This window comes from Janthinobacterium woesei (assembly GCF_051380875.1).
Classification (GTDB): domain Bacteria; phylum Pseudomonadota; class Gammaproteobacteria; order Burkholderiales; family Burkholderiaceae_D; genus Janthinobacterium.
Window position 1 is genome coordinate 115,344 of the sequence record NZ_JBNYXW010000005.1, and the last position, 55,608, is coordinate 170,951.

A 55,608-nucleotide genomic window follows, 5' to 3' on the forward strand; every position below is an offset into this window, starting at 1 on the left:
TACCTTTGCCGCGCTGGCCGCGATTGCCCTCGAGCGCGTGCACTACATCGACGTGGCGCAGGGCGCCCTGGTGCAGATGGAGTCCGAGCGGCTGCGCAATTCGTTGCTGGCGGCCCTGTCGCACGACTTGCGCACGCCATTGACGTCGCTGGTGGGCCTGGCCGAATCGCTGGCCTTGTCCAGGCCTGCGTTGTCGCCAGCGCAGCTGGACATGGCGCGCGCGCTGCAGTCCGAGACCGTGCGCATGAGCGCCCTGGTGGCCAATTTGCTCGACATGGCGCGCATCGAAAGCGGCCAGGTGCGCCTGAACCTGCAATGGCAGGCGCTGGAAGAAGTGGTGGGCAGCGCGCTGCGCGCCAGCGGCCCGCAATTGCAGGCGCACCGGGTGCAAACGCAGCTGGCACCAGACTTGCCGCTGGTGCGCTATGACGCCGTACTGATCGAGCGCGTGCTATGTAACCTGCTGGAAAACGCGGCCAAGTACACGCCGCCGGGCAGCACCATCATCATCTGCGGCCGTGTGCATGGACAGTTTTTGCAGGTGACGGTGGCCGACGATGGCCCCGGTCTGCCGCCGGGCCGCGAAGAAGCTATTTTTGAAAAATTCACGCGCGGCGAGCGCGAATCGAACAAGCCGGGCGTGGGACTGGGGCTGGCCATTTGCCGCGCCATCGTCGAAGCGCATGGCGGCACCATCCACGCACAGTCGCAAGTGCCGGGGCAGGGCGCCGCCATGGTGTTGACCTTGCCGTTGGGGGTGCCGCCGGCGCCGCCCGAACTGGAATTGGACGATGCAAACGTATTTGAAACAGGAAAACCATGATGAACGAACTTTCCGCAACCGCCTTGCTGGTCGAGGATGAACCGCAAATCCGCCGTTTCGTGCGCTCCGCGCTGGAAGACGAGGGATGGCAGATTTTTGAGTCGGCCACCATGCAGCGGGGACTGATCGATGCCGGCACGCGTCGGCCCGACCTGATCGTGCTGGACCTGGGCTTACCCGACGGCGACGGCATCGATTTCATCAGTGACGTGCGCAAGTGGTCGGCCGTGCCCATCATCGTGCTCTCCGCGCGGGTCGACGAGCAGGACAAGATCCGCGCGCTCGATGCAGGCGCGGACGACTACCTGACCAAGCCATTCGGGGTGGGGGAATTGCTGGCCCGCGTGCGTGCCACCTTGCGCCGCCAGCGCCAGCCCGCCGCCAGCGACGATGGCGTGGTGCAGTTTGGCGACGTGCGCGTCGATCTGAAGGACCGCCTGGTGACGCGCAACAAGCAGTTGGTGCACATGACGCCGACGGAATTCCGTTTGCTGTCGGTACTCGTGAAAAACGCCGGCAGGGTGGTCACAAATCCTCAGTTGCTGCGCGAAGTGTGGGGGCCGTCGAACAGCGAAAACGGTCACTATCTGCGCATCTACATGGGTCACTTGCGCCAGAAACTGGAAGCCGATCCTGCCCAGCCGCAGTACCTGCTGACGGAAACGGCAGTCGGTTACCGCTTGCTCTTGCCCCTCTAAACCGTTTTCTTACCCCGTTTGAAACAGGCGTCGCGTGCGCCGGGGGAACGCTTTACCTAAAATTTTTGCAGCGACGGGCCAGCTGCGCCATCTTGGCAAAGGCCCATACCACCAATGAAGAAGAAAAAACATGAATAAAATGATACTTGCACTTGCCGTCGCCACCGCCTTTACAGGCAGCCTGGCTCACGCGGACGAGGTCAAGCCGGACAATGAGCTGAGTTTTAATGTCGCTGGCGTGTCCGACTACCGCTATCGCGGTATCTCGCAGACGCGTTTGAAACCTGCCCTGCAGGGCGGCATGGACTACGTCAACAACCCGACCGGTTTGTACGCAGGCGCCTGGGCCTCCACCATCAAGTGGACGAAGGATGCGGGCGGCAGCGGCGACGTGGAAGTGGACCTGTACGCGGGCAAGCGGGGCCAGTTGAATGCAGATATCGGCTACGACGTCGGCGTGCTGGCGTATGTGTATGCGGACAATGGCTTGAAGTACGTCGCCGGCCTGGCCGATGCGGATACGCAGGAAGTCTACGGCCAGCTGTCCTATGGCCCCGCCTACATCAAGTATTCGCACGCCGTCTCCAACCTGTTCGGCATCGTCAACAGCAAGAACAGCGGCTATCTGGACATCGGCGCGAATATCGACCTGACGAACGGCTGGACCGGCAACCTGCATGCGGGCCACCAGGAGGTAAAGAACAATGATGCGGCCAGCTACACGGACTGGAAAGTGGGCGTGACGCGCGATTTCGGCATCGTCACCGGCGCACTGGCAGTGATCGGCACGAATGCGGGCAAGTCCGCCTATGCTTCCCCTGTGAACGGTAAATTCATGGGCAAGACGGCGCTGGTGCTGACGGTCAGCAAGACCTTCTAAGTCCGGCTTGAATGAATAATGCCGGCCCCGAGGCAATGTGTCCGGGCCGGCATTCTGGCGTTTGTAGTCAGGCTGGGGGGTTACGCCGCGCGGTGATGGGTATCAAAAACCGCGCAATATAGCTGTCCGAAGCCGACCACGCTGGCTGCCGGAATATGCTCGGCCAGGGCATGGACAGCGTTCGAATCCATAGTTGTTACCAGCAAGACGCGCAGTGCCGGATTGACGCTACGCGCCCGCGCGATGCGGTGTACCAGGCTTTCCTGTGCTGCGGCGTCCGCAGCACCGTCCAGCGCTACCACCAGCACGCGCGCAGCAGCCAGGGCCGAGCGGCTGCCCATGGAGTCACGGCCTTCGCTGTCGATGACGATGTCGTGGTAGCAGCTCACCAGATGTTCCAGTTCAGGCTGCAGGCCTTTGGCGCTGATGGCGCGCGCCATCAGGCGTGGCTGCGAAACGCTGCTGTGCATGCCGCCGCAGTGCATGGTACTTGCCTGCGCCAGCGCCCTTTGGCGTGGATCGGCATCGAGCAGTAATACCTTGCGCCCCGCCAGCGCACGTGAAGCGGCCAGGCGTCCGGCAACGATAGATTTCTCCATCCCCCCACACTCATCCGTGATGGCGATGATCATCGTGGCGTATGGCAGGCATGAGGTTGGCAGGGGACACCAGTTGCAGCAGGCAGTCTTCGCGCGGCTCGTCCTTGTCGCTGGCTGTCCATATGGGCAGCTCCATCAACTGCTCCAGCGCATCGGCCAGGGTGGCTTGCCCCGCCTGGGACATGGGCGTCATCGGCAGGCGCAGTTCGTCGCGCACCTTGCCCTGCATGGCCAGCGCTGCCTTCACAGGGCCGGGGTTCGGCTCGGAAAACAGCAGGCGGATGACGGGCAGCATGGCCTTGAACAGGGCGCTGGCGGCAACGTGGCGGCCGTGTTTGACGAGGTGGTACAGTTGCGCATACAGGTCGGGGCGCACCTGGGCGGCTGCCGACATGGCGCCGTGGCCACCCATGGACAGGCTGGCCAGCAGCAGCGCATCGTCGCCGCACAGCACGTCCAGGCGCGTCTCGAGCAGTAGTTCGCCCAGCTGCTGCAACTGCCCGCCCGCCTCTTTGATGGCGACGAAGTGGGAGTCGCGCGCCAGTAGCGCGGCCGTGTGCGGCGCGATGTTGACTCCCGTACGTGCCGGTACGTTGTACAGCACGATGGACTGGTCGGTGGCGCCCGCGATGGCCTGGAAGTGGCGCACGATGCCTTCCTGCGAAGGGCGCACATAGGCGGGAGCGGAGATCAGCAGGCCAGCCAGCGGATGGTCGTTATAGCGCTGCACGCTGGCGACGACGCTGCGCGTATCGCTGCCGCCCACGCCCATGACGACAGGAAAGCGGGGGCCGACGGCTTCCAGCACGCTGTCGAGCAGCACGGTTTGCTCGTGTGTTTCCAGCATGGCCGCTTCGCCCGTGGTGCCACACACGACCAGCCCATCGACGCCGCTGGCGGCCAGTTCGCTGGCCAGCTGCTGTGCCGCGTCGATGTCGATCTCGCCATCGCGAAACGGCGTGACCATCGGCACCCAGATGCCCTGGAAGTGCGTGGTGATGCGCGACGAGGACATCGCGTGTTCGCAGCAATACTGGTTCATGTGGATTTCCCCTGGCTGATGCGGCCAAACTCCGCCGCCGGCAGCAGGCGCATGACGGCATCCATGGTCAGACGCAGGGCCGGTTCCGTCACGCACAGCCATACTTTCATGCGCGCGGCATGGTCGACTGCTTCGACGCGCATGAACGACAGCATGCCGCCGCAAGTCTTGACGACCAGCTGGCGCAGTTCGGCCAAGCAGACCGTGTCGACCGTGATATGCATGAGGAAAGTGGGCAGGCGGGTATGGCGGTGGGGCAGAGACTGAAGCTTGGAAGGGCGTGAATGGGATTCCATGGTGGCTTTGCAGCAGTGGTTGAGATGCAAACAAGATTAGCAGCGGTGGCGTAAAGATTCTCTAAAAAGCGGGACCTCTGGCGTAAACGGACTGTATGCGGGCTACATGCTTTTCTGTGCGTGAAACAGCCCGCTGTTGCGCAGATGCGCCGCGCGTACGCTTTTGTTACAAAATTGAATCGTGCTTTTGGAAGCAGGGGTTTATATTGAAACCGTCTCCGCTTTCAGTCAGTCCTGCCATGTCAGACGATAACGATTCCCAGATCCCCCCCGCTTCCCAAGCACCTTCCGAAGCGGTGCCTCCCTCGCGGCCCGACCGCGTCGGCAGGGCGGCAGACGATGAGCACCCCGCGCGCGATGCGGCACCCCGCTACCTGAAGGATAACGACACGCCGCTGGCACTGGCCTGGAGGGTGATCACATCGCGCTACCGCGCCATGCGCGACAAGGCGAGCCGTGATTTCATGCGGCGCACCTTGCGCATTGGCATTTCGGCGCGCATTTTTCACCCTGAACCGGGCGCCACCGGGTTGCGCAGCAAGAACCTGCAATACCTGGAAGAGTCGATTGCGCAGTGGGTCATGTCGCGCGATGTGCTGGTGTTCATGATCCCGACCGTCAATACGGGCGGCCTGCTACACCCGAGTAACATCACCCTGCGCCACTATGCGCGCCACCTGGACGGCCTGGTGCTGCAGGGCGGCGCCGACGTCTCGCCGCAGACTTATTCGGAGACAGCCACGCGCCCGGAGTGGAGTGGCGACCGTGCGCGCGACCTGTACGAGCTGGAGTTGCTGCACGAATTCGTCGACGCGGGCAAGCCCGTGCTGGGTATTTGCCGCGGCTGCCAATTGATCAATGTGGGCTTCGGCGGTACCCTGTACCAGGACATTGCCTCGGACGTGGAGGGCGCCACGTCGCACGTCAACGACCTGTATGACCGCCACCGCCACAGCATCGTCTTCCCGAAAGGCTCGTCCCTGGCCAGCCTGTTCCCGAAGTCGGGCGAGGCGCTGGTCAATTCCATCCACCACCAGTCGGTCAAAGACCTGGGGCGCGACATCACGGTGGAAGCTTATTCGCAGGGCGATAACATCGTCGAAGCCATCCGCTACCAGCGGGCGCGCTTCGTCATGGGCTTGCAGTGGCACCCGGAGTTTCATTCGGCGGGCGGCGTCGAGCTGCTTGATTGCACGCCCATCCTCGACAATTTCCTGCGCGCGGCGCGCGAGACACGGTTTTGAGTCCGCTCCTGATACGCCGGCGCGCCTTGCTGGCCGGCCTGCTGGCGTTGCCCTTGACGGGGCTGCGCGCGGCGCCGCGCCAGCATGAGGAAGGGCTACCGTTTGCGCTGACATCCACCGCCCATGCCCGTGCACTCAAGGCGCGGGTGGAGCCTGCCATTGCCGAACAGGTATTGAAGGCGGCGCGCAAGGAGGCGGCGCGGCCCGTGCACCTGATGGCCGAAGTGCGCACGGGCGGCTTGCTGAAGGGAGAGGGTGGACGCGAAAAAAGCCAGCAGGCGCAGGAAGACTGGCGCCAGGCACGGCTGCAGGCGCTGGCTTGGCGGCTGTCGGGCGACATGGCGTATTTTGAGGGGGCGCGCCAGCTGCTGCTGGGGTGGAGCGCGACTTATCAGCCGTCGTTCAGCCCCGTCGACGAGACGGAGCTGGCCAGCCTGCTGATGGGCTTTGACTTGATACAGGAGCGTTTGACTGGCGTGGAGCGCGAGCAAGTGCGGGCGTTTTGCCGCACCCTGGCGCACGGTTACCTGAGTGATCCCATCAAGATGGGCGGACCGTCCACGGCGCGCAATAACTGGCATAGCCACCGCATCAAGATCGGCACGGCCGCCGCCTATGTCACTGGCGAGGCGCTGCTGATCGCGCGCGCGAAAGAACGCTTCCTGGCGCATGTGCCGCGCAATATTGGCGCCGGTGGCGTGCCGTTTGACTTCGAACAGCGCGACGCCCTGCATTACACCACTTACAGCCTGGAGCCGCTGCTGACGGCGGCCCTGATGGCGCAAGCCCATGGCGATGACTGGTATCGTGCGCCGGAAGCGCAGCGCCTGGCCGAGGCGCTGGCCTGGCTGGCGCCGTATGCGCAAGGGAAAAAGACGCACGAGGAATTTGCGAAAAGCATGGTGCCGTTCGACCGCAAGCGGGCGGCGGCTGGCGAGAAGGGATTTACGGGCGCGTGGGAACGCAAGGGCGCCGCCAACGTGTATCTGCTGGCGGCGCACTTCGATCCGGCTTACTTGCCCCTGGCGCTGGAACTGCGCCCGCCAGCCTGGGCGCTGGCGCTGTATGGACGTTGATTAAAACTTCGTGCGCAAGGTGAACATCACATTGCGCGGTTCGCCGTAGAAGCCCGTTTCGAACAGGCCCAGTCCCGTCAGGTACTGCTTGTCCATCAGGTTATTCACGTTGAGGCTGGCCGTAACGTTCTTGCTGATCTCATAGCGGGCCAGCAGGTTGACCAGCGCGTAGCTGCCTTGTTTGATGCGCGCATAGTCTTCGACGGCCGGATTCCATAGTTTGCCGTAGTAGCTGCTTTGCCAGTTGATGCCGCCGCCCACGGTGACCTTGTCCAGCGATGCTGGCAGGCGCCACGTACCTTGTACGCGCACCAGGTGGGCCGGCTGCGTTGTTTGCAGCATGGTGGAAAACACGTCCTTGCCATCGGCATCGCGCACATGCGAATACGTGTAGCCGGCGCTCAGTTTGACATCCTTGACGATTTCGCCCGTCACCTCCATTTCAAGGCCACGGCTGGTGATGCCGTCGATGGCTTTATAGGCTTCCTCGCCATTCACGCTACCCACATAGCTGGCCACATTGCTCTGGCGGATCTGGAACACGGCGGCGCTGGCATTGACCTTGCCATCGAGGTATTCGGCTTTCACGCCCGCCTCCAAACCCTTGCCGCGCACGGGGGAGAGGAAGTTGCGGTTGACGTCGCGGTTGCTTTGCGGCGCGAAGATGCTGGTATAGCTGCCGAAAACGGAATAGGTCTTGTCGAGGTCATACACCACGCCCGCATACGGCGTGATGACATTGTTTTCCTCGATGCGCGAGGTGATGCGTGCGGTATTGCTGTCGAAGAAGCTGCGGTCCTGCTCCTGCTTGTAGTTGCTGACGCGCGCGCCCACGATGACCGACAGCGCATCGGCAGGACGCAGGCGCACGGCGCCATACAGGCCGCTCTGGCGCGTGCTGTCGTTGTCGTTGCCCAGGCGCGTAAATGCCGGTTCGGCGTACTGGCCGCGCCAGTCGAAATAGCTGCCTGGCACGGGCGGGTAGACCGATTCATAGACGGGGCCATCCTGCTTCGCGCTGGAGTGGGAATAGCCCAGCATGGCTTCATGCCGGCGGCCGAATGCCGTAAACGGGCCGCTGGCGTCCACGTTGACGGTGCTCTGGCGGCGCTCGCCCTTGTATTTCCCCATGAAGAAATACGCGCCTTCGCCCGTGATGGGGTCGGGATTGCCGCCGCTGGCCGAACCGAGCACGCTGTCATGCTTGCTGCGCAGCTGGTTGGCATTGAGCTTGATCTTCCACTCGTTGGCGAACGTATGTTCGAGCGACGAGAACAGGGTGGTGTTCTGCATGTCGCGCCGGCTCCAGTCTGTGGCCGGATTCCACGAGGTGGGGAAGTCGGTGCGTGTACCGTCCGAAAACAGCACGGGGAAGCCCGTCCAGGTCGAGCCGCGCGGCTTGTAGTCCTGGTGCGTGAAGCCGGCCGTCAGCAGGGTCACGGGCGTCAGGTCGGCCTCGATGATACCGTAGGCGACCGATTTTTTTTGCGTGTAGCGGTCCAGGTAGGAATGCTTGTCCTGGTAGGCGCCCACCAGGCGGCCGCGCACCGTGCGGCTATCGTTCAAGGGGCCGGAGACATCGACTTCGCCCCGGTAGTTGTCCCAGGAGCCGGCGCCCAGGGAGGCCGCACCGGCAAATTCTGCAGTGGGGCGCTTGCGCACCATGTTGACGGTGGCCGACGGGTCGCCCGAGCCGCTCATCAAGCCAGTCGCGCCCTTCAGCACTTCGATGCGGTCGTAAATGGCCATGTCGCTGTTGGTCGTGCCCCAGTCATACACGCCGTCATAGATGGCCGAGACGCCGTCATACTGGAAATTGGTGACGGCAAAGCCGCGCGCCCAGAAGCTCCAGCGGTCGCTGTCGTAGTTTTGCACGTTGATGCCATTGACGTTCTTCATGACATCGGACACCGCATTGCTGTTCTGGTCATCCATCTGCTGGCGCGTGACGATGGTCAGCGATTGCGGCGTTTCGCGCTGGCTCAATGCCAGGCCTGTGGCGCCGCTGGCGGGGCCGCCCGTGTAGCTGCCCGTGCCACCCGTGACGGCGCTGCGCTCGGCCGCAGCAACCACGGTGACGCCGCTCATGACGGCCACGCCGCGGCTGTCCGCGGTGCTGCCAGCGTTGGCACTGGCGGGGATTTTTTGCAGCAGGTAGCCGCCATTCGGCTGCGGCACGGCTTGCAGGCCACTGCCTGCCAGCAGCGAGCGGAAGCCATCTTGCAAGCCATAGCTGCCTTGCAGGCCGGCGCTGCGCAAGCCTTGTGTGGCATTGCTGGAGAACGACAGCAGGATGGCGCTGTCGCTGCCGAAGCGCGTCAGCACGTCGCCCAGTGAACCGGCGGGTATGCTGTAGACGCGTACTTTCTGGGTTTGTACTTGTGCCGAAGCGGCTGGCAGTGCCAGCGCCAGGCCTGCGCCTATGCCGATGTGAGCCAGGGAGCAGGCGAGGACGCTGCGTTTGATGAAACGGAGAGGAGCGTGAGGCATGGGATAAAACCTTTCGTGGATGCGCAAGATGGAGACTGCCTATCTTCCAAGTCACGCGAGCACGGCGAAACAGCTCACTTTGCAGAAAATATTTTTCAGCTGGGCGCCAATTCGATCCGTACGACCTGATTGCCCCAGAAACGCGTGATGGTATTGCGCCGCAGCCGCAGGCTGGCGCTGACGGCGTCGAGGATGGCGCTGATGTCGGCCAGCGGGTAGGAGCCGGAGACGCGCAAGCTGGCAATGGCGGGCGTACAGCCCAGCGGATGTTCGCTGTAGCGCGACAGCTCGGCGAGGAAATCGGCCAGGCGCATGTCGCGCGCCACCAGCATGCCACCCAGCCAGGCGCCGCCATAGGGCGCCAGCGCCTGGCGGTGGAATCGCGTGCTGTCGAAGTGGGCGCCTTCGCCTGGACGCAGCAGCAGGCGCTGATGGGCATCGTCGGCCAGCACGGCGACGGCGCCTTCGAGCACGCCGGCGCTGGCGTAGTCATCGTGCAGGCGCACCGTAAAGCGCGTGCCCAGCGCCTGCAGGCTGCCGAGTGGCGTGCTGACGAAGAATGGACGTTGTGCTGCATCCTTGCCGGTGGCGATGAAAATTTCACCGGCCAGCAGTTGAATGCGGCGCTGTTCGCTGGAGTAGTTGACATTCACGGCGCTGTCGGTGTTGAGCGTGAGTTGCGTGCCATCGCTCAGCGTCACCACGCGGCGCTGGTTGACGCCGGTGCGGTAGTCGGCCGTCCAGCTGCGCCATGGCGCATGGCGTTCGAACGCATACAGCGAGGCGCCGGAGGCTAGCAGCAGGCAGAGGGTTTTGACGGCGTGGCGGCGCGGCGCATTCGCCTGCACGCAGGCGCGCAGCAAGCTCGCGTGCATGGCGGGAGGCAGATGCTCGTGCTGCATCTGCAACTGCTGCCACGCCTGCGTGGCGCTGCCGGCGCGCTGCAGATGGCGCTTGACGGTGGCCAGCGAGATGCCGAGCTGGCGCGCGATGTCTTCCTGCGGTAATTCTTCGAGCTGGCGCAGCAGGAAGGCCCGCTTGACGGGCGGTGGCAAGCCATCGAGCATGCGGTCAAGTTCAAACACGGTAGACAGCAGCAGCGCCCGTTCTTCGGGCGACGGCGCATGCAGGGGTGGCAGCTGCACCAGCACGTCCAGGTAGGCTTCTTCGAGTTTCTGGCGCCGGTAATGGTTGAACAGCACGCGTTGCGCCACGGTGGCGAGGAAGGCGCGCGGCTCGCGCGCGGCAACGGTGTCTTCGCGGTCAAGCAGGCGCACAAAGGTGTCATGCGCCACATCGGCCGCGCAGGCGGTGCTGCCCAGCTTCTTGCGCAGCCAGCCCTGCAGCCAGCCGTGGTGGTCGGCATACAGTGTCGCGATTTCCTGGCGTTGTAGCGGCTCTGCCAGCGGCATCGCGTCCCCTTTGCATGGCCGGCCCGGCTGGATCGACAGATTAAACAATAATAAGAATCATTCTCACTTATTGTAGCAAGCGGGGCAGGCTGCTGTAAATGACGGGGAGGCGGGGGTGTGGTTTTTTGGTTTCGTGCTTTTGCGGTAAAAGTCTCGGCGCTTGGCAAAACCGTAGCGAGCGGATGCGCGGCGTGGCCGAGAAGCGCAGCTGTACTAAAGTACAGCGAGCATCGCCGGCCGCGCCCCGCGACGCGCAGTAGGTTTGGCCAAGCGTCCTCAGTAATTCATGGGCTCACCGCGAAAACAGCGGATGGCCGAATCGACCATGCCTTCGGCGCTGCCCTGCAGGCTATGCTGCTTGCGCAGGTATTGCGCGTCGCTCCACTGCTTGGCCACGTCCGACAGGTGCTTCAGGGCCTGCGTGCTACCCAGCGCCTCGGCATGCGGTTCCATCTTGCGCAGGGTGGTCATGATGTCTTCGCGCAGCGACATCGTTTCGTAGGTTTTCGGATGCGTGATGGCGCCATCGAGGCCGAAGCGGCAGGCCTGGAAGCGGTTGTAGTTGTACACGAGGTAATCGTCTTCCACGGGAGGTGCTTCTTTCTGTTCCAGCAGATAGCGGCACAGCGCCTGCAGATAGGCGGCCAGCGCGGCGGCCCGTTCCACCGTCAGCGGCGTGTCGCACACGCGCAGCTCGATGGTGCCAAATTCCGGCTTGGGCCGGATATCCCAGTAAAAGTCCTTCATGCTGCGGATGATGCCCGTGTTCTCCATCTTGGCAAAATACTCGTTGGAGAACTGTTCCCAGCTCAGGGTGAACGGTGCGCGTCCGCTCATGGGAAAGGCGAACACGGAATTGAGGCGCGCCGAATCGAACAGCGTGTCGCGCCCTTGCACATACGGCGAGGAAGCCGACAGGGCGATGAAGTGGGGGATGTAGCGGTTCAGCGAGTGCAGCAGGAACATGGCGTCGTCGCCCGAGGCGCAGCCGATGTGCACGTGCTGGCCGAAGATGGTGAACTGCTTGGCCAGGTAGCCGTACAGTTCCGAGATTTCCTGGAAGCGGGGCTTGGAAAAGATCTTTTGTGACGACCATTGCTGGAATGGGTGCGTGCCGCCGCCCGCGATGCCGATATTGAGCTTGTCGCCTGCCGTCACCAGGGTGTCGCGGATTTCCTGCAGTTGCGCCAGCAGGGGGCCGTGATGCGTGTGCACGCTCGAGTTGATCTCGATCATGCTCTCGGTGATTTCCGGCGTGACGTTGCCGGGGAAGGGCCTTTTGCCCAGCAAATGCAGCAGGTCGGGACTGGCGGCTGTCAGGTCATAGTCCGACAGGTTCACCAGTTGCAGTTCGAGTTCGACGCCAAAAGTCAGCGCGGCCGATTGGCCAAAGGGTTCCAGCGGCATTTAGCGCTCCTTGATTTCGTGGGTTTCTTTTGCCAGCATCAGCACGCGCTGTACCAGCACGGGGCCAACCAGTTCCAGGCCCAGGGTGACGGCAGCCAGGGCGTTCAATTCGTCGTCGAAGTTCACGCCGTGCTGGCGCGCGTGTTCCAGCAGCAGGATGATGAAGACGGAAACGGGCGTCAGGGCCACGCCCGTCAGCACGCCCTTGCGCCAGGAAATGCCGCTGACATGCGAAAACGCAGCCACGCCGACAACTTTCGTCAGCAAGCGTCCGCCAACGACGGCCAGGGCCAGGCCCGCGCCGGCCGTCACGCTGCCCCATTCCAGGGTCGAGGCGGCATACACGAACAGCAGTACCGTCAACAGCTCGCCCAGCGCGCCGAAATTGCGCTGCGCCTGGCTGAAGGCGACGCGCCGATGGCGGGCCACCAGGCCGAAGGTGAGGGTGGCCAAGAGCGGCGACAGGCTGGTGGTGTAGGTCAGGGCGACCAGCAGCATCACCGACAGGGCGAAAGCCACGGTGGCATCCTGCGCCATGTTGCCCAGGCGGCGCAGCATGGCTGGCACGACGATGCCGAAGACGGTGCCAGCGGCCACGGAGGCGGCCAGCACGGCGGCGCTGCTGCTAGTCGCTTCGATCATGTCGGTGGAACTCTGGAACATCCAGAAACCGATGATGATGTTAAACGTGAAGACGGCCAGCACGCAGTTGAGCGCTGTCAGATGGACGATGCGTTCCGTGACCTGGCCCGAACTGCGTTCCTCGTTAATCACGCGCATGATGGTGGCCGGCGAGGTGGACATGGCCAGGGACGCCAGCAGCAGCGCCGTCATCGGTGTGGTGCCAAATTCGATGCCGATGAAGTAGACGACGGTAAAGGTCAGCAAGGACTCGACCAGGCCCGTGACGGCGATCCACGGGTTGTTCTTGAGCCAGCGAAGATTGATGCGGTAGCCGACCTCGAACAGGATCAGGCCGAAGGCGACGTCGGCCAGCACCAACATGGGGCCGGCGTCAGTTTGCGGCAAGACGCCCACTTGCGTCTGCGCCAGGATGAAACCGATCACGCCATAAAAGCTGATGCGCGGCAGGCCCGTCCAGCGGTGGCCAAATTCGCCGACGACCCAGGCCAGGGTAATGGCGAACGGCCAGGACAGGTCTGCGGCGATCGAGAGGAGACTTTGCATGCTCATTCCTTTGAAATATCGCTGGCACCGGCCGGCAGCAGGGGAACTGGCGCGGCAACAGCATGGTGCAGCTATGGTGCATTGTTTGCGCAGGCCGCGATGCGCCGATTCTACCGGAGCAGAAGGCGCGCACGATGTGCGCAATCGAACAGTGTCACGGCCATGGCGGCCGTGCACAAGATGCAGCAGGGCGGCAGAAGCCTGTATCGATGGCGCGCCGCCCGCAGCGGAGATGCTCCGCATGGTCATTCTAAACGCAGTGTACGACATGGCGGCGGCATGCCGCCATGGACTTTTTGTTGCGCGTCTTTACTTACTGAGCAAACGCATGCCTCGTTCCAGTCCGTCGATCGACAGCGGGAACATGCGCTCGTTCAACAATTGGCGCATCACGCCGATGGACTGGCGGTACTGCCACAAGGCTTCGGACTCAGGATTGAGCCAGATGAATTTCGGGAAGGCGCTGGTAAATCGCGCCAGCCAGACCGAGCCTGCTTCCTCGTTGTTGTATTCGACGGAGCCACCCGGCTGCAGAATTTCGTAGGGGCTCATGGTGGCGTCGCCGACGAAAATGAGCTTGGTGTCGGACGGGTATTTACGCAGCACGTCCCAGGTGGGAAAACGCTCGGCATGGCGGCGCCGGTTGTTCTTCCACAGGGTGTCGTAGACGCAGTTATGGAAGTAAAAGAACTCCATGTTCTTGAATTCCGTCTTCGCCGCCGAAAACAGTTCTTCCGTGCGTTCGATATGCTCGTCCATGCTGCCGCCCACGTCGAACAGCATCAGCACCTTGATGCGGTTCTTGCGCTCGGGGCGCATCCTGATGTCGAGGTAGCCCGCGTTATTTGCCGTGGCGGCGATGGTGGCATCTAACGCCAGTTCATCTTCCGCGCCTTCGCGCGCGAACTTGCGCAGACGGCGCAACGCCACCTTCAGGTTGCGCGTGCCCAGCTCGCGTTCGCCGTCGTAGTCCTTGTAGCTGCGCGCTTCCCACACTTTCACCGCCGTGCGGTTGCCGCCCTTGCCGCCGATGCGGATGCCTTCCGGATTCGTGCCGCCATTGCCGAACGGCGAAGTGCCGCCGGTGCCGATCCACTTGCTGCCGCCCTCGTGGCGTTCCTTCTGTTCCTTCAGCAGTTCGTTCAGGCGGTCCATCAGCTTGTCGTAGCCGAATTTTTCCAGTTGCGCCTTTTGTTCGTCGGACAGTTCGCGCTGCATGCGCTTGAGCAGCCAGTCGAGTGGAATCGCTGCATTCGTCTCGAAGGACGCATTGACGCCCTTGAAGTATTGCGCGAAGGCGCGGTCGAACTTGTCGAAATGCGCTTCATCCTTGACCAGGGTCAGGCGCGACAGATAGTAAAAATCGTCCATCGAGGCGCCGATGACGTTCTTTTGCAGCGCTTCAAGCAGGGTCAGAAATTCCTTGATCGAGACGGGAATCTTTGCATCCTTGAGGTTGAAGAAGAAATCGATCAGCATGGGGCTTCTCCGCCGCATATGGGCAGTGCCGCGAAGGGGAGCTGCGTGGGGCGCTGCGCCAGCTTGTAGCGCAAATGGGCGGCGGTTTCGGGCCATTCACCGCGCGTGATGCTGTACATGACCGTGTCGCGCACGGTGCCGTCGCGGCGCAGCGCGTGGTGCCGCAGCACGCCATCCTTCTTTGCACCCAGGCGTTCGATGGCCGCCTGCGAGGCGTGGTTGAAATTGTCGGTGCGAAAACCCACCAGTGCGCAGTCGAGAGTGTCGAAGGCGTGCTCCAGTAACAGCAGTTTGCAGGTGGTGTTGACGTGGCTGCGCTGGCAGCGTTTGGCATACCAGGTGTAGCCGATTTCCAGGCGTTTGACTTCGGGCAGCACGTCGTGGTAGCTGGTGGTGCCGATCACGTCGCCGCTGGCCATGTCGATGACGGCAAAGGCGAAGCGCGAGGGGCGCATCTCGATGCCCTTGAAGATGTACTGGTCGACCTGGTCAGGCTCGGGCACGGAGGTGACGCGCAGTTTCCATAGTTCGCCATCCATGGCCGCTGCGCGCAAGCCCTGCGCGTGGTGCGGCGCCAGCGCTTCGAGGCGGATCCCATGCAGCTCAAGGGGGACGAAGACGTTGTCCGTGCTGATGTCTTTCACCGGCGCTCCTTAGCGGTTGGTACGCGACATGAACATCAGGCGCTCGAACAGGTGCACATCCTGTTCGTTTTTCAGCAGCGCGCCGTGCAGCGGCGGCACGACAGCTTTATTATCTTTGCTGCGCAGCGCGTCGGCAGGGATGTCTTCGGCCAGCAGGAGTTTGAGCCAGTCGAGAAATTCCGACGTCGACGGTTTTTTCTTCAAGCCCGGCACGTCGCGCACGTCATAGAAGGTTTGCAGCGCCTGCGCCAGCAATTCCTGTTTCAGGTGCGGGTAGTGGACGGCGACGATCTGCTCCATCGTGTCCTTGTCCGGGAATTTGATGTAATGGAAGAAGCAGCGGCGCAGGAAAGCGTCCGGCAATTCCTTCTCGTTGTTCGAGGTGATGATGACCAGCGGACGGTGGCGCGCCGTGACCATTTCGCGCGTTTCGTAGACATAGAATTCCATGCGGTCCAGCTCGCGCAGCAAGTCGTTCGGGAACTCGATGTCGGCCTTGTCGATTTCATCGATCAGCAGCACCACCGGCTCGGGCGCCGTAAACGCTTGCCACAGCACGCCCTTGACGATGTAGTTCTGGATTTCGCGCACGCGTTCGTCGCCCAGCTGCGAATCGCGCAGGCGCGAGACGGCATCGTATTCATACAGCCCCTGCTGCGCCTTGGTGGTCGATTTGATATGCCATTGCATCAGCGGCATGTTCAGCGCCGCCGCCACTTCTTCGGCCAGCATGGTCTTGCCGGTGCCAGGCTCGCCTTTGATCAGCAGGGGGCGCTGCAAGGTCAGCGCCGCATTCACGGCCAGTTTCAGGTCGGCGGTGGCGACATAGCTGTCGGAACCTTCGAAGCGTTGGCCTTGCTGGGGGTGCTGTGCTTGCATGAGCGGTCTGCCAAAGTAGGTAAAGGGTGAGTATAAACAGAACTGTGGCACACTGCCACGCAGGCAGTCTGTGCCCGCTCGCCTACAATGCGGGTTTTGTAGGTGGACTTGCAAGAATATCTTAGTTAGAATCGGCAAGCAGAAGATTAATTGTCAACCTTAATTATCAACACATAAGATCAATAAAAACCAGCTCTGGCGTTTCTCCGATTACCTTTGTTCACTTTGCCACTATGAAAAAAATATTTGCACTTCTCGTGCTTGCCGGCATAGCCAATGCCGTCACAGCGGCTGACATTGTAGGAAACGCCAAGGCAGCCACTGCCAAGGTGGAAATGTGTATCGGTTGCCACGGCATTCCCGGTTACAAGGCGACCTTCCCCGAAGTGTTCCAGGTGCCGATGATTGGCGGCCAGCCGGCAAAATACATCGAGAATGCGCTGCAAGCCTACAAGAAAGGCGACCGCAAGCACCCCAGCATGAAGGGCATCGCTACCAGCCTGTCGGACCAGGACATCGCCGATGTCGCCGCCTATTATGCGCAACAAGCCAAGCCGAACTGAGGACCAGCCAGATGAAAAAACTACTCGCCGCCCTGGTTTGTGCCACCGTCTCGTTCGGCGCCAGCGCCGCCGGCAATATCAATACGGGCAAGGCCCTGGCGGAAAAATACAGCTGCGCCACCTGCCACGGCAAGGATTATGGTTCGCCTATCGATCCTTCCTATCCAAAACTGGCAGGCCAGCACAAGGATTACCTGGAACACGCCTTGACGGCGTATAAACGGGGCGACAAGCCGAATGGCCGCAACAACGCCATCATGACGGGCCAGGTGAAACCGCTGAGCAACCAGGACATCAAGGACCTGGCCGCCTACTTCCACAGCCTGCCGACCACCCTGGTCATCCACCGCTGAGTAGTACCGCCCATTCAAGCCTTCAGTCCCACTCGGCGCGCCAGCTTGTGCAAGTTGCTGGCGTCCAGCCCCAGCTGGCGTGCGGCCGCAGCCCAGTTATCCTGATGCAGGGCCAGCGCCTGGCGGATTGCCTGGCGCTGGCTCGCTTCCACCACCTGATGCATGGAAAGTAATGGCGCCGCTGTCTCTCCGCCTGATGCTGGCGCAGGCAGCAGCGTGGCCGCGCCGGCCGGCGCGTCCAAGGCATCGAGATCAAGCATATCCGTTTCCAGCGTCACAATGTCCTTGCGGTCCGCGCCGCGGATCACGGCTTTCAGCGCGGCACGGCTGATCACATGTTCCAGTTCGCGCACGTTGCCGGGCCAGCTGTAGTGGCATAGCGCCACTTCCGCTGCGGCGGACAGGCGCAGGCTGCGCAGGCCCAGGCGTGCGCGGTTGAGTTCCAGGAAGCGCCCTGCCAGCAGCAGCACGTCATTGCCACGTTCGCGCAGCGGCGGAATCGGCACCGGATAGACGGACAGGCGGTGGTACAGGTCGGCGCGGAACGTGCCGTCGCGCACATGCTCGCGCAGGCTGCGGTTGGTGGCGGCGATGATGCGCACGTTGACGCGCCGCGGCCGGTCTGCCCCCAGGCGCTGGATTTCGCCGTTTTGCAAGGTGCGCAGCAGCTTCGCCTGTATCGACAGCGGTAATTCTCCCACTTCATCGAGGAACAAGGTGCCCCCGTCGGCCGCCTCGAAACGGCCGGGCCGGTCGCTGACGGCGCCGGAAAATGCGCCGCGTACATGGCCGAACAGTTCGCTCTCGGCCAAGGACTCTGGCAAGGCCGCGCAATTGACGTGGATCATGGGCTTGCCGGCGCGCCGCGACAAGCGGTGCAGCCGGTGCGCGCACAGCTCCTTGCCCACGCCCGTTTCCCCCAGCAGCAGCACGGGCAGCTCGGCATCGGCGACCACGCGCAGTTCATGCAGCAATTGCGTGATGGCGCCGCTCTGGCCCACGAAGTCGCTGTCCTCGTGCTGCACCTCCGGATTCGGCACCGCCGCGCTGCCCGACAGGCGCAGGGCGCGAATCTCCGCTTCCAGGCGGGTGACGCGCACGGCAGCTTCGATGGCACAGGCAAGTTCGCCCAGATCGCGCTGCGCACGGGCATCGAAAGTACCCACTTGCAGGGCATCGAGCGTGATCACGCCCCAGCGCGCCCCCTCCAGGTCGAGCGCCATGCCCATGCAATCGTGCACGGGCAGCGGTTCGCCGGGATGGTCGGCGATCAGGCCATCATACGGATCGGGCAAGGCGCTGTCGTGATGGAAGCAGATCACGCCGCGCCGCTGCAGGATGGCGGCCAGGCGCGGATGGTCCGTGACGGCGAAGTGGCGCCCCAGCGCATCGCTGGCCAGGCCTGCCATCGCCACGGGCCGCAAATGTTCCCCATCCAGTTTGAGCAGGGCCACGGCTTCGCAGCCGAAGTGCGCGCGCAGGCTGCCCACCAGGCGCTGCAGGCGCACTGCCACAGGAAGGTCGGCCACCAGGTCGGTTAGCAGCAAGAGATGTGTATTGGTCGTGGTCATAGATACCATGCAGGGTACAAGGAACCACTTTAAAAGGGGGTCATAAACACCATGCAATTTTCAAATCATTGATTTAGAACAAGTTTTTCCTGGCACACGGTTTGCCTAGGTAGTCGTGCCGAACCGGCATACAAGACCAAGGAAAGCTTGATGAAAACAATTCCGTCCCTCAGCGCCATTGCCGCCGCCGTCTGTGCCCTGGCCATGCCCCTGTCCGTACAGGCCCAGGCGGCAGCGCTCGCGGCACCCAAGGCTGCCGCGAGCGCTGCCGCGATCAAACACTATGAGCTGCAGACCAACATCGTCGATGGCAAGATGGTGTTCATCGGCGCCAAGGGCCAGGTTAATCCTGTGCTGACGGCGAACGTGGGTGACACGGTGGAACTCGTGCTGAAAAGCGGCGAAGGCGCCGAGCACGACCTGCTCATTCCGGAACTGAACGTGGCCTCAAGCAAATTCAGCGCCAATACAGGCACCACCACCGTGCGCTTCAAGGTCACGCGCGCCGGCACCTTTACGTATTACTGTTCCATCCCCGGCCACCGGCAGATCGGCATGGAAGGCAAACTGGAAGTGACCGGCACCTCGGTGGCTGAGGCCGGGGGGGCGGCTGCTGGCGCTGGCAGCGCGGCGAATGAATCGAGCCAGGCCGCGCTGGCCCTCTACACGCCGGCGCCGGCGCCCATGCGCGGGCCTGATCCATCGGCCGTCAGCGTTGCTGCCAACCCGGCTTCCGTGCCAGCGGCCATCGGCGCGCGCGCGCCGCAGACACTGAAATACCGCATGGAGACGGTGGAACTGCCTGGCAAGCTGGACGACGGCACCACCTTCACCTACTGGACCTTCAATCGCCAGGTGCCCGGACCGATGCTGCGCGCCCGCGTGGGCGACACGGTCGAACTGACGCTGTTCAATGCGAAGGACAGCAAGATGATCCATTCGATCGACCTGCACGCGGTCACGGGTGGCCATGGCGGCGGCCAGCATACGCAGGTGGCGCCGGGGCAGGAAAAGACCGTCACCTTCAAGGCCCTCAATCCCGGCCTGTATGTGTACCACTGCGCCACGCCGCTGGTGCCACAGCATATCGCGGCCGGCATGTACGGCATGATCCTGGTCGAACCCGAAGGCGGTCTGTCCAAGGTGGACCGCGAGTATTACGTGATGCAGGGCGAGATGTACACGGGCCGCCCGCATGGCGCGCCCGTGCACCAGGAGGCGAACCTGGAAAAGATGGCCAACGAACTGCCCGACTATTACGTCTTCAACGGCGAAGTGGGCGCCCTGAGCAAGACCCACAAGCTGCAGGCCAAGGTCGGCGAGACCGTGCGCATTTATTTTGGCGTGGGTGGCCCCAACAAGATTGCGTCGTTCCACATCATCGGCGAGATCTTCGACAAGGTGTATAGCGAAGGCTCCATCAGCAGCCCGAAACACGACGTGCAAACCACGCTCGTGGCGCCCGGCGGCGCAACCATCGTCGAACTCAAGGTACAGCATCCGGGCAGCTATCTGCTGGTCGACCATGCGCTGTCGCGCGCCGGCAAGGGCGCAGTCGGCGTGCTGGAAGTCACGGGCGAGCCCGTGCCCGGCGTCTACCACGCCGGCGCCAAGTAATGCGCCCATCCGACACTCAAACAAGGAGATTTTCATGGAACTGATCGACCAATCGCTGGGCCAGCTGGCCCGCCGCATCCCGGGCGCCACGCGCCTGTTCGATGCGCACCGCCTGGATTTCTGCTGCGGCGGCAACAAGACCCTGCGCGCGGCGGCCGAGGCGGCCGGCGTCGATGCCGCACCCCTCATCGCGCAGCTGCAGGAACTGGAAGGGCGCGCCGATACCAGCGGCGAGCGTGACTGGCAGGACGCCACCGCGCCGGAGCTGGTGCAGCACATCCTGGCGCGCTACCACGCCGTGCACCGCGAACAGCTGCCCGAGCTGATACGCCTGGCGCGCAAGGTGGAGCAGGTGCATGGCGAACGCGCCGACTGTCCGCATGGCCTGGCCGAGCATTTGTCGGCCATGGCGCAGGAACTGGAAAGCCATATGCGCAAGGAGGAAGACGTGCTGTTTCCCATGATCGTGCGCGGCCAGGGCCCCATGGCCGGCGCGCCCATCAACGTGATGCGCATGGAGCACGATGATCATGGCGTCGCCCTGCGCGCCGTGGAGGAAATGACCAATGGCATCAGCACGCCGAGCGGTGCCTGCACCACCTGGCGCGCGCTCTACACGGGGCTGCGCACCTTCCGCGAGGATTTGATGGCGCATATCCATACCGAAAACAATATCCTGTTCGAGCGCTTTGCGCCGGCCGTGGTGCACTGACAAAGGAAAGACCGCATGGGTCCCTATAAAAAACTCTGGTTCACTTTGATCGGCGTGCTGATCGTGACCTTTTCACTGCTGGGCTATTACGGCGTCGAAGTTTACCGGCAGGCGCCGCCGATTCCCGCGCAAGTGGTGACACAAGACGGCAAACAGCTGTTCGACCGCGAGGGCATTCTCGATGGCCAGACGGCCTGGCAATCCGTGGGCGGCATGCAGCTCGGTTCCATCTGGGGCCACGGCGCCTACCAGGCGCCCGACTGGACAGCCGACTGGCTGCACCGCGAACTGACGGCCTGGCTGGAACTGGCCGCGCAGCACGAACACGGCAAGGCTTACGCGGCATTGGACGGCCCCGCGCAGGCGGCGCTGCGCGAAGCGCTGAAGATGGAATACCGTGGCAACCGGGTTGACGATGCGCAAATACTGCACCTGTCGCCGCGCCGCGTGCAAGCCATCGCCCACACGGCGCACTATTACGACCAGCTATTCTCCGACGCCCCGGCACTGCGGACCAGCCGCGAGCATTTCGCCATGAAGGAAAACACCTTGCCCAGTGCCCAGCGGCGCGCGCAGATGACGCAGTTCTTCTTCTGGACCGCGTGGGCCGCCGCTACCGAACGGCCTGGCCAGAAAGTCACGTACACGAACAACTGGCCGCACGAGCCGCTGATTGGCAACCAGCCCAGCGGCGAAAACCTGGTCTGGTCGGTCGCCAGCGTGGTGGTGCTGCTGGCCGGAGTCGGCTTCCTCGTGTGGGGCTGGGCCTTCCTGCGCAATCACGACGAGGCGCTGCCGGCCCCCGGCGCGCGCGATCCGCTGACGACCTTTGCCCTCACGCCATCGCAGCAGGGATTGGGAAAATATCTGTTCCTGGTGGTCGCCCTGTTCATCTTCCAGGTGTTCATTGGCGGTTTCACGGCGCACTACACGGTCGAAGGGCAGCAGTTCTACGGCGTTGACGTCTCGCGCTGGTTCCCGTACGCGCTGACGCGCACCTGGCATATCCAGGCCGCGCTGTTCTGGATCGCCACCGGCTTTCTTGCCGCCGGCCTGTTCCTCGCGCCTTTGATCAATGGCGGCAAGGATCCAAAATGGCAACGCCTGGGCGTCGACGTGCTGTTCTGGGCGCTGGTGGCTGTCGTTGTCGGCTCGTTTATCGGCAATTATCTTGCGATTGCGCAAGTCATGCCACCCGAGTGGAACTTCTGGCTCGGTCATCAGGGCTATGAATATGTGGACCTGGGCCGTCTATGGCAGATCGGCAAGTATGTCGGTATCCTGCTGTGGCTGGTGTTGATGCTGCGCGGCGTGGTGCCAGCCCTGCGTCAACCGGGCGGCGACAAGAATTTGCTGGCGCTGCTGACCGCGTCCGTTGGCGCCATCGGCCTGTTCTACGGCGCCGGCCTGTTCTACGGCGAGCGCACGCATCTGTCCGTGATGGAATACTGGCGCTGGTGGGTGGTGCACCTGTGGGTGGAAGGCTTCTTTGAAGTCTTCGCCACCACGGCGCTGGCCTTCATCTTCTCGACCCTGGGCCTGGTGTCGGTGCGCATGGCCACGGCGGCCAGCCTGGCCTCGGCCTCGCTGTTCATGCTGGGCGGTATTCCCGGCACCTTCCACCACCTGTACTTTGCCGGCACCACCACGCCCGTGATGGCCATCGGCGCGAGTTTTAGCGCGCTGGAAGTGGTGCCGTTGATCGTGCTGGGACATGAAGCGTGGGAAAACTGGCGCCTGAAAGAACGTGCGCCATGGATGGAGCAGTTGCGCTGGCCGATGATGTGTTTTGTCGCCGTCGCCTTCTGGAACATGCTGGGGGCCGGCGTGCTGGGCTTCATGATCAACCCGCCCGTGGCGCTGTATTACATCCAGGGGCTGAACACGACCCCGGTGCATGCGCATGCGGCACTGTTCGGCGTGTACGGCTTCCTGGCGCTGGGCTTCACTTTGCTGGTGCTGCGCTATTTGCGGCCGCACTACCAGTTCAGTCCTGCGCTGATGAAGACGGCTTTCTGGGGCTTGAATGCAGGCCTGGTACTGATGATCTTCACCAGCTTGTTGCCGATTGGCATCATCCAGTTCCACGCCAGCGTGACGGAGGGCCTGTGGTATGCGCGCAGCGAAGAGTTCATGCAGCAACCGCTGCTGCAGACTTTGCGCTGGGTGCGCACCTTTGGCGACGTGGTCTTTATCGTGGGCGCCGTCGCCATGGCGTTGCAGGTGGTGCTGGGCTTGCTGGAGAAGGAAGCGCCGGCGCTGCCGCAAGCGGGGCAGCGCATGAAAGAGGCGGCGCAGCCCATCTGACGGGGCCGGTATTTGCCTGGATTAGCGGCGGCGTATGCAGTCGATGTACGCTTCCGTGTCGGGCGGCAAGCCCGAGCGCTGCGAGGCCCAGATCATCTGGCCCAGGCATTCCATCACTTCGTGCTGGGCGGCATGGGCCGAATCGAGGCGCTGCGTCAGTTGCTGCACGGCCGGGCGGATGCCGCGCGGCTGGTCTACCTGCACCTGTTCCGTAATCGACAAATGCATGGACAGGTGCAGGAAGGGATTGGCTTGCCCCCCTTCGACGGAATAGTCGCGCGCCAGCGCCGCTTCAACGTCGCTCAACTCGTTTTCATATTCGGGGTGTTCCAGGATCCAGTCGAGCGCGATGGCTTCCATGGGGGTGAGGATCTCGTGGGCACGGTGCTTGCGCAATGTTTCGCAAAAGAATCGGCGGACATCGTCGGAAGAGGGGTTGAACATGGCTGGATGACTATGGCAAAGGGCAGCCGGCATTGTACCGCGTACGCTAGTGTGCGCGCTGTGGCTGCCGCTTTTAATCCTGCTACGGGTTGGACGCCGCCTACTTTGCGGGCATCTCCGTCAAGTCCGCTGGCGTCTGCAGCCATCGGTGATGGCGATGCGCAAGCGTGCGCCCACGTGCGTCACGCGCCTGCGTTCATGCTCCCATAGTCACCTCAATTTAATACCTTTTAGTAAGTATTATCCACTACCGCTGCCGCCCGGCAGCGTCAAATAACGGTGATAAAATCGCCGTTCTTGATATTTGCACTGGACACGACGGCGATTTTATTGCCGGTTTTTCAGCCGACAACGACGTCCGCACTATCCATTGCCTGCACCTTTTCCAGCAGATCTTGCTCTCGGACCAAGCCTGAGAGCAGCAGCATGCTTGTCGCCACCGACATCCGCTCCTCCGGGCGCCTCGGCTGGCTGTCTTTCGTGCAATGCAGCGATGGTGCCGCCGCAGTGGCGCACAAGAATAATCCCTCAGTATCCATAAACGGAGTTACGTATGCGTAAATCGCTATTACTTTTGATGTCGTGCCTGATCCTCGCGGCATGTGATAAGACCCCGCCGGCATCGTCCGAGAAGCCGGTCGACGTGCTGCTGGTCGGCGCCGGCACCATGAGCGCCACCCTGGGCAGCATGCTCAAGGAACTCGACCCTTCGCTGACGATGGAAATGGTTGAGCGCCTCGATTCCGTGGCCGCCGAAAGCTCGGACGCGATGAATAACGCGGGCACGGGCCACTCGGCGTTTGCCGAACTGAACTACACGCCGGAAGCGGCCGATGGCAGCATCGAGACCAAGAAAGCCGTCGATATCAACGAGCAATTCGAGATTTCCAAGCAGTTCTGGGCTTATCAGGTGGAAAAAAAGCACTTGGGCGCGCCGCAAACCTTCATCAACAACGTGCCGCACATGAGCTTTGTGTGGGGCGATGCCAATATTGCCTTCCTGCACAAGCGCTATGAAGCGATGCAAAAGCAAAACTTGTTCAAGGGCATGTTGTACTCGGAAGACCCGGCGCAGATCGAGCAGTGGGCGCCGCTGGTCATGCAAGGCCGCGACAAGAGCCAGAAAGTGGCGGCAACGCGCATGGAAATCGGTACCGACGTCAATTTCGGCAACCTCACGCGCGGCCTGGTCAGCTACCTGACGGGTAGTCAAGGCATGACATTGCACTTGCGCCATCAGGTGGAAGACATCCAGCGCGGCGCCGACGGCGTATGGAACGTGACGGTGAAAAACCTGGCCGATGGCAAGGAAAAGACCATGCGCGCCAAATTCGTCTTCATCGGTGCCGGCGGCGGGTCGCTGCCGCTGCTGGAAAAATCGGGTATTCCTGAAGCCAAGGGCTATGGCGGCGTGCCGGTGGGCGGCCAGTGGCTGGTCAGCACCAACCCGGAACTGGTGGCAGCGCATGCGGCCAAGGTTTACGGCAAGGCATCCGTCGGTTCGCCGCCGATGTCGGTGCCGCATCTGGACACGCGCATCATCGACGGCAAGAAAGCCCTGCTGTTTGGCCCGTTCGCCACCTTCTCGACCAAGTTCCTGAAAAACGGTTCGTGGATCGACTTGCCGGCCTCGATTGGCAGCGGCAACATCAAGCCCATGTTGCAAGCGGGCTACGACAATATTCCGCTGACCAAGTACCTGGTCGAGCAAGTGATGAACACGCCGGAAGACCGCCTGAAGACTCTGCGCGAATACTTGCCGAACGCCAAGATGGAAGACTGGACCCTGCAAAACGCGGGCCAGCGCGTGCAGATCGTCAAGGATGACCCAGTCAAAGGTGGCTTGTTGCAGTTCGGCACGGAAGTCGTCGGCGCCGCCGATGGCAGCATCGTCGCCCTGCTGGGTGCCTCGCCTGGCGCCTCGACCGCGCCACCGATCATGATCAAAGTGCTGCAAACGGCATTCAAGGGCCGCCTGGCGACGCCGGAATGGCAAGCGAAGATGGTGGAAATGGTGCCGTCGTATGGCCAGAAGCTGAACAGCGATCCGGCCCTGGCGAATAAGATCCGCCAGCACAGCAGCGCGATCCTGGGCTTGAAAGCCATCACCCTCGACGTTCCTGCAGCTAATTAACACTTAACCAAACCTACTGCGCGTCGGTTTTGTTAGGTGCCGAAACTGTCTGGATCTTTTAAAAGACAGTTTCTTGATGGAGTGAAAAAAAGGGGCAGCCTGGTCAGGCTGCCCCTTTTGCGTGGGAGAGTGCATTCATGGTACGGCGCTCTACTCCTTGCCTGGCAAGAGCAGCTCCGGCGTGCGCCCTTCGGCGGCAGCGTCGTCGCAAGGCTTGGCCAGTGCCATACCGTCCTGCGCCCGGGGCGCATGTGGCTGGCGCAAGTAGCGCGAGGTATGGCGATGCGGCTGTTGCGCGCTGCCATGCACGGGCCAGGTCAGGAAACGGGACAGCTCCTGCAAGGCACGCTGGTACACATCGCGTTTAAATTCAATCACGACATCGAGCGGGACCCAGTACTCATGCCAGCGCCAGGCGTCGAACTCGGGATGGTCGGTCAGGCGCAGATTGACGTCGTTATCGCGCGCGCACATTCTCAGCAGAAACCAAATCTGCTTCTGGCCACGGTAATGGCCGCGAATCTCGCGCTTGATGAAGTGGTCTGGCACTTCATAGCGCAGCCAGTCGCGGGTGCGGCCGACAATTTTGACGTGTTCCTGTCTGAGTCCGATTTCCTCTTCAAGTTCGCGAAACATGGCTTGTTCCGGTGTTTCGCCATATTTGATACCGCCTTGCGGAAACTGCCATGAGTGCTCGCGCACCCGCTTGCCCCACCACACCTCGTTCTGGGCGTTTAGCAGGATGATGCCGACGTTGGGCCGAAACCCTTCACGGTCGAGCATAATGCACCTCAAACTTTCTGCGGCAGAGCGTCTTTTTTTACATAATTACCCACAACTCCGCAAGCCGGCAGCCTTTTCGGGGTGCGAAAAGGGCCGGAATCGCACCAATTGAGCGCATTTGTGTAAAGTATGGACGCATCAGCCAGCTAATCCTTTAAAATTAGGTTGATTATAACCCTCTCTTTTTAAAAAGAATTCACCGTTATGCGCGCCTCCCGTTTTTTTATTTCCACACTTAAAGATGCACCTTCTGACGCGGAAATCGTCAGCCACCAATTGATGATGCGTGCAGGCATGATCAAACGCCTCGGTTCCGGCATCTATACCTACATGCCGATGGGCCTGCGCGTGATCCGCAAGGTGGAAGCCATCATCCGTGACGAGATGAACAAAGCTGCCGGCATCGAACTGCTGATGCCGCTCGTGCAGCCGGCCGAACTGTGGCAGGAGACGGGCCGCTGGACCAAGATGGGCGACGAACTGATGCGCGTGAAAGACCGCCACGGCCGCGAATACGCGATCCAGCCGACATCGGAAGAAGTCATCACAGACGTCGTGCGCACGGAAATCAAGTCCTACCGCCAGCTGCCGTTGAATTTTTATCATATCCAGACCAAGTTCCGCGACGAGCGCCGTCCCCGCTTCGGTCTGATGCGTGGCCGCGAATTCACCATGAAGGACGCCTACTCGTTCGACCGCGACCTGGCTGGCATGCAAGCGTCGTACAAGGTCATGTTCGACGCCTACACGCGCATCTTCACGCGTTTCGGCTTGAAATTTCGCGCCGTGGCGGCCGACAACGGCGCCATTGGCGGTTCCGGTTCGCATGAATTCCACGTCATCGCCCACACGGGCGAAGATGCACTCGTGTACTGCCCGACGTCTGATTACGCGGCCAACATGGAAGCGGCCGAAGCGCTGCCGCCAGTGGGCGAGCGCGCCGTCGGCGTCCAGGCATTGACGAAAACAGCCACGCCGGACACCGTCAAGTGCGAAACCGTGGCTACCTTGCTGGGTCTAGCCTTGGCGCAAACCGTGAAAACCATCGCCCTGACGGTGGAAACCACGGGTAAGGACGAAAAAGTCACGAAACAGCACTTCATGCTGCTGCTGCGCGGCGACCATGAACTGAACGACATCAAGGTGGGCAAGGTTGCCGGCTTGGCAGGTCACCGTTTCTCGACGGAAGCGGAAATCCTGGAAGTGTATGGCACGATCCCTGGCTACCTGGGCCCGATCGGCACGCAAGCGCCTGTCACCGTGGTGGCAGACCGTACGGTTGCCCATATGCATGATTTTGTGTGCGGCGCGAATGCGGCCGGCTTCCACTACACGGGCGCCAACTGGGGCCGCGACGTAGCCGAGCCTGCCATCGTGGCCGACTTGCGCAATGTCGTCGCCGGCGACGCTTCGCCGGACGGCCAGGGCGTACTGGCCGTCGAGCGCGGCATCGAAGTGGGCCACGTGTTCCAGCTGGGTACGGCGTACTCGGAAAGCATGAAAGCCACCTTCCTCGATGAAAACGGCAAACCGGCGCCATTGCAGATGGGTTGCTACGGTATCGGCGTGACGCGTATCCTGGGCGCCGCCATCGAACAGAACTTCGATGACAAGGGCATCATCTGGCCCGCTTCCATCGCGCCATTTGAGGTGGTGCTGTGCCCGATGGGCATGGATCGCAGCGAAATGGTCAAGGAAGAGACGGAGAAGCTGTACGCGGCCCTGCAAGGCGCTGGCGTCGATGTCATCGTCGACGACCGTGGACAGCGCCCGGGCGCCATGTTTGCTGACTGGGAACTGATTGGCGTGCCGCACCGCATCGTCATCGGCGAGCGGGGCCTGAAAGAAGGCAAGCTGGAATACCAGGGCCGCCGCGACCTTGAGGCCACTGGCGTGGCGCCGGACGAGATCGTCGCCTTCATCCAGGGCAAAATGGCGCAGTGAAGCGCATGCAAGTAAGCAACACGGCCGGCGCCCTCGTGCTGGCCGCCTGCCTGGCCTGCGCCTCCCCGGCGCAGGCCGGTAACCAGAAGGAGGAGGCGCTGGCCGACTCCGTCCGCCTGGCACTGTCCCACGCGATCCGCGACGAACGCCCGCCGCAAGCCAGATTTTCTACCTCCGCCGACTTGCAACGCTACCAGCAATGGCTGGCGCAGATGTCGCAACGCCTGCAGCGCAAGCTGCCCGACGCGCAGTTGCGCACGGAATTTCTGGAAACTGTCTGGTATGAAGCGCGCCGCGCGGGGCTGGAGCCAGCCCTGGTGCTGGGATTGATCCAGGTCGAGTCGGCGTACCGCAAATATGCCGTCTCGCTGGCCGGCGCACGGGGCTACATGCAGGTGATGCCGTTCTGGACGGGCGTCATCGGCGATAGCGACCGCAGCAAGCTGTTCCACATGCAAACGAATTTGCGCTACGGCTGCGCCATTTTGCGCATGTACCTGGACATGGAAAAAGGCGATGTGTACCTGGCCCTGGGCCGCTACAACGGCAGCCGGGGGCGGGCCGAGTATCCGAATGCGGTGCGTGCCGCGTGGAAACTGTGGGAATTCAAGCCCGCTGGGTGATGTTTATCAGTTTTTGCGCGAATCAATGTTGGCGCGCAAAATGTGCAGGGCAAGGTATTGCAACGCCGCCATGCGCATTTTGCAAAAAAATGCCCCGCTCGCAGTGATGCGGCGGGGCACTCGCACGGCGATAACGCCCTGCGCGTATCGGATTATTTCAAATGATCGGAGATGAGCTTCGTCATTTCAAACATGGAGACTTGGGCTTTGCCGCCAAAAACGGCTTTCAGCTTGTCGTCTGCATTGATCATGCGGCGGTTGGCCGGATCTTGCAGATCGAGTTTTTTGATGTAATCCCATACCTTTTTGGTCACTTCAGTGCGCGGCAATGGTGCTGCGCCAACAACGGCGGCCAGATCTTTCGATGGCGTCATTGCTTTCATGAATGCTGCGTTTGGCTTGCGTGGTGTTGCCGGTGCTGCCGCTTTCTTCGCCGCTGCTGGTTTAGCTGCTGCTGCTTTGGCTGCGGGTGCTGCTTTCTTGGCGGCTGCAGGCTTGGCTGCTGCTGCTGCTTTGGCTGGCGCTGCTACTGGGGTTTTTTTGGCTGTTGCCATCTTCGAGCCTCCTTAACAAACACATGGGAAATTGCGCAATTAATCGCACGGCTAATATTGGTGTGGATTTACCTAGTATGCAAGTGTTTTTCACGTTTTCACGAGGAAAAAGCAGGGAAATGAGTGCGCTGTCGCCCGGGCGCACCGCTTGGGGGCGTAGAAGCGTGTTTTTGCCCGTAAATGGCATGCTTGCTGGCTATGCGGGGAGGGGGCTGCGGGGGGGAGGAGGGAAGGCATGCCGGAAGCCATGGAAATGCATTCCGGCACTATTTAGAAAGATGTTTTACTTGAATACGCGGCGTAAAGAAGGCATTCAAAATCGTAGCGAGCGGGGATGATTTGTGGCCGAGAAGCGCAACCGCACTTCGGTGCGGTGAGCATCGCCGGCCGCAAAGCGCGCCGCGCAGTAGATTTTGAAGCCTTTCCTCATCGCCGATTTTGAAGCCTTACTTCATGCCAGGCATCATGCCCTTCATGCTGCGCATCATCTTCATCATGCCGCCGCCCGACAATTTCTTCATCATCGTTTGCATTTGCTCGAATTGCGTCAGCATGCGGTTCACTTCCTGCACCTGCACGCCGGCGCCGGCGGCGATGCGGCGCTTGCGCGTGGCCTTGATCAGTTCAGGCTTGGCGCGTTCCTTCGGCGTCATCGAGTCGATGATGCCGCACATGCGGCGCACCTGCTTGTCCGCTTGATCCATGTTCTTGCCGCCTGCGGCCTGCTGGAACTGCGCTGGCAGCTTGTCCATCAGGTTGGCCATGCCGCCCATTTTCTTCATCTGGCCCAGTTGCGCCTTGAAGTCGTTCATGTCGAACTTGCCGCCGACCTTGATTTTTTGCGCCAGATCGGCCGCAGCCTTGCTGTCGACGCCCTTGCGCGCCTCTTCCACCAGGGCCAGGATGTCGCCCATGCCCAGGATGCGGTTGGCCATGCGGGTTGGATCGAACGCTTCCAGGCCGTCGAGTTTTTCCGAAACACCGGCAAACTTGATCGGCTTACCCGTAATGTGGCGTACCGACAGGGCGGCACCGCCGCGCGCATCGCCATCGAGCTTGGTCAGAACGATACCAGTCAGTGGCAGTGCATCATTGAAGGCCTTGGCCGTGTTGATGGCATCCTGGCCCAGCATGGCGTCGACGACAAACAGGGTTTCGATCGGCTTCACGGCGCCGTGGATGGCGGCGATTTCGCGCATCATCTCTTCGTCGATACCCAGGCGGCCCGCAGTATCGATGATCAGCACGTCGTGATAATGCTTCTTGGCCCAGTCCAGCGCAGCGAGGGCGATATCGACCGGCTTGTCGGTGCTGGAAGACGGGAAGAAGTCTGCGCCGACCTGGGCGGTCACCGATTGCAGCTGGGCGATCGCGGCGGGACGGTACACGTCGGCCGAGACGGTCAGCACCTTCTTCTTTTTTTCTTCCTTCAGGTATTTCGCCAGCTTGCCGACGGTGGTGGTTTTACCCACACCCTGCAAACCGGCCATCAGGATGATGGCGGGCGGCTGCTGGGCAAAGCTGATCTGCGACGCTTCCGGCCCCAGGTCGGCGCCCATCAGGGCGGCCAGTTCGCGCTGCACCACGCCGACCAGGGCCTGGCCGGGCGTGAGCGAGGAAATGACATCCTCGCCCATGGCTTTTTCTTTGACTTTGGCGATGAATTCGCGCACGGCGGGCAGGGCGACGTCGGCTTCGAGCAGCGCCAGGCGCACTTCGCGCAGCATGTCTGCGGTGTTCGCTTCGGTCAAGCGCGCCTCGCCGCGCATGGTCTTGACGACTTTGGCAAGCCGTTGGGTGAGATTATCTAGCATGATGAACCTGCAATGGAAAGCTTGGGAGTGGGCGGCGCAAGCCGGACGATGGGCGCCATTTTACCCCATCGCGGGGGCCTGGCGCTCCCCTGCTGCACAGGCCGATGGCCGGACTGTTTTTCATTTACTTGGTATTTCTGGCAATGCCGCGATTGCAGGAAAGGCACGAAGCCGGTTAGAATGCGAATAATTCTTATTTACATTTTATGGCGCGCCGCGCCTGACCGGAAAGGGGTGCCATGTCGGCCGCCGATTTTACCCAGCAATATGTTCAATATATGCAGTATATGCAGTGCCGCCTGGCACAACCGCAGTTGTCAGGGACACCGCAACGATGAAATCGGCCAACATGATGTTGTTTTCACGCGTGCTCGCTGCCGTCTTCGGCGGCTACGCGCTGACGTCCGGCGTGGCCGTGCTGCTGTCGGCCGTGCTGCCTATGTTGCGCGCCGAAGCCGTGCTGACGGCCACCCTGAGCGCCTTTGTCGTTTACACCTGCGCCGTTATCTGGGTCTTTGCCGTGCAAGACCTGCGCCGTGTCTGGATCGGCATGCTGCTGCCGGCCATCCTGTGCGGCGGCACCGGCATGCTCCTGTCGCGCGGTGCAGCATGAACGCCGTCAAAGTGGAAAAAGTAGCGAAAACGCCGCAACAGGGCAAGGTTGTGAAGACGCCGCAGTCAGGCGGCTTGCGCCAGGCCATGGCCTGGCTGCATACCTGGAGCGGCCTGTGGATTTCGTGGCTGCTGTTCGCCATTTTCCTGACCGGCTCCCTGGCCGTCTTCGACGACCCGATCGGCCACTGGATGACGCCAGAACATGCACTGGAAGAGGCGGCGCACGCGAACGATCCGCCGCTGCCGAAGGTCACGGACCGCGCGCAGCGCCTGGCGCTGGCGCTGGACTTCATGGCCAAGGAACACCCAAAGGCAGACATGTGGGAAATCTGGCCCGTGCAGCGCCCCGGTCATGGTCTGTCCGCTTACTGGTTCCAGCCCAGCGGCGGTTATGGTTCGGCAGATCTCGATACGCTGACGGGCAAGGTGATCGAGCCTGCGCGCGAAGCGAACGGGCGCGAGACCATCGGCGGCCACCATTTCGTCGATTTCCACTATGAGTTGCATGCGGGGCGCATCGGCGTGTGGATCGTCGGCATCACTACCATGATCATGCTGGTGGCGCTGGTCAGTGGCGTCATCACGCACAAGCGCATCTTCAAGGATTTCTTCACCTTCCGCCCGGCAAAAGGCCAGCGCTCGTGGCTCGACGCGCATAACGCGGTGGCGGTGCTGACCTTGCCGTTCCAGTGCATGATCGCCTACACGGGCTTGGCGTTCTACAGCGACGATTATGTGCCGGCCCCCGTGGTGGCCCAATATGGCATGGACAACGCCAAGCGCGCCTTCATGGCCGATTGGAACGCGGCGGACAAGCCGGCCAGAACGGGTGTGGCGCTGGCCATTCCTGCACTGGAGTCGTTTGCGCAGCGCGCCGAGCAGACCATCGGACAGGAAATCCGCGCCGTGGTGCTGGACAATCCGAACGATGCCTCCATGCGCGTATGCATGTATGGCTGGAATGAAGACGGCGATATGCTTGAGCGTATCAGTGCCAATACGGGCATGGCTTGCTATGCGCTGGCCACGGGCGAGCAAATCGCCGTGCGCCAGCCGGGCAAGTCGGACACGGGCGGCGCGGGCCTGACGCGTATCGTCATGTCGAACCTGCACATGGCCGGTTTTGGCGGCACGCCCATGCGCTGGCTGTATTTCTTCTGCGGCCTGGCCGGCACGGCGATGATGGGCACGGGAGCGATCCTGTTCATGGTCAAGCGCCGCCAGCGTGCCGGCGGCGAATTCGGCGCCTATACGGAACGCGTGTACCGCATCATCGAATGCCTGAACGTGGCCGCCATCGCCGGCCTGGCCATTGCCTGCATCGGTTTCCTGTGGGCGAACCGACTGATCCCCGTCGGCATCGAGCACCGCGCCGGCTGGGAAGTGCGGGCCTTCTTCGGCGTGTGGTTCCTGATGCTAGTGCACGCCTGCCTGCGCTCGGAAAAGCGCGCCTGGATCGAGCAACTGTGCCTGCTGGCTGCAATGTGCGTGCTGCTGCCCGTGCTGAATGTACTGACGACGGGCGACAACCTGGTAGCGCAGATCACCCGCGGCGACTGGGAAAGCGCCGGCGTGGAATTGTGCAGCCTGGCGTTTGGCCTGCTGGCCGCCCGGGGCGCGTGGAAAGTCCACAAGCGCAAGGAAAAGCCGGTCAAAAAGGCCGCTGCCAGGGAAAGCCTGGCGGCATCGGCCAGCCTGCAAGTCAATGCGGAAGGACAGTCATGATCTACACCATACTTTGTGCGCTGGGCCTGTCGTATGCGGGCATGGCCAGCCTCTCCCTGGCGATGGACCGCCATCACGGCCAAGTCTGGGGGCGCGACGCGGCCTTGAGCGTGCGGCGTGCGCTGCAACTGGCTGGCGCGCTGTTGCTGGCGCTGGCCATCTGGCCCTGCGTAGCCGGCTGGAGTGCCACCGTCGGCGTGGTCGCGTGGCTGGGATTTTTATCGTCCGGCGCGCTGCTGGTGGCCCTGCTGCTGCCGTATGCGCCCACATTGCTGTTGCGTAGTTCCCTGCTGGCAGCCGTCGCCGCGCTGGCAGGGCTGGTGACGCTTGTGCAATGATTCCTGCAATGATATTGACTGCCACGTTCAAGGATAGATGGATCAGCAGGTGCCAGCGATGAGCGATGTTGCGCTGATTGAATTGCCCGGCATCTGCAAGCGCGATAAAAAATACTTTTCTCACTCCAGCACACGGTACTATCTCTGCATAATAAAAAAGCAGTGTTTCCTTGCCTGCATCGCAGGCAATTCCAACCACCGTGAAACAGGAGAAGCAGATGCAAAAAATCGTCACCTTGAAAACCAGTCTTGCTGCCGCAGTCATGTTGACATTGAGCGTAGGCGCAGCTCAGGCACAGGAAGTCGTGCGCCTGGGCAACTTGAAATTTGCCCACTACGGCGCCGTGTCCTATATCAAGGAAATCGCGCCCAAGTGCGGCATCAAGGTGGAAGAGCATATCTTCGCCAAGGGCCTCGATGTGATGCAGGCGATCATCGCGGGCGAACTGGACGTGGGCGCGACGGCGTCCGAGGCGGCCATTTCCGGCCGTGCGGGCGGTGCGCCGATCTATGTGGTGGCCGGCTTTGCCAAGGGCGGCGCGCGCCTGGTGGCGGGCGCCGAGCAAAAAATCACCAGCGTCAAGGATTTGAAGGGCAAGCGCGTGGGCGTGACGCGCGGCGGCATCCAGGAAGTGCTGCTGCTGGCCGAGCTGGCGCAGAACGGCTTGACGGTGTCGGAAACCAAGGGCAAGGATGTGCAACTGGTCTTCCTCGCTTACGCGGACTTGAACCAGGCGCTGATGGGCAAGAATATCGATGCCATGATGCAATCGGAGCCGCAATCGTCGCAGGCGATCAACAAGGGTTTCGGCGTGGAAATCCTGAAACCGTACGATACGCCGATTGGCGAGCCAGTGCGGACCATGGTGATGACGGAAAAGTTTTACAAGGAACGCCGTCCCGTGGCGGAAAAATTCATGCGCTGCTTCGTCGAAGCTACCAAGACCTTCATCGACAGCAAGCCGACGGCGGAGAAATACGTGCGCGAAGTGATTTTCCGTGGCCAGATCACGAAGGATGACTTCGACGACGCGATCAGCAATTCGCCGTATTCGTATGACATCACGCCCGAGCATATCCAGGTGACCACCGATGTGATGGTGAAAACGGGCGTGGGCCGCATGACGAAGCCACCCGTGGCCAAGGACTGGGTCAAGACGGATTTGCTGGAGCAGGCCAAGAAGAGCCTGAACGTCAAGTAAGCCGATAGCCAGAGTGCTTGATGGCCCACTTAAGCGGGCCATCATTTTTGCGCAGCATACTAATATAGACAGGCGCTGCGCCGCAGCGCGAAAGATTTGGAAATCTTGAGGGTGCGCCACCCCGTCACGCCTCAGGCGCGATATCATGGCAGGCTTGCATCGGCGCCCTGGCGCCCATGCTGTCGCTTGAATCGCGCTTGCCGGCTATGGTGTAAACTTAAAACATGCAGACTTACTTCTTTCTCATCGCCGCCCTGTTGTATGCGGTGTGTGCGTTGCTTCCCTCTCCCCGGGCCCGGCTCATTGCCAGCCTGACAGGCATTGCGTGGCTGGCGCACGCCGCTACGCTGTGGTTCGACCTGATGGCGCCGGGCACCTTGCGCTTCGGCTTTTCCGCCATGCTGTCGGCCGCGCTGTGGGTCTCTGTGGGCGCTTACTGGATAGAGAACCGCAATTTCAGCCTCGATGGACTGCGCCGCATGGTCATGCCCAGCGCCGTCATCGCCATAGGCCTGGCCTGGGCCTTTCCTGGGAGCCAGGTCAGCATGGACGGCAAGTCGGCCGTCTTTGGCTGGCATATCGCGGTCGCCGTGCTCGCCTACAGCACCTTGACGATTGCCGCCTTCCACGCCGTGCTGATGGCGCTGCAGGAGTCGCGCTTGCATACGCGCAGCGAAAGCCGGGGTTTCATCGGCAGCGCGCTGGACCAGTTGCCAGCCCTGCTGACGATGGAGAAGTTGCTGTTTCGCATGATTGGCCTGGGTTTCATCTTGCTCAGCCTGACGGTGCTGTCGGGCATCGTCTTTTCCGAACAATTGTTTGGCAAGGCTCTGAACTGGGATCACAAGTCCGTGTTTACCATGTTGTCGTGGCTGCTGTTTGCCTCCTTGCTGGCCGGACGCCGCTTCCGTGGCTGGCGCGGCAAGACGGCGCTGAGTTTTACCCTGGCTGGTTTCGCTACCTTGCTGCTGGCCTATGTCGGTAGCCGTTTTGTACTTGAAGTGGTTTTACACCGAGGATTCGCATGACACGTGTTTTGTTTTGGCTGGCGCTGGTGTTTCTGGTGCTGTTTGCTATCCGCAGCAAGATTCGCGGCATGCAGCAGCGCGCCCGTGAGCAGCAGCAACAGCCGCCGCACCCGTTTGCGCCGCCAGACCGGGTTCAGGAACTGCCTGACGCCGAGCTGATGCTGTGCTGCGCCCAATGCGGCGTGTACTATCCCGCGTCTGAAAACGTGCAGGCCAGGGGCCACGATTACTGCAGCCACGCGCACGCCACGCTGTAATAGATAGTGAGCGCAGGTGCTGCGCATTGCTCTTCCGTATCGTAACGTCCCCTTTTGCCCGCCAGGCGTAGCATCTGCACGAAGCGGCCCCGGTCGCCATCGCAGAAAGGCCAGCCCCATGTTCAGCTCCAGCCCCAGCTCCAGCTCGCGTACCGTGGCCGTCACCGACCAGATACCAGCCAACGGCAGGCCACCCGCGCTGCAATTGATCGGCAATTCGGCCGCCATGCAGGCGCTGCGCGCGCAGATTAGCCGCATCGCCCGCTGCGGTGCGCCGGTGGCCATCCGTGGCGAGTCGGGCAGCGGCAAGGAGCTGGCGGCGCGCGCCATCCATGCGCAGGGCGCGCGTGCCGGTTTCCCGTTTATCGCCGTCAATTGCGGCGCCATTCCCGAAGCGCTGATGGAGGCGGAGTTCTTTGGCTGCCGCCAGGGCGCCTATACGGGGGCGTTGCATGAGCGCCAGGGCCTGTTTCAGGCGGCACACGGAGGCAGCCTGCTGCTCGATGAAGTCGACGACTTGCCGCTGGGCATGCAAGTGAAACTGTTGCGCGCGCTGCAGGAGCGCCGCGTGCGCAAACTGGGCGGTAGCAGGGATGAGGCCGTTGATGTGCGCATCCTGTGCGCCAGCCAGCATGGCCTGGCGCGCGGCGTGGCGGCCGCGACCTTTCGCCGGGATTTGTATTACCGGCTCAATGTGATCGAGCTGGCGGTGCCGCCGCTGCGTGAACGGCTGGCCGATCTGGAGGTATTATGTGAGGCAATCCTGGCGCGCCTTTCGCCGCAGCAAGCCGTGCGCCTGGCGCCGCCCGTGCTGGCGGCGCTGGCCGGCTATGCGTTTCCTGGCAATGTGCGCGAACTGGAGAACCTGCTGGAACGGGCGCTGGCCTTTGCCGACGACGGCGTGATCGCCCCCGATGGCCTGGGTTTGCCATCGTTGGCTGGTGTCACGCCGCTGCGGGCGCCGCCGGCAATGCCGGAGCGGCAACTGTCCCTGCCGGGCATGGCACCGCGCAGCGTGGCGCCAGTCTTGCCGCTGGCATTATATTTATGCCAGGCCGAGCGGGAAATGATCACGCTGGCGCTGGTGCGGGAACGCTATCATCGTGGGCGGGCGGCGCGGCAACTGGGCATCAGCGTGCGCCAGTTGCGTTACCGGATGCAAAAGTTGACGATACAGGAGCCCCAGCTTGATGATGGCATGGAAGATAAATGACGATGGCTGGTGCGACGGCGCCGTGCGCTACGATTCGCCGTACCAGGATGCCCGCCCGGAAGGCGCGCAAATCGATTTGCTGGTGATCCATAACATCAGTTTGCCCGGCGGCCACTTCGGCGCGCCGCATGTGTCGGACTTGTTTACCGGCCGGGTAGATTATAATGCCGATCCTTCTTTTGCCGACCTGCGTGGTTTGCAGGTCTCGGCGCACTTTTTTGTGCGGCGCGATGGTGCGCTGCTGCAATATGTTTCTGCTAGCCAGCGCGCCTGGCATGCCGGTACGTCCACCTTTGAGGGCCGTCCGCAGTGCAATGGATATTCCATCGGTATCGAAATGGAAGGCTCGGACTTTGTCCCCTTCCAGGCACAGCAATATCGTGTCCTGGCGGCATTGACGGCGGCCCTGGTGGAGCGCTACGGACTGACCCAAGTGCGTGGTCATGAACATATCGCGCCGGGAAGGAAGACGGATCCCGGACCGTTTTTCGACTGGCATTTTTATCAAGAATGCTGGCTGGAAACCCTTGGCCGACAGCCTGCGTTAGCGCTTACTTCGCGGGCATTGGGCTTTCCATCCATGCCCTGAAAAGTCAACCGAAATCGTAGAAGAAAGTACAAAAAATTACGCCAACGGATGCCGGAAAACTATTGCATCCCATTTCGATGGGTACTACAATTAGTGAAGAAATCGAATTTAATAACTATATCTAGTGCCATCTCAGACGTTTTCAGAATTATTGTCAAAGCTATCCTGTTTGCCGGTATGGCAGCTGGAACTGGCGCTTCACCACCCTTGATCGTGTTTCGCGCCAGCCGGCAGTGAAGGTTGGCGGTATGAATTCTGACTTTGCATTATTTGCTATTTGGCAACAAAAATTACCTGAAGAAACCCTGAATATCGGGCGTTCTATTCAACCACACACACGCGGCAGCAAAACTGCAGGCTGACTTTAGCTGACAACGGGAGCTTCAATGCAATCACCACAAGATATTTCCAACCATCCAACGCCAGTATCGCCAGCGCCAGGCGCGGCCAATAGCGTGGCGAGCACGGGCGCAGCCATGGGCGACTATCGCATCATCCGCCGCAACGGCGCGGTGGTGGCATTTGAGCCTTCGAAGATCGCCATCGCCATGACCAAGGCGTTCCTGGCCGTGAACGGCGGCCAGGGCGCAGCCTCGGCACGCATCCGTGAACTGGTGGAACAATTGACGGACGGCGTCGTGGCAGCGCTGGTGCGCCGCCACCCGGGCGGCGGCACCTTCCATATTGAAGATGTGCAAGACCAGGTGGAACTGTCGCTGATGCGTTCGGGCGAGCACGACGTGGCGCGTGCCTACGTGCTGTACCGCGCCAAGCACATGGAAGAGCGCCGCCTGCAGAAGGAAGCGCAAGGCGGTGCCGCACAAGTTGCAGCGCCACAATTGAACGTGACCGATAACGGCGTACGCCGCCTGCTGGACATGCAGGAAGTGCGCGACCTGATCAGCGCCGCCTGCGCCGGCCTGGAAAAGCACGTCGATGCCGACGCCATCCTGGCCGAAACCGTGAAAAACCTGTACGACGGCGTACCGGTCGAAGAGCTGCACAAGTCGGCCATCCTGGCGGCGCGCGCGCTGATGGAAAAAGACCCGGCTTACAGCCAGGTCACGGCCCGCATCCTGCTGCACACGGTGCGCAAGGAAGTGTTTGGCAAGGAAGTGCCGCAAGCGGCTGCCGCCAGCGAATACCTGACCTATTTCCCGGCATACATCGCCAAGGGCATCGCCAATGACCTGCTGAACCCGGTACTGGCCAGTTTCGACCTGGAGCGCCTGGCGAAAGCCATCGTGGCCGACCGCGACTTGCAATTTGGCTACATTGGCCTGCAAACCCTGTATGACCGCTATTTCCTGCACATCCATGACGTGCGCATCGAAATGCCGCAGGCGTTCTACATGCGCGTGGCCATGGGCCTGTCGCTGAATGAAGCGGACCGCGAAGCGCGCGCCATCGAGTTCTACAAACTGCTGTCCTCGTTCGACTTCATGAGCTCGACGCCGACCCTGTTCAACTCGGGCACCCTGCGCTCGCAGTTGTCGTCGTGCTACCTGAGCACCGTTTCGGATGACCTGGAAGGCATCTACGACGCCATCAAGGACAATGCACTGCTGGCCAAGTATGCCGGCGGCCTGGGCAACGACTGGACGCCAGTGCGCGCCCTGGGCGCCCACATCAAGGGCACCAACGGCAAATCGCAAGGCGTGGTGCCGTTCCTGAAAGTGGTCAACGACACGGCCGTGGCAGTCAACCAGGGCGGCAAGCGCAAGGGCGCCGTCTGCGCCTACCTGGAAACCTGGCACATGGACATCGAGGAATTCCTCGATCTGCGCAAGAACACGGGCGACGACCGCCGCCGCACGCACGACATGAACACGGCCAACTGGATTCCCGACATGTTCATGAAGCGCGTCATGGAAAAAGGCGACTGGACCCTGTTCTCGCCGAGCGAAACGCCAGATTTGCACGACCTGGTCGGCAAGGCCTTTGAAAAGGCTTACCTGGGCTATGAAGCCAAGGCTGCCGCTGGCGAAATGCGTTCCTTCAAGAGGATCGCTGCGCTGGACCTGTGGCGCAAGATGCTGTCGATGCTGTTTGAAACGGGCCACCCATGGATCACTTTCAAGGATCCTTGCAATATCCGCAGCCCGCAGTCGCACGTTGGCGTCGTCCACAGCTCGAACCTGTGCACGGAAATCACCCTGAACACCGGCCCTGATGAAATCGCCGTCTGCAACCTCGGTTCCGTGAACATGCCGGCGCACATGAAAGAAGGCAAGCTCGATCATGTCAAGCTGGCCAAGACCGTGCGCACTGCCATGCGCATGCTCGACAACGTCATCGACATCAATTACTACGCCGTCGAGAAGGCGCGCAACTCGAACATGCGCCACCGTCCGGTTGGCATGGGCGTCATGGGCTTCCAGGATTGCCTGCACATGATGCGCATCCCGTTTGCCTCGAACGAAGCCGTGTCGTTTGCCGACACCTCGATGGAAACGGTGTGCTACTACGCCTACCTGGCGTCGACGGAACTGGCCGAAGAGCGCGGCCGCTATGAATCGTACGCCGGTTCGCTGTGGGATCGTGGCATCCTGCCGCAAGATTCGGTCAAACTGCTGGCCGAAGAGCGCGGCGGCTACCTGGAAGTCGATTCCTCGTCGGCCATGGACTGGACCCCGGTGCGCGAACGCATCGCCAAGTTTGGCATGCGCAACTCGAACTGCGTGGCCATTGCCCCGACGGCGACGATTTCGAACATCATCGGCGTGTCGGCCTGTATCGAGCCGACGTTCCAGAACCTGTATGTGAAATCGAACCTGTCGGGCGAATTCACGGAGATCAACGGCTACCTGGTGCGCGACCTGAAGGCACGCGACCTGTGGGATGAAGTCATGATCTCCGACCTGAAGTACTTCGACGGCTCTCTGGTGAAGATCGACCGCATCCCGCAAGACCTGCGCGATATCTACGCCACCGCCTTTGAAGTGTCGCCAAGCTGGCTGGTGGAAGCGGCTTCGCGTCGCCAGAAGTGGATCGACCAGGCCCAGTCGCTGAACATATACATGGCTGGTGCGTCGGGCAAGAAGCTGGACGAAACCTACAAGCTGGCATGGCTGCGTGGCCTGAAGACCACCTACTACCTGCGTACCATCGCCGCCACCCACATGGAGAAATCGACCTCCAAGACGGGCGCCCTGAACGCCGTGGCAGTCGACGGCGGCATGTCGGCCAGCGCACAGAGCGCCCAGGCAGCGATCGTGGCAGCAGCAGTTGCCGCCGCAGCGCCAGTGGTGGCAGCGGCAGCGGACGACGCCGATGGCGAAGCCTGCTACCTGCGCCCGGGTGATGACGGTTTCGAAGAATGCGAAGCCTGCCAGTAAAATTTTAGTTGTCAGCCCGGCACGGCCGGGCTGATTCAATGTTGTTAATGTCCGCATTGTCCGATACAACGGGCCTGTTGCGGAACGCCGGCACGCCGGCAAGGAAAGGAAGAAGATTATGTCGTTGTCATGGGATGATGAAACCACGTCGGCAGCTGTGCCGCGTCCGGCGCAGCAAGCGCCACTGGGAAATACCGATTTGAACCTGCCGGCCGGTGCCGAGCCGTCCGAAGCGAACGCCGAGCAAGTGGCGCGCCGCGTCAATGCCGATGACAAGCGCATCATCAACGGCAAGACCGACGTCAACCAGCTGGTGCCGTTCAAGTACAAGTGGGCGTGGGATAAATACCTGGCCGGTTGCGCCAACCACTGGATGCCGCAGGAAGTGAACATGCAGCGCGATATCGAGCTGTGGAAGAACCCGAACGGCCTGACGGACGACGAGCGCCGCCTGGTCAAGCGCAACCTGGGTTTCTTTGTTACCGCCGATTCGCTGGCCGCCAACAACATCGTGCTGGGCACGTACCGCCACATCACGGCGCCAGAGTGCCGCCAGTACCTGCTGCGCCAGGCGTTCGAGGAAGCGATCCACACGCACGCTTACCAGTACATCGTTGAGTCCTTGGGCCTGGATGAAGGCGAGATCTTCAACGCCTACAACGAAGTCAAGTCGATCCGCGACAAGGATGAGTTCCTGATTCCGTTCATCAACACCCTGACCGACCCGGCGTTTACCACCGGCACGGTGGAAAACGATCAGAAATTGCTCAAATCGCTGATCGTTTTTGCCTGCCTGATGGAAGGCCTGTTCTTCTACGTCGGCTTCACGCAGATCCTGGCGCTGGGCCGCCAGAACAAGATGATGGGCGCTGCCGAGCAGTACCAGTACATCCTGCGCGACGAATCGATGCACTGCAACTTCGGCATCGATTTGATCAACACGATCAAGATGGAAAACCCGCAGCTGTGGACGGCCGCCTTCCGCGAAGAGATCAAGGTCCTGTTCATGCAGGCAGTGGAACTGGAATACGCGTACGCCGAAGACACCATGCCGCGCGGCGTGCTGGGTCTGAACGCGCCGATGTTCAAGGGCTACCTGCGCTTCATCGCCAACCGCCGCGCCCAGCAGATCGGCATCGAGCCGCTGTTTGCGCAGGAAGAAAATCCATTCCCGTGGATGAGCGAGATGATCGACATGAAGAAGGAGCGTAACTTCTTCGAAACGCGCGTGACCGAATACCAGACCGGCGGCGCGCTGAACTGGGAGTAATCCTTCGCCATCAAACGCCCAAGGCGCCGTCACTGTGACGGCGCTTTTTTTTTGAATGCCTGGATGACGCGCGCATGTTCCCGCTGCCGCGCCAGCGGCGATCCGGGGCGAAAAGTACCGCTGCCGCAGGACGCGCAAAAAGCGCTATCGGCAAGCTTGCGCTGGTCACCTGCGCGGCGGAAAAAGCGTACCTAATCGAGCGATGCGACGAGGTCCACGCCAGGTTTTTCGGCTGTCATGAACGGCGCCATTGCAGGTGGAAAAAATCGTTTCCGGATGCGCTTGCCGCGGCATTTGCCGTGTGATTGTGCGATAGCACGCGTATCATGCAAAAAAGCCTGCGAAAACGCGTCGTGCCGGTTGCGCATTGACAAGGTTTTCGTGTACTTTATGAGATTGCAAATGCGAGCGTTAGAATGCGGGGTTTTTTAACCTGCGCGGTAACGAAAAAACCTCGCAAAACAGGGATACAGATTTACACGGATATGCACAAAACCACACCGTTTTCGTCTGCCGCCGTGCCCGAATTTTTTCAGGCATGGCGGTTTTTTATTTGACGTATCGGTGTTGTGGCGAGCGCGATGCGAGGAGCGAAAAAACGCACGGCATCGAAAACGAATGACCGAATTCAGACTTTGCCACCAGCTGCGAGATAAAGCAGGGTGGCACCGACGATGGCTGAAGTGCTGCAAACGTGAGGAGTTGCAGCAGTTCAGCTGGTGCCGAATTCATTAGCGCAAACGACCGTTTGTGCCGATGAATAATTCGCCTGGCCTATCCCTGTGGTGGGTCGGACGGGTTTAAATCTTGTAGCTTAAATTTCTCATCTCAGATGAAGGAGAGACAAATGGCAACAGCCGCTAAGAAATCAGAAGTAAAGAAACCAGCCGCCAAGGCTGCTCCTGCCGCGAAGAAGCCGGCAGCCGCAGCGAAGACGGTTGCCGCTAAACCAGCTGCCAAAGCCGCAGCAAAACCAGCCGCAAAACCAGTCGCCAAAGCCGCAGCCAAGCCTGCAGCAAAAGTGGCAGCAAAACCAGTAGCGAAAGCAGCAGCGAAACCAGCGGTCAAGGCCGCAGCAAAACCGGCAGCCAAGCCAGCAGCGAAAGTTGCAGCGAAACCTGTCGCCAAGGCGGCAGCCAAGCCAGCGGCGAAAAAAGCCGTTGCCAAGCCAGTGGCTAAAGCTGCAGCGAAACCTGCCGCCAAGGCAGCAGCCAAGCCAGCGGTGAAAAAAGCCGCAGCGAAACCTGCAGCCAAGGCAGCAGTTAAGCCTGTCGCCAAAGCGGCAGCCAAGCCAGCGGCGAAAAAAATCGTCGCCAAGGCGGTAGCCAAGACAGCAGCGAAGCCAGCAGCAAAAGCTGCAGCCAAGCCTGCGGCCAAGGTAGCAGCGAAGCCAGCAGCAAAGGCAGTCGCCAAGCCAGCGGCGAAAAAAGTTGTCGCCAAGGCGGTAGCCAAGCCAGCAGCCAAAGCAGCGGCTAAGCCAGCAGCGAAAGCCGCAGCCAAGCCTGCCGCCAAAGCGGTAGCGAAGCCTGCGGCCAAGCCGGCAGCGAAAAAAACCGTCGCGAAACCAGCAGCCAAACCGGTCGCCAAGGCAGCAGCGAAGCCAGCAGCAAAAGCTGCAGCCAAGCCAGCAGCGAAAGTAGCGGCCAAGCCAGCAGCGAAAGTAGCGGCCAAGCCAGCGGCCAAGGTTGCAGCGAAACCTGCAGCCAAGCCAGCAGCTAAAGCAGCAGCGAAACCTGCCGCCAAGCCAGCCGTGGCAGCAGCACCGATAGCCGCAGCGCCAGCGGCACCAGCCGCCGTGGCCGCCAAGAAGGCCGCGCCTAAAAAGGCCGCCCCGAAGAAGGCCGCTGTTGCCAAGCCATCGGCACCTATCGCACCTGTAGCAAAAACCGTGTTGGCACCGGCCGCAGCCTGGCCATTCCCAACCAGCACCCGCCCATCGTAATTCCCACGATACGGATGCCTGGATGAGGCAACACGCCGCTGTGTGACTCAATCACACAGCGGTTTTTTTTTGGAGAATTTGTCGTGCTGATCGTTATCCTTACATTGATCGTTGATACCATTGCCACATTGCTGGGCGGGGTCTTGCTGCTGCGTTTCTGGATGCAGGCGGTACGCGTACGCCCGCCATCGTCCGTGGCGCAATTCACCTTTCAATTGTCCGACTGGCTGGTGCGCCCCTTGCGCCGCGTGGTACCTGGCGTGGGCGGGTATGACTGGGCCAGCCTGATCGGCGCCTTCCTAATCGTCTTGCTGGCCAGTATGGTCTTGTTGATTTCCGGCTATCCCTTCGAGGCGGTGCTGCTCAAGTCGCTGCAACGCTTCCTGCAATGGATACTCTACGGTTTCATGGCCTTGCTGATCATCGAAGCCATCTTCAGCTGGGTTAACCCGCATGCGCCGCTGGCGCCGTTCGTCCGGGCCCTGAACGAGCCGCTGCTGCGTCCGATACGCAAAGTCGTGCCTTTGATCGGCAGCCTGGACCTGTCGCTGCTGGCGGCCCTGATCTTGCTGCAGATCGCGCAAGTGCTGGTGGGGATGATTTTTGTGGTGAGGTAAAACGAAGAGGCCGGCCTGGCGCTTGCGCACCAGCCGGCCTGGTTGACATATTAATAGCGGTAGCCGAACGCCGCTTCAAACTGGTCGGCGATGCTTGCTGGCGTAAACACATGGTTTTGCGCGCCCTGGGTGGCGATCTTGATGGCGCCCAGCAGGCTGGCCAGGCGGCCGCTGGTTTCCCAGCCCAGGTCGTTGGTAATGCCGAATAGCAAGCCCGCACGGTAGGCGTCGCCACAACCGGTCGGGTCCAGCACTTCCTTGGCGGCCACGGCAGGAATGTCGATGCGCTTGCCGTCCGTATAAATTTCCGAACCCTTTTCGCCGCGCGTGATGATCAGCGCTTCCAGGCGGCTGGCGATCTCCGGCAGGGTCAAGCCCGTGCGTTCCATCAACATTTCTATTTCATAGTCGTTGGCGGAGACATACGTGGCTTTGTTGATGAAGTCGATCAATTGTTCGCCGTTAAAGCGTGGCAACTGTTGACCTGGGTCAAACATGAAGGGAATGCCCAGGTCGGCCAGGTCGGCAGCGTGCTTGAGCATGCCCAGGTCGCCGTCCGGCGAAATGATGGCCACCTTGGCTGCGCCTGCATTGGCAACCGGGTTTTCATGCGCGAACGACATGGCGCCTGGGTGAAAGGCGTTGATCTGGTTATTGTCACTGTCGGCCGTGACGAAGCATTGCGCATTGTAGCTGTCGGCCTTGATCAGGATGTTGGCGGTGGGAATGCCCAGTTTTTGCAGGCGTTCCAGGTAGGCGGCGCTATCCTGGCCCATGACGCCGACGATGCGCGGGTCGCCGCCCAGCATTTTCAGGCTGTAGGCGATGTTGCCCGAGCAACCGCCGAACTCGGTGCGCATGGTGGGCACGAGGAAGGAAACGTTTATTTTGTGCAACTGGTCGGCCAGCAAGGACTCGCCGAAACGGCCGGGAAATTGCATGATGGTGTCGGTAGCAAGCGAGCCGCAGATCAACGATGTTTTAGTCATGATAGTGTGCTGTTAAGGGTAAAAGATGGCGATATGGTAGCCAGACGCCGTGAGTTGATCTAATGCAAAATACACTTTGATGGTTTGTTCCGAGCGCGGTGCCAGCCCCTTGCTGACGTCGATGCTGGCTGGCAGGTAGTCGCGCGGCGCGATGACACGGCGCAATACCGGCTTGTCATTGGCATCATTGAGGATCAGTTCGATACTGGGCCAGGCTTGCACGCTGCGGCTTTGGTTGCGCAGCAGGGACACGTAGGAGAAGGTCTGTTCCTTCAGGGTTTGCAATTCGCCCTGCTCGATGGACAGCGCCTCGATCTGGGCCGGCAAATCGACCTGGCAGCCGCTCAGCTTGCACAGCGCCACCAGGCTCGGCTTCCACTGAGGAAACTGCGCCGCCAGCGGATTGCGGAAGGTCGTCATCACTTGTACGAATAGCAGGATCAGCAGGGTGACCGAGCCGATGGCCATCGCCACGCGCAGGGCCTTGCCGCTCTGTTCGCGGTGCCGGCCCTGGGTCACGAAGGTCGGTTCGTCGTGGCTGGCAAGCGGCGCGGCTTCAGCGTCACCAGCGGCTTGATCCCGCGCAATGGCTACGGCGGGCAACGATGCGAATGATTGGTCGGAAAAAGTGGGTTCCTGGCGCACGGTGGCCGGTGGCACGGGCTTGTCCAGGCTGATTTTAGGCGCAACAGGCTGTGCTGGCGCAACGCCGGCTGCCAGGCTCGGTTCGCGGCGGCTGTCGCGCAAGTACGTGGCGAAGGCGGGCGCGTCATCGACCTGGCGGCGCTTGAACGGCGCCATCGGCTGGGGCAGCGGAGGTTCGGGCCGGTTGGCCGGTATTTCGACAGGCACATCGACAGGCATATCGACAGGCGCGTCGGCAACTGCATCGGCGGGCAGGCCGACGTCGAGATCAAGCTCGATGTGTTCGCTATCGTCCTCGTCTTCCTTGCGCTGCGCCGTTTCCGGCAGGATGCCGAACGGATCGAACGAGGTGTCGAAGTCGAGGCAATAGATGGGTTCGTCGTCCGTGGCGGACGGCAGGCAGTCTTCGGCCGGGTACGGGGAGGGCTGCGGGACGGCAGCGCCGGGGCTGGAGGTTAAAAACGGCGATGCCGCAGCTGGATCGACCAGTGCGGCATTGCCGTCAAAGACTTCCCTGCACGTGCCACAGCGCACGATGCCCCCACGTAACTTCAACTGGTCAGCAGCGACCCGAAATATCGTGTTGCAATGGGGGCATTTGGTGGCGAGGGCCATTGCTGTGCTTATGCACCTTCCGCGCGTGGCGCAGGGGCTTGCGTTGCACCCAGGCGGCCATGCAGCGCCACCCAGCCATCTTGCTCGGCCCAGACACCCAGCTCGATGAATGGCGCGTAGGCTGCGGCCACTTCTTCCGCCTGGCGTGCCAGCACGCCGGACAGGATCAGGGCGCCACCGTCAGCGACACGGCCCGAGAGCATCGGCGCCATCAGCTTCAATGGGCTCGACAGGATGTTGGCGACGACGATGTCAAACTTTGCCGTGGCGTATGCCGAGGTGGCAAACGTATCTGGCAGGAAATATTCGATGTCGCACTGGTTGCGTTCGGTATTGTCGCGCGCCGATTCGATCGCCTGCGGGTCGATATCGACGCCGACCACTGTTTGCGCGGCCAGTTTCTTGGCCACCATGGCCAGGATGCCAGAACCGCAACCGTAGTCGAGCACGCTCTTGCCGGGCGCGGGATGCGCTTCCAGCCACTCCATGCACAGGCGCGTGGTCGGGTGGCTGCCCGTGCCGAAGGCCAGACCCGGGTCCAGCTCCAGGATCAGGCCGTCTGGATCCGGTGCCTCGTGCCAGCTGGGCACGACCCAGATGTTCTTGCCGATGTGAATCGGGGCGAACTGCGACTGCGTCAGGCGCACCCAGTCCTGTTCTTCCACGTGACGCATGGTAAAAGCAGGTACCGTTGCCATGCCGACAGCTTGCGCGGCGGCCGCCACGATGGCGGCCTGGTCGGCGTCAACGTCGGTCAGCGCCACCACGCGGCTGCGTTCCCACGCCGCTTCCTTCGGTTCCATGCCGGGTTCGCCAAACAACGGCTGCTCGGCATCCGTGCCTTCATCGGCGTCTTCCACCGACACCGACAGCGCGCCCGCTTCCATCAGCGCGTCGGACATGGTCTCGGCGTTGTCGCGGGCGATTTCGATGACGATTTCGGTCCAGCTCATGCACCCGCCTTGATTTCGGATTTCTTGGCGATGCTGGGGCCGCCGCTATTCAGGTTCTTGCCCAGGTCTGGCATGTCGGCCAGTTTCTGTTCCAGGTAGTGAATATTGGTGCCGCCTTCGATGAAGCGCGCATCGATCATCAGTTCGCGGTGCAGGGCGATATTCGTGCTGATGCCTTCGACCACCATTTCGGACAGGGCGATCTGCATGCGGCGGATGGCTTGCTCGCGCGTGGCGCCGTAAGCGATCACTTTGCCGATCATCGAGTCGTAGTGCGGCGGCACGTAGTAGCCGGCGTAGGCGTGCGAGTCGACGCGGATGCCCGGGCCGCCTGGTGTATGCCAAGTGAGGATCTTGCCTGGCGATGGCGTAAACTTGAACGGATCTTCCGCATTGATGCGGCACTCGATGGCGTGGCCCGACAGCAGGACGTCGCGCTGGCGGAAACGCAGTTTTTCGCCAGCGGCGATGCGGATCTGTTCTTGCACGATGTCAATGCCGGTGATCATCTCGGTGACGGGATGCTCCACTTGCACGCGGGTATTCATTTCAATGAAATAGAACTCGCCGTTTTCGTACAGGAATTCAAACGTGCCGGCGCCGCGGTAGCCGATCTTGCGGCAGGCTTCGGCGCAACGGTCGCCAATTTTCTCGATCAGCTTGCGCGGGATGCCCGGCGCTGGTGCTTCTTCGATCACTTTCTGGTGGCGGCGCTGCATGGAGCAGTCGCGCTCGCCCAGCCAGACGGCGTTCTTGTGTTCGTCGGCGAGGATCTGGATTTCCACGTGGCGCGGATTTTCCAGGTACTTCTCCATATACACTTCGGGGTTGCCGAAAGCCGTACCGGCTTCCGTCTTGGTCATCGCCACGGCGTTGATCAGGGCAGCTTCCGTGTGCACCACGCGCATGCCGCGTCCGCCACCGCCACCGGCGGCCTTGATGATGACCGGGTAGCCGACCTTGCGGGCAATTTGCACGATCTCTTTCGGATCGTCGGGCAAGGCGCCTTCCGAGCCGGGCACGCAGGGTACGCCGGCCTTGATCATGGTTTGCTTGGCCGACACTTTGTCGCCCATCAAACGGATCGATTCGGAGCGCGGGCCGATGAAGACGAAGCCCGATTTTTCGACGCGTTCGGCAAAGTCGGCGTTTTCCGACAGGAAACCGTAGCCTGGATGAATCGCTTGCGCGTCCGTCACTTCAGCGGCGCTGATGATGGCGGGCATGTTCAGGTAGCTCAGGGACGACTGGGCCGGCCCGATACAAACGGATTCATCGGCCAGCTTGACGTATTTTGCGTCTTTGTCGGCTTCGGAGTGGACTACAACCGTTTTAATGCCCATTTCGCGGCAGGCGCGCTGAATACGGAGGGCAATTTCACCACGGTTGGCAATCAGGATTTTTTCAAACATGGTAGGTTCGCGAATGTCTGTGAGAGCCGGCGAGCCGGCGAAACAACAAGTGTGAGGGCTAAAACTGCAAACGGCCGTTGCCGGCCGTGTGGACTGGTTTTTAGCCGATCACAAACAAGGGTTGACCGAATTCGACCGGTTGGCCGTTTTCGACCAGGATCTGGGTCACGACACCGGCTTTATCCGAGTCGATTTCATTCAGAAGCTTCATCGCTTCGATGATGCACAGAGTATCACCTTCCTTGACGACGGAGCCCACATCGACGTACGCGGCGGTGCCGGGTGCGGAGGAGCGGTAGAAGGTGCCGACCATCGGCGACTTGACCACATAGCCGGTTGGCTCGGCGGCAACTTCTGCGACGGCAGGTGCCGGCGCGGCGGCTGGCGCGGCTGGCTGGTATTGTGCCTGCATGCCTTGCGGCTGCATCATGACCATCTGGTTTTGCGGCATGGCCGACGATTTGACGATGCGAACCTTGCTTTCGCCTTCGGTAACTTCCAGCTCTGCGATATCCGATTCGGCGACCAGGTCGATCAAGGTCTTGAGTTTTCGTAGATCCATGTAAAACCCCTAGGAATGTAGTTTGTTTTATGAGTGATGCGGTGATGTCCAAAAACCTATCGCCGCGCTAAATGCGTGCAGATCGCGTAGATTAACGCTTTTTAAGCACAAAGTCGATGGCAAGCCGATATCCTTCGATACCCAGGCCGCAGATCGTCCCCTGCGCGATCGCGCTGAGAAATGAGTGATGTCGAAACGTTTCGCGTTGATAAATATTCGAGATATGGACTTCCACAAACGGGATGGCGACCCCGGCCAGCGCATCGCGCAAGGCGACGCTGGTATGGGTCAGGCCGCCCGGATTGATGACGATGGCATCGATCCCTTCCGCTCGCGCGGCATGGATGCGGTCGATCAGCGCGCCTTCATGGTTGCTTTGAAAGCAGACCAGGCCGGCACCGGCCGCCATGGCTTGCGCCATCGCTGCCTGCTCGATATCGGCCAAGGTGCTGGCGCCGTAGACCTCAGGCTCGCGCGTTCCCAGTAAATTCAGGTTGGGACCGTTGAGCAGAAGGAGGTTTTTTGCCATGTATGGAAGACCGTTTTAGCGAAAGTTCCGCATTTTGCCGCCAAAGATACGCATTGGCAAGAGAAAAAGCACGCTCCGAATTTACAAATTGTCCAGATCGGCGCGCAACTGATCAAATTTCAAGCGTCCCAGATAGGTCTTTTTGACTTCGCCATCGGCACCGATCAGCACCGTAAAGGGCAAACCGCCCGTGGCATTGCCAAAATGGCGCGACAGGTCGGTACCGCTCATGCCGGAAACATAGACGGGATAGGCGATCTTGACCTTGCTGGCGAAAGTGGCAATATTGCTGGCCGAATCGATGCCGATGCCGATGACTTGCAAGTTTTTCGCCGCGTAGTGGCCTTGCACTTCAGATAACTCCGGCATTTCTTCCACGCACGGCGGGCACCAGGGCGCCCAGAAGTTCACCAGCAGGTTCTTGCCTTTCCATTGTGACAAGGCTTGCGTGGCGCCAGCCGCGTCCGGCAGCGACAGCGCATACAGTGCATTGACGGGACCCGTCATGCCAGGCGCGATCGTGGTCGTCAGCGGTGCCGATTTTTCTTTATGCATGCCCACATATGCGCCCATGCCGCCGAACATCAGGGCAACGATGGCGCAGGCGATCCAATTCTTTTTTGTCATATCTTTATCTATATCAGTGGTCAGTGTTGTCCGATAACTTATTGCCCAGGCTGGCGGAGAGCAGGCTGCGCAGTCCCGCGATATCGGTACGCAGCACCTTGCCGTCGGCCTTGGCTTTCAGCGCGCCGCGCATAGCGTCGAGTTCATACATGGCCGCGTGCACGCCTTCGCTTTTCCACAAGAAGCTGGCCGTCTCGACCGCATCATAACGCGCTCCCTTGAAATGTGGGCTTTCCGACATGTCCAGCAGCACATTTTTATTCAGCAGGAAGATGTGGATTTCCTTGGCGCTCTCGGCAAACAGCTGCAAATAGATTTCGTCGTGCGGACCCGCCGTGCCATTTAAGACGGGGCCGCTGAGCAGGGGATGAAATTGTTGCAACGCCTCCATCACCTGCAGCGCAATCGTGCGCAACTGGAACAGGCGTGCTGGCTGGCTATCGGCCAGGAACAGGGCGTTGTATTGCCGTAGCTGTTCTTCGATCATGGCGTTATCGGGCAGCACGTTGGGCCGGCCGGGCGCGTCCCCCAGCACTTGCCGCGCCGCCTTGCGCTTGGCGCTGCCATAGTCGGCGCCGTCCTGCGCCACCAGGCGCGCGGCAGCGGCGGCAATTTCCAGGCGCACCAGTGCGCTATCGTCAAATGCATCAGTCGTCATGACCGAGATGATACTCCGAAGCGGGAAAAGTCATGGCGTCGGGTAAAATCCCACACTTGCTCTTTTTTATCTCACCGTCTTACTTACTTAACCGCGTTCACCGCGCACCTTTCGCACTGATCACATGCATATTCATATCCTCGGCATTTGCGGTACCTTCATGGGTGGCCTGGCCGTCCTGGCCAAGGAAGCCGGCCATAAAGTTACCGGTTGCGATGCCAACGTCTATCCTCCGATGAGCACCCAGCTGGAATCGCAGGGAATCGAACTGATCCAGGGTTTTGACCCGGAACAAACCAGGCTGAACCCGGATTTGTATGTGATTGGCAATGTGGTGTCGCGCGGCAACCCGCTGGTAGAGGAAATTCTCAACCGCAGCCTGCCCTATGTTTCCGGCCCGCAGTGGATCGGCGAACATATATTACGCCACAAGTGGGTACTGGCCGTGGCCGGCACGCATGGCAAGACGACCACCTCGGCCATGCTGGCATGGATACTCGAAGACGCCGGCTACGCGCCCGGCTTCCTGATCGGCGGTGTGCCGATGAACTTTGGTATTTCCGCCCGCCTGAGCGGCAATATCGACGGTAAAAGCGCCGATTCGGACTTCTTCGTCATCGAAGCGGATGAATATGACACGGCTTTCTTCGACAAGCGCAGCAAATTCGTGCATTACCACGCGAAGACCGCCGTCATGAACAACCTGGAATACGATCACGCCGACATCTTCCCCGATCTGCACGCGATCGAGACGCAATTCCACCACCTGGTGCGCACCGTGCCCGGCATCGGCCGCCTGGTGTTCAACGGCGACGAAGCGTCGCTGCAGCGCGTGCTGGCACGCGGTTGCTGGAGCGAAAGGGAAAGCTTTGGCCAGGATGCCAACTGGCAACTGCAAGAGCAGGCCGATGGCAGCTTCGACGTGCATTTCAATGGCCAGCAGGAAGGCCATGTGGCGTGGGCCCTGACGGGCAAGCACAACCGCAGCAATGCGCTGGCGGCCATTGCCGCGGCGCGCCACGTGGGCGTGCCCATTGCCCAGGCGTGTGCCTCGCTGGCCACGTTTGAAAGCGTCAAGCGCCGCATGGAAGTGCGCGGCGTGGTCAACAACATTACCGTGTACGACGATTTCGCCCACCATCCGACGGCCATTGCCACCACCGTGGGCGGCTTGCGCCAGAAACTTGGCAGTAGCGGGCGCATTCTGGCCGTGCTGGAGCCGCGTTCGAACACCATGAAGCTGGGCGCCATGAAAGATGCGCTGCCGGGCAGCCTGAAGGATGCGGACCTGGTCTTCGGTTTCGGCAGCCAGCAAGCGCTGGGCTGGAGCCTGGGCGATGCGCTGGCGCCACTGGGTAATATCGCCAGCGCCTATGAAGAGATCGACGTGCTGGTGGCGGCCGTGGCAGCTGCCGCCCGTCCCGGCGACCAGATCGTGGTCATGAGCAATGGCGGCTTTGGCGGCGTGCACCAGAAATTGCTGGAGGCGCTGGGCCGATGATTCTGTATCTGCATGGATTGCGCTCGTCGCCACTGTCGATGAAGTCGCGCCTGCTGGCCGCGCAGATGCAGGCGCTGGACCGCGAGGCAGAGTGGCTGTGCCCGCAATTGCCCGCTTCGCCGAAGCTGGCCATCGAGCAAGCCTTGTCGCTGGTGAAAAACGTGGCGCCGGCGCAGTTGACCATCATCGGCTCTTCGCTGGGCGGCTATTACGCCACCTGGCTGGCCGAGCAGATCGGTTGCCGCGCCGTGCTGCTGAACCCGGCCATCGTGCCCTTGCTTGATCTGGAGCAACACATTGGCGTGAGCACCGAGTTTCATTCTGACAAGCCATTCGAGTTCAAGCGCGAGTACATCGACGAATTGCGCGCGTTTGCCGTGCCACACATTACTGAGCCGCAACGTTATTTCCTGATCGCCGCCACTGGCGATGAAGTGCTCGACTACCGCGACATGCTGGCGCATTATCAAGGCGCGCGCCAGATTGTTATCGAGGGCAGCGATCACGGCATCAGCGAATTTGCCGACTACGTTGCGCCCGTGCTGGCTTTTGCCGGCATCGATATCAAGCAAGCAACGCTGGAAGGCCCAGCCCGGTGAGGCCGGGTTCGCTGCGGCAGGCGCAGTGGCATGCGCATGTGAATGCCGTCAATGCACCACCCGCCTTGCGCCACTGGCTGACGGGCGGCGGCTCGCTGACGGCCAAGCTGACAGCGCACAGCCAGGCGTTTCGCGTGCAATGTTTGCACCAGGAAACGGTGCGTTGCCTCAGCGATGAAGCGGCCAGCATCGGCTTGCACCGCGCGGGCCGAGTCTGGGAACGCGAAGTGCTGTTGCGGTGTGATAATAGGCCGACCGTGTTTGGCCATACCGTCGTGCCCATGCAGGCGACGGCCACCGACTGGCCTTTGTTTTCCGCGCTGGGCGAGCGCTCGCTGGGCACGACTCTGTTCGGCGACCGCATGGTGCGGCGCGGTGCTCTCGAATTTGCCCGTTTGCGCGCCAGCCATCCGCTGGTGCAGCGGGCGCAAGCGGCGCTGGCCCTGGAAGGGGCGCGCTTTGATGCCAAGTCGCTGTTTTTTGCCCGGCGCTGCCTGTATCAGCGTCACCATGGATTGCTGCTGGTAACAGAAGTATTCTTGCCGGCGGTGTTTGAGCTTAGTGTCATACCTCGCACCGTTGCAACCGACACATTAATAAATAAAGCATAACAATGAATCTATTTTTTGAAGAATCCGGCGATTTCAAGGTCGGCACGGTCCTGTCGCAAGCGGGTGAAGCGTACCAGGTCGAAATGGCCAGCGGCAAGCGTACCAAGGTCAAGACCAAGGATGTGCTGTTGCAGTATGAAAAACCGGCCCCGGCCGAGCTGCTGGAGCAAGCCAAGGCTATTGCCGCCGGGATCGAC

At 61.3% G+C, this 55,608-nt stretch carries 53 protein-coding genes and 1 pseudogene (2 of these 54 running past the window's edge); 30 read left to right on the plus strand and 24 right to left on the minus strand.

Annotated features, from left to right (window positions below; all coding sequences use genetic code 11):
• The 3 genes from ACQ4W6_RS06735 to ACQ4W6_RS06745 form a co-directional block, all read left to right on the plus strand.
• Positions 1-823, plus strand: the 3' portion of a protein-coding gene (locus ACQ4W6_RS06735) for a DUF4118 domain-containing protein (RefSeq protein ID WP_436566409.1). It extends 1,916 nt beyond the left edge of the window; 823 of the gene's 2,739 nt are visible here — the last part of the coding sequence; the start codon falls outside the window, past its left edge; its stop codon occupies positions 821-823.
• Positions 823-1,521 carry a two-component system response regulator KdpE gene (gene kdpE / locus ACQ4W6_RS06740; RefSeq protein WP_436566582.1) on the plus strand — a complete coding sequence of 233 codons (699 nt, stop codon included), beginning with the start codon at positions 823-825 and terminating at the stop codon, positions 1,519-1,521. Before ACQ4W6_RS06735 ends, kdpE begins: the two co-directional genes overlap by 1 nt.
• Positions 1,522-1,651: 130 nt before the next feature.
• Positions 1,652-2,401 (plus strand): TorF family putative porin, encoded by a 750-nt coding sequence (locus tag ACQ4W6_RS06745; protein WP_436566410.1) that lies wholly within the window; start codon positions 1,652-1,654, stop codon positions 2,399-2,401.
• An 80-nt stretch (positions 2,402-2,481) separates the two neighbouring features.
• Here the strand turns inward: ACQ4W6_RS06745 and ACQ4W6_RS06750 are convergent, their stop codons facing one another.
• Genes ACQ4W6_RS06750 through ACQ4W6_RS06760 form a run of 3 tightly spaced genes read right to left on the minus strand, consistent with a single transcriptional unit; the run spans position 2,482 to position 4,266 of the window.
• Positions 2,482-3,000 carry a P-loop NTPase family protein gene (locus tag ACQ4W6_RS06750; protein ID WP_436566411.1) on the minus strand — a complete coding sequence of 173 codons (519 nt, stop codon included), beginning with the start codon at positions 2,998-3,000 and terminating at the stop codon, positions 2,482-2,484.
• A 10-nt stretch (positions 3,001-3,010) separates the two neighbouring features.
• Positions 3,011-4,042, minus strand: coding sequence for a 4-hydroxy-tetrahydrodipicolinate synthase (gene dapA, locus ACQ4W6_RS06755; protein WP_436566412.1), 1,032 nt, complete (start codon positions 4,040-4,042; stop codon positions 3,011-3,013).
• Positions 4,039-4,266: a hypothetical protein gene (locus ACQ4W6_RS06760; RefSeq protein WP_436566413.1), complete on the minus strand. Its 228-nt coding sequence runs from the start codon at positions 4,264-4,266 to the stop codon at positions 4,039-4,041. The genes dapA and ACQ4W6_RS06760 overlap by 4 nt, the downstream gene beginning before the upstream one ends.
• Before the next feature lie 311 nt (positions 4,267-4,577).
• Between ACQ4W6_RS06760 and ACQ4W6_RS06765 the strand changes: the two genes are divergently transcribed.
• Positions 4,578-5,582 carry a gamma-glutamyl-gamma-aminobutyrate hydrolase family protein gene (locus ACQ4W6_RS06765; RefSeq protein WP_436566414.1) on the plus strand — a complete coding sequence of 335 codons (1,005 nt, stop codon included), beginning with the start codon at positions 4,578-4,580 and terminating at the stop codon, positions 5,580-5,582.
• Positions 5,579-6,658 (plus strand): alginate lyase family protein, encoded by a 1,080-nt coding sequence (locus ACQ4W6_RS06770; RefSeq protein ID WP_436566415.1) that lies wholly within the window; start codon positions 5,579-5,581, stop codon positions 6,656-6,658. The genes ACQ4W6_RS06765 and ACQ4W6_RS06770 overlap by 4 nt, the downstream gene beginning before the upstream one ends.
• On the opposite strand, the gene ACQ4W6_RS06775 is transcribed toward ACQ4W6_RS06770, so the two are convergent.
• From ACQ4W6_RS06775 to ACQ4W6_RS06810, 8 genes and pseudogenes are all read right to left on the minus strand, one after another.
• A complete protein-coding gene (locus ACQ4W6_RS06775) occupies positions 6,659-9,148 on the minus strand; it encodes a TonB-dependent siderophore receptor (RefSeq protein WP_436566416.1) in 2,490 nt (829 codons plus the stop codon). It lies immediately after the preceding gene.
• A 95-nt stretch (positions 9,149-9,243) separates the two neighbouring features.
• Positions 9,244-10,050 (minus strand): FecR family protein, encoded by an 807-nt coding sequence (locus ACQ4W6_RS06780; protein ID WP_436566583.1) that lies wholly within the window; start codon positions 10,048-10,050, stop codon positions 9,244-9,246.
• A 27-nt stretch (positions 10,051-10,077) separates the two neighbouring features.
• Positions 10,078-10,560: pseudogene (locus tag ACQ4W6_RS06785) on the minus strand (sigma-70 family RNA polymerase sigma factor); the annotation flags it as partial.
• Positions 10,561-10,836: 276 nt separating this feature from the next.
• Positions 10,837-11,967 (minus strand): YbdK family carboxylate-amine ligase, encoded by a 1,131-nt coding sequence (locus tag ACQ4W6_RS06790; protein ID WP_436566417.1) that lies wholly within the window; start codon positions 11,965-11,967, stop codon positions 10,837-10,839.
• The gene (locus ACQ4W6_RS06795) at positions 11,968-13,155 is read right to left on the minus strand and encodes a cation:proton antiporter (protein ID WP_436566418.1); all 1,188 of its coding nucleotides are present in this window, start codon (positions 13,153-13,155) and stop codon (positions 11,968-11,970) included. It lies immediately after the preceding gene.
• A 309-nt stretch (positions 13,156-13,464) separates the two neighbouring features.
• Positions 13,465-14,634, minus strand: coding sequence for a vWA domain-containing protein (locus ACQ4W6_RS06800; protein ID WP_436566419.1), 1,170 nt, complete (start codon positions 14,632-14,634; stop codon positions 13,465-13,467).
• Positions 14,628-15,278, minus strand: a complete 651-nt coding sequence (locus ACQ4W6_RS06805) for a GNAT family N-acetyltransferase (RefSeq protein WP_436566420.1) — start codon at positions 15,276-15,278, stop codon at positions 14,628-14,630. The genes ACQ4W6_RS06800 and ACQ4W6_RS06805 overlap by 7 nt, the downstream gene beginning before the upstream one ends.
• Positions 15,279-15,287: 9 nt before the next feature.
• On the minus strand, positions 15,288-16,157 hold the full coding sequence (locus ACQ4W6_RS06810) for an AAA family ATPase (RefSeq protein ID WP_436566421.1): 870 nt from the start codon (positions 16,155-16,157) through the stop codon (positions 15,288-15,290).
• Between the two features lie 233 nt (positions 16,158-16,390).
• Here ACQ4W6_RS06810 and ACQ4W6_RS06815 point away from each other — a divergent pair, with 233 nt between their 5' ends.
• Positions 16,391-16,720 (plus strand): c-type cytochrome, encoded by a 330-nt coding sequence (locus tag ACQ4W6_RS06815; protein WP_436566422.1) that lies wholly within the window; start codon positions 16,391-16,393, stop codon positions 16,718-16,720.
• 11 nt (positions 16,721-16,731) lie between these two features.
• Positions 16,732-17,073 (plus strand): c-type cytochrome, encoded by a 342-nt coding sequence (locus ACQ4W6_RS06820; protein ID WP_436566423.1) that lies wholly within the window; start codon positions 16,732-16,734, stop codon positions 17,071-17,073.
• A gap of 14 nt (positions 17,074-17,087) precedes the next feature.
• Here ACQ4W6_RS06820 and norR read toward each other — a convergent pair whose 3' ends face one another.
• The gene (gene norR, locus ACQ4W6_RS06825) at positions 17,088-18,644 is read right to left on the minus strand and encodes a nitric oxide reductase transcriptional regulator NorR (protein WP_436566424.1); all 1,557 of its coding nucleotides are present in this window, start codon (positions 18,642-18,644) and stop codon (positions 17,088-17,090) included.
• Positions 18,645-18,794: 150 nt separating this feature from the next.
• Here norR and nirK point away from each other — a divergent pair, with 150 nt between their 5' ends.
• Genes nirK through ACQ4W6_RS06840 form a run of 3 tightly spaced genes read left to right on the plus strand, consistent with a single transcriptional unit; the run spans position 18,795 to position 23,280 of the window.
• The gene (gene nirK, locus ACQ4W6_RS06830; protein WP_436566425.1) at positions 18,795-20,261 is read left to right on the plus strand and encodes a copper-containing nitrite reductase; all 1,467 of its coding nucleotides are present in this window, start codon (positions 18,795-18,797) and stop codon (positions 20,259-20,261) included.
• Between the two features lie 34 nt (positions 20,262-20,295).
• Complete coding sequence (gene ytfE / locus ACQ4W6_RS06835) at positions 20,296-20,973, plus strand: iron-sulfur cluster repair protein YtfE (RefSeq protein WP_436566426.1); 678 nt, start codon at positions 20,296-20,298, stop codon at positions 20,971-20,973.
• A 15-nt stretch (positions 20,974-20,988) separates the two neighbouring features.
• Positions 20,989-23,280 (plus strand): nitric-oxide reductase large subunit, encoded by a 2,292-nt coding sequence (locus ACQ4W6_RS06840; RefSeq protein ID WP_436566427.1) that lies wholly within the window; start codon positions 20,989-20,991, stop codon positions 23,278-23,280.
• A gap of 21 nt (positions 23,281-23,301) precedes the next feature.
• On the opposite strand, the gene ACQ4W6_RS06845 is transcribed toward ACQ4W6_RS06840, so the two are convergent.
• Positions 23,302-23,724, minus strand: coding sequence for a DUF1841 family protein (locus ACQ4W6_RS06845; protein WP_436566428.1), 423 nt, complete (start codon positions 23,722-23,724; stop codon positions 23,302-23,304).
• 553 nt (positions 23,725-24,277) lie between these two features.
• Between ACQ4W6_RS06845 and mqo the strand changes: the two genes are divergently transcribed.
• Positions 24,278-25,858 (plus strand): malate dehydrogenase (quinone), encoded by a 1,581-nt coding sequence (gene mqo, locus ACQ4W6_RS06850; RefSeq protein ID WP_436566429.1) that lies wholly within the window; start codon positions 24,278-24,280, stop codon positions 25,856-25,858.
• A gap of 150 nt (positions 25,859-26,008) precedes the next feature.
• On the opposite strand, the gene ACQ4W6_RS06855 is transcribed toward mqo, so the two are convergent.
• Positions 26,009-26,641 carry an RNA pyrophosphohydrolase gene (locus tag ACQ4W6_RS06855; RefSeq protein ID WP_436566430.1) on the minus strand — a complete coding sequence of 211 codons (633 nt, stop codon included), beginning with the start codon at positions 26,639-26,641 and terminating at the stop codon, positions 26,009-26,011.
• Between the two features lie 204 nt (positions 26,642-26,845).
• Here ACQ4W6_RS06855 and ACQ4W6_RS06860 point away from each other — a divergent pair, with 204 nt between their 5' ends.
• Positions 26,846-28,585 carry a proline--tRNA ligase gene (locus ACQ4W6_RS06860; RefSeq protein WP_436566431.1) on the plus strand — a complete coding sequence of 580 codons (1,740 nt, stop codon included), beginning with the start codon at positions 26,846-26,848 and terminating at the stop codon, positions 28,583-28,585.
• A 5-nt stretch (positions 28,586-28,590) separates the two neighbouring features.
• Positions 28,591-29,208: a lytic transglycosylase domain-containing protein gene (locus tag ACQ4W6_RS06865; protein WP_436566432.1), complete on the plus strand. Its 618-nt coding sequence runs from the start codon at positions 28,591-28,593 to the stop codon at positions 29,206-29,208.
• Positions 29,209-29,360: 152 nt separating this feature from the next.
• Here the strand turns inward: ACQ4W6_RS06865 and ACQ4W6_RS06870 are convergent, their stop codons facing one another.
• Together ACQ4W6_RS06870 and ffh are read right to left on the minus strand one after the other, a co-directional pair.
• A complete protein-coding gene (locus ACQ4W6_RS06870; protein ID WP_436566433.1) occupies positions 29,361-29,762 on the minus strand; it encodes an SWIB/MDM2 domain-containing protein in 402 nt (133 codons plus the stop codon).
• A gap of 446 nt (positions 29,763-30,208) precedes the next feature.
• The gene (gene ffh, locus ACQ4W6_RS06875; protein WP_436566434.1) at positions 30,209-31,576 is read right to left on the minus strand and encodes a signal recognition particle protein; all 1,368 of its coding nucleotides are present in this window, start codon (positions 31,574-31,576) and stop codon (positions 30,209-30,211) included.
• Positions 31,577-31,925: 349 nt separating this feature from the next.
• Between ffh and ACQ4W6_RS06880 the strand changes: the two genes are divergently transcribed.
• The 13 genes from ACQ4W6_RS06880 (at position 31,926) to ACQ4W6_RS06940 (ending at position 45,710) form a co-directional block, all read left to right on the plus strand.
• On the plus strand, positions 31,926-32,189 hold the full coding sequence (locus ACQ4W6_RS06880; RefSeq protein ID WP_436566435.1) for a hypothetical protein: 264 nt from the start codon (positions 31,926-31,928) through the stop codon (positions 32,187-32,189).
• Positions 32,186-33,916, plus strand: coding sequence for a PepSY-associated TM helix domain-containing protein (locus ACQ4W6_RS06885; protein ID WP_436566436.1), 1,731 nt, complete (start codon positions 32,186-32,188; stop codon positions 33,914-33,916). Before ACQ4W6_RS06880 ends, ACQ4W6_RS06885 begins: the two co-directional genes overlap by 4 nt.
• Entirely contained in the window at positions 33,913-34,254 is a 342-nt protein-coding gene (locus ACQ4W6_RS06890; RefSeq protein WP_436566437.1) for a DUF3325 domain-containing protein, read from the plus strand. Before ACQ4W6_RS06885 ends, ACQ4W6_RS06890 begins: the two co-directional genes overlap by 4 nt.
• Positions 34,255-34,472: 218 nt before the next feature.
• Positions 34,473-35,456 (plus strand): ABC transporter substrate-binding protein, encoded by a 984-nt coding sequence (locus tag ACQ4W6_RS06895; protein WP_436566438.1) that lies wholly within the window; start codon positions 34,473-34,475, stop codon positions 35,454-35,456.
• A gap of 224 nt (positions 35,457-35,680) precedes the next feature.
• The gene (locus ACQ4W6_RS06900; RefSeq protein ID WP_436566439.1) at positions 35,681-36,484 is read left to right on the plus strand and encodes a cytochrome C assembly family protein; all 804 of its coding nucleotides are present in this window, start codon (positions 35,681-35,683) and stop codon (positions 36,482-36,484) included.
• Positions 36,481-36,741, plus strand: coding sequence for a PP0621 family protein (locus tag ACQ4W6_RS06905; protein WP_436566440.1), 261 nt, complete (start codon positions 36,481-36,483; stop codon positions 36,739-36,741). The genes ACQ4W6_RS06900 and ACQ4W6_RS06905 overlap by 4 nt, the downstream gene beginning before the upstream one ends.
• 118 nt (positions 36,742-36,859) lie before the next feature.
• On the plus strand, positions 36,860-37,954 hold the full coding sequence (locus ACQ4W6_RS06910; protein ID WP_436566441.1) for a sigma-54 interaction domain-containing protein: 1,095 nt from the start codon (positions 36,860-36,862) through the stop codon (positions 37,952-37,954).
• Complete coding sequence (ampD, locus tag ACQ4W6_RS06915) at positions 37,932-38,543, plus strand: 1,6-anhydro-N-acetylmuramyl-L-alanine amidase AmpD (protein WP_436566584.1); 612 nt, start codon at positions 37,932-37,934, stop codon at positions 38,541-38,543. The genes ACQ4W6_RS06910 and ampD overlap by 23 nt, the downstream gene beginning before the upstream one ends.
• Positions 38,544-38,929: 386 nt before the next feature.
• Entirely contained in the window at positions 38,930-41,881 is a 2,952-nt protein-coding gene (locus ACQ4W6_RS06920; RefSeq protein ID WP_436566442.1) for a ribonucleoside-diphosphate reductase subunit alpha, read from the plus strand.
• Between the two features lie 118 nt (positions 41,882-41,999).
• Positions 42,000-43,151, plus strand: a complete 1,152-nt coding sequence (locus ACQ4W6_RS06925) for a ribonucleotide-diphosphate reductase subunit beta (RefSeq protein WP_436566443.1) — start codon at positions 42,000-42,002, stop codon at positions 43,149-43,151.
• 74 nt (positions 43,152-43,225) lie between these two features.
• On the plus strand, positions 43,226-43,456 hold the full coding sequence (locus tag ACQ4W6_RS06930) for a hypothetical protein (RefSeq protein WP_436566444.1): 231 nt from the start codon (positions 43,226-43,228) through the stop codon (positions 43,454-43,456).
• Positions 43,457-43,998: 542 nt separating this feature from the next.
• Complete coding sequence (locus tag ACQ4W6_RS06935) at positions 43,999-45,093, plus strand: transcriptional regulator (protein ID WP_436566445.1); 1,095 nt, start codon at positions 43,999-44,001, stop codon at positions 45,091-45,093.
• An 83-nt stretch (positions 45,094-45,176) separates the two neighbouring features.
• On the plus strand, positions 45,177-45,710 hold the full coding sequence (locus ACQ4W6_RS06940) for a YggT family protein (RefSeq protein ID WP_436566446.1): 534 nt from the start codon (positions 45,177-45,179) through the stop codon (positions 45,708-45,710).
• Between the two features lie 50 nt (positions 45,711-45,760).
• On the opposite strand, the gene ACQ4W6_RS06945 is transcribed toward ACQ4W6_RS06940, so the two are convergent.
• The 8 genes from ACQ4W6_RS06945 to ACQ4W6_RS06980 all read right to left on the minus strand — a co-directional run bounded on the left by ACQ4W6_RS06945 (position 45,761) and on the right by ACQ4W6_RS06980 (position 52,700).
• A complete protein-coding gene (locus tag ACQ4W6_RS06945) occupies positions 45,761-46,699 on the minus strand; it encodes a carbohydrate kinase family protein (protein ID WP_436566447.1) in 939 nt (312 codons plus the stop codon).
• Between the two features lie 12 nt (positions 46,700-46,711).
• A complete protein-coding gene (locus ACQ4W6_RS06950) occupies positions 46,712-47,959 on the minus strand; it encodes a DUF3426 domain-containing protein (RefSeq protein ID WP_436566448.1) in 1,248 nt (415 codons plus the stop codon).
• Between the two features lie 8 nt (positions 47,960-47,967).
• On the minus strand, positions 47,968-48,912 hold the full coding sequence (gene prmA / locus ACQ4W6_RS06955; RefSeq protein WP_436566449.1) for a 50S ribosomal protein L11 methyltransferase: 945 nt from the start codon (positions 48,910-48,912) through the stop codon (positions 47,968-47,970).
• The gene (accC, locus tag ACQ4W6_RS06960; RefSeq protein WP_436566450.1) at positions 48,909-50,324 is read right to left on the minus strand and encodes an acetyl-CoA carboxylase biotin carboxylase subunit; all 1,416 of its coding nucleotides are present in this window, start codon (positions 50,322-50,324) and stop codon (positions 48,909-48,911) included. The genes prmA and accC overlap by 4 nt, the downstream gene beginning before the upstream one ends.
• Positions 50,325-50,424: 100 nt before the next feature.
• A complete protein-coding gene (gene accB, locus ACQ4W6_RS06965) occupies positions 50,425-50,886 on the minus strand; it encodes an acetyl-CoA carboxylase biotin carboxyl carrier protein (protein WP_436566451.1) in 462 nt (153 codons plus the stop codon).
• A 91-nt stretch (positions 50,887-50,977) separates the two neighbouring features.
• A complete protein-coding gene (gene aroQ / locus ACQ4W6_RS06970; protein ID WP_436566452.1) occupies positions 50,978-51,415 on the minus strand; it encodes a type II 3-dehydroquinate dehydratase in 438 nt (145 codons plus the stop codon).
• Between the two features lie 81 nt (positions 51,416-51,496).
• The gene (locus ACQ4W6_RS06975) at positions 51,497-52,042 is read right to left on the minus strand and encodes a TlpA family protein disulfide reductase (protein WP_436566453.1); all 546 of its coding nucleotides are present in this window, start codon (positions 52,040-52,042) and stop codon (positions 51,497-51,499) included.
• A 13-nt stretch (positions 52,043-52,055) separates the two neighbouring features.
• Positions 52,056-52,700, minus strand: coding sequence for a hypothetical protein (locus ACQ4W6_RS06980; protein WP_436566454.1), 645 nt, complete (start codon positions 52,698-52,700; stop codon positions 52,056-52,058).
• 160 nt (positions 52,701-52,860) lie between these two features.
• On the opposite strand from ACQ4W6_RS06980, the gene mpl reads away from it, so the two are divergent.
• The 4 genes in view from mpl to ACQ4W6_RS07000 are tightly spaced (at most 2 nt apart) and all read left to right on the plus strand, a layout consistent with a single transcriptional unit that may run on beyond the window.
• Positions 52,861-54,201 carry a UDP-N-acetylmuramate:L-alanyl-gamma-D-glutamyl-meso-diaminopimelate ligase gene (mpl, locus tag ACQ4W6_RS06985; protein WP_436566585.1) on the plus strand — a complete coding sequence of 447 codons (1,341 nt, stop codon included), beginning with the start codon at positions 52,861-52,863 and terminating at the stop codon, positions 54,199-54,201.
• Positions 54,198-54,800, plus strand: a complete 603-nt coding sequence (locus ACQ4W6_RS06990; RefSeq protein WP_436566455.1) for a YqiA/YcfP family alpha/beta fold hydrolase — start codon at positions 54,198-54,200, stop codon at positions 54,798-54,800. The genes mpl and ACQ4W6_RS06990 overlap by 4 nt, the downstream gene beginning before the upstream one ends.
• Positions 54,797-55,411, plus strand: a complete 615-nt coding sequence (locus ACQ4W6_RS06995; protein WP_436566456.1) for a chorismate--pyruvate lyase family protein — start codon at positions 54,797-54,799, stop codon at positions 55,409-55,411. The genes ACQ4W6_RS06990 and ACQ4W6_RS06995 overlap by 4 nt, the downstream gene beginning before the upstream one ends.
• Positions 55,412-55,413: 2 nt before the next feature.
• On the plus strand, positions 55,414-55,608 hold the 5' end (the start) of the coding sequence (locus ACQ4W6_RS07000) for a ribonuclease catalytic domain-containing protein (protein ID WP_436566457.1). 1,893 nt of this gene lie beyond the right edge of the window; the window shows 195 of its 2,088 coding nt (coding positions 1-195); it begins with the start codon at positions 55,414-55,416; its stop codon lies beyond the right edge, outside the window.

What these genes read in the sequence shown, in the direction of transcription:
- aroQ (WP_436566452.1), bottom strand. Translation starts at nt 51,415, where the DNA reads ATGGCAAAAAACCTCCTTCTGCTCAACGGTCCCAACCTGAATTTACTG.
- ACQ4W6_RS06890 (WP_436566437.1), top strand. Translation starts at nt 33,913, where the DNA reads ATGATCTACACCATACTTTGTGCGCTGGGCCTGTCGTATGCGGGCATG.
- ACQ4W6_RS06845 (WP_436566428.1), bottom strand. Translation starts at nt 23,724, where the DNA reads ATGTTCAACCCCTCTTCCGACGATGTCCGCCGATTCTTTTGCGAAACA.
- ACQ4W6_RS06910 (WP_436566441.1), top strand. Translation starts at nt 36,860, where the DNA reads ATGTTCAGCTCCAGCCCCAGCTCCAGCTCGCGTACCGTGGCCGTCACC.
- ACQ4W6_RS06775 (WP_436566416.1), bottom strand. Translation starts at nt 9,148, where the DNA reads ATGCCTCACGCTCCTCTCCGTTTCATCAAACGCAGCGTCCTCGCCTGC.
- ACQ4W6_RS06895 (WP_436566438.1), top strand. Translation starts at nt 34,473, where the DNA reads ATGCAAAAAATCGTCACCTTGAAAACCAGTCTTGCTGCCGCAGTCATG.
- ffh (WP_436566434.1), bottom strand. Translation starts at nt 31,576, where the DNA reads ATGCTAGATAATCTCACCCAACGGCTTGCCAAAGTCGTCAAGACCATG.
- ACQ4W6_RS06885 (WP_436566436.1), top strand. Translation starts at nt 32,186, where the DNA reads ATGAACGCCGTCAAAGTGGAAAAAGTAGCGAAAACGCCGCAACAGGGC.
- ACQ4W6_RS06760 (WP_436566413.1), bottom strand. Translation starts at nt 4,266, where the DNA reads ATGCATATCACGGTCGACACGGTCTGCTTGGCCGAACTGCGCCAGCTG.
- ACQ4W6_RS06975 (WP_436566453.1), bottom strand. Translation starts at nt 52,042, where the DNA reads ATGACAAAAAAGAATTGGATCGCCTGCGCCATCGTTGCCCTGATGTTC.
- ACQ4W6_RS06980 (WP_436566454.1), bottom strand. Translation starts at nt 52,700, where the DNA reads ATGACGACTGATGCATTTGACGATAGCGCACTGGTGCGCCTGGAAATT.
- norR (WP_436566424.1), bottom strand. Translation starts at nt 18,644, where the DNA reads ATGACCACGACCAATACACATCTCTTGCTGCTAACCGACCTGGTGGCC.
- prmA (WP_436566449.1), bottom strand. Translation starts at nt 48,912, where the DNA reads ATGAGCTGGACCGAAATCGTCATCGAAATCGCCCGCGACAACGCCGAG.
- mqo (WP_436566429.1), top strand. Translation starts at nt 24,278, where the DNA reads ATGCGTAAATCGCTATTACTTTTGATGTCGTGCCTGATCCTCGCGGCA.
- ACQ4W6_RS06925 (WP_436566443.1), top strand. Translation starts at nt 42,000, where the DNA reads ATGTCGTTGTCATGGGATGATGAAACCACGTCGGCAGCTGTGCCGCGT.
- ACQ4W6_RS06990 (WP_436566455.1), top strand. Translation starts at nt 54,198, where the DNA reads ATGATTCTGTATCTGCATGGATTGCGCTCGTCGCCACTGTCGATGAAG.
- ACQ4W6_RS06865 (WP_436566432.1), top strand. Translation starts at nt 28,591, where the DNA reads ATGCAAGTAAGCAACACGGCCGGCGCCCTCGTGCTGGCCGCCTGCCTG.
- ACQ4W6_RS06840 (WP_436566427.1), top strand. Translation starts at nt 20,989, where the DNA reads ATGGGTCCCTATAAAAAACTCTGGTTCACTTTGATCGGCGTGCTGATC.
- ACQ4W6_RS06815 (WP_436566422.1), top strand. Translation starts at nt 16,391, where the DNA reads ATGAAAAAAATATTTGCACTTCTCGTGCTTGCCGGCATAGCCAATGCC.
- ACQ4W6_RS06795 (WP_436566418.1), bottom strand. Translation starts at nt 13,155, where the DNA reads ATGCAAAGTCTCCTCTCGATCGCCGCAGACCTGTCCTGGCCGTTCGCC.
- kdpE (WP_436566582.1), top strand. Translation starts at nt 823, where the DNA reads ATGAACGAACTTTCCGCAACCGCCTTGCTGGTCGAGGATGAACCGCAA.
- ACQ4W6_RS06900 (WP_436566439.1), top strand. Translation starts at nt 35,681, where the DNA reads ATGCAGACTTACTTCTTTCTCATCGCCGCCCTGTTGTATGCGGTGTGT.
- ampD (WP_436566584.1), top strand. Translation starts at nt 37,932, where the DNA reads ATGATGGCATGGAAGATAAATGACGATGGCTGGTGCGACGGCGCCGTG.
- mpl (WP_436566585.1), top strand. Translation starts at nt 52,861, where the DNA reads ATGGGTGGCCTGGCCGTCCTGGCCAAGGAAGCCGGCCATAAAGTTACC.
- ACQ4W6_RS06905 (WP_436566440.1), top strand. Translation starts at nt 36,481, where the DNA reads ATGACACGTGTTTTGTTTTGGCTGGCGCTGGTGTTTCTGGTGCTGTTT.
- ACQ4W6_RS06790 (WP_436566417.1), bottom strand. Translation starts at nt 11,967, where the DNA reads ATGCCGCTGGAACCCTTTGGCCAATCGGCCGCGCTGACTTTTGGCGTC.
- ACQ4W6_RS06800 (WP_436566419.1), bottom strand. Translation starts at nt 14,634, where the DNA reads ATGCTGATCGATTTCTTCTTCAACCTCAAGGATGCAAAGATTCCCGTC.
- ACQ4W6_RS06780 (WP_436566583.1), bottom strand. Translation starts at nt 10,050, where the DNA reads ATGCAGCACGAGCATCTGCCTCCCGCCATGCACGCGAGCTTGCTGCGC.
- ACQ4W6_RS06860 (WP_436566431.1), top strand. Translation starts at nt 26,846, where the DNA reads ATGCGCGCCTCCCGTTTTTTTATTTCCACACTTAAAGATGCACCTTCT.
- ACQ4W6_RS06930 (WP_436566444.1), top strand. Translation starts at nt 43,226, where the DNA reads ATGTTCCCGCTGCCGCGCCAGCGGCGATCCGGGGCGAAAAGTACCGCT.
- ACQ4W6_RS06855 (WP_436566430.1), bottom strand. Translation starts at nt 26,641, where the DNA reads ATGCTCGACCGTGAAGGGTTTCGGCCCAACGTCGGCATCATCCTGCTA.
- nirK (WP_436566425.1), top strand. Translation starts at nt 18,795, where the DNA reads ATGAAAACAATTCCGTCCCTCAGCGCCATTGCCGCCGCCGTCTGTGCC.
- ACQ4W6_RS06870 (WP_436566433.1), bottom strand. Translation starts at nt 29,762, where the DNA reads ATGGCAACAGCCAAAAAAACCCCAGTAGCAGCGCCAGCCAAAGCAGCA.
- ACQ4W6_RS06810 (WP_436566421.1), bottom strand. Translation starts at nt 16,157, where the DNA reads ATGCAAGCACAGCACCCCCAGCAAGGCCAACGCTTCGAAGGTTCCGAC.
- ACQ4W6_RS06765 (WP_436566414.1), top strand. Translation starts at nt 4,578, where the DNA reads ATGTCAGACGATAACGATTCCCAGATCCCCCCCGCTTCCCAAGCACCT.
- ytfE (WP_436566426.1), top strand. Translation starts at nt 20,296, where the DNA reads ATGGAACTGATCGACCAATCGCTGGGCCAGCTGGCCCGCCGCATCCCG.
- ACQ4W6_RS06920 (WP_436566442.1), top strand. Translation starts at nt 38,930, where the DNA reads ATGCAATCACCACAAGATATTTCCAACCATCCAACGCCAGTATCGCCA.
- ACQ4W6_RS06950 (WP_436566448.1), bottom strand. Translation starts at nt 47,959, where the DNA reads ATGGCCCTCGCCACCAAATGCCCCCATTGCAACACGATATTTCGGGTC.
- ACQ4W6_RS06745 (WP_436566410.1), top strand. Translation starts at nt 1,652, where the DNA reads ATGAATAAAATGATACTTGCACTTGCCGTCGCCACCGCCTTTACAGGC.
- dapA (WP_436566412.1), bottom strand. Translation starts at nt 4,042, where the DNA reads ATGAACCAGTATTGCTGCGAACACGCGATGTCCTCGTCGCGCATCACC.
- ACQ4W6_RS06935 (WP_436566445.1), top strand. Translation starts at nt 43,999, where the DNA reads ATGGCAACAGCCGCTAAGAAATCAGAAGTAAAGAAACCAGCCGCCAAG.
- accC (WP_436566450.1), bottom strand. Translation starts at nt 50,324, where the DNA reads ATGTTTGAAAAAATCCTGATTGCCAACCGTGGTGAAATTGCCCTCCGT.
- accB (WP_436566451.1), bottom strand. Translation starts at nt 50,886, where the DNA reads ATGGATCTACGAAAACTCAAGACCTTGATCGACCTGGTCGCCGAATCG.
- ACQ4W6_RS06820 (WP_436566423.1), top strand. Translation starts at nt 16,732, where the DNA reads ATGAAAAAACTACTCGCCGCCCTGGTTTGTGCCACCGTCTCGTTCGGC.
- ACQ4W6_RS06750 (WP_436566411.1), bottom strand. Translation starts at nt 3,000, where the DNA reads ATGGAGAAATCTATCGTTGCCGGACGCCTGGCCGCTTCACGTGCGCTG.
- ACQ4W6_RS06880 (WP_436566435.1), top strand. Translation starts at nt 31,926, where the DNA reads ATGATGTTGTTTTCACGCGTGCTCGCTGCCGTCTTCGGCGGCTACGCG.
- ACQ4W6_RS06945 (WP_436566447.1), bottom strand. Translation starts at nt 46,699, where the DNA reads ATGACTAAAACATCGTTGATCTGCGGCTCGCTTGCTACCGACACCATC.